Here is a 57,671-nt window from a genome sequence, read left to right on the forward strand (position 1 = left end):
TCGCAGTCTTCGTCGCGGCTAACTACAACCGGATCAGAGATCCCGTCGTACTCACACCAGTTGATTACAGAGTAAGTGCGGAAAATTTTGTAGCACTCGTCGCCGGAAGCAGAGAAGAAATCATCCTTCACGCTGATTGCCAGCAGGTCACAAGCCAGTTCTTCCGTTTCGATGGTGTCTACCTGAGGAGTACCGCAGTTAGCTTCAGCATCTTTCGGGAACTTGATTTTGTATTTGTGCTGCTCTTTGATCGTTACAACCTGCTCACACTTGTTCGTAGAAGTCAGACCTTTTGCGTCAGACACCTGGAAGCGACGTACGAAAGTTCCGTAGCCACAGTCAGTCAGGTCGTCAGTCAGCGGATCCAGTTCTACTACCGTGTAACCCGGGCAGTTGTCAGAACCGGTGGCTTCGCCGAACAGTTCAGTCATTTGCTCAGAGTCAGTTGGGTCAAAGTCGAATGGCAGTTCGTCGCAGTCAATAGCGGCAGGCAGCGGTGGTACACAGTATGCAGGCAGTTTGTCTTCGATCAACAGATCCATCCAGCATACATTGTAGTTGTCGCGTACATCAGCAGCGTCGTATTCGCCGCAGTAAGCTTTTTCAATGGTATTTCCTGGTACGCCGTCTCCGTTGCGGTCGTCCCATACACGCAGTTCAACGCGTACATTTTCGTTCATATCGCAGCAGGTGAAGTCTACGTAGTCACCCCATGGCGTGTAGTAGAATTCCTGGCCAACACCGTCTCCGTCCGGATCACCGAACTGAACGCTCAGTTGCAGTTCATCATCGATAACTTCTCCGTCACCGTCGTAGTCAAACATATCGAGGCACTCGTAACCGTCGATCAGTACGCGGCGGCGTACTTCGATGCGGATCGGTCCGCAGTTGTCAGAGCTTCCTTCGTCGATGTCGTCAGCGTATACGCGAGCCAGTCCCTGGCCACCGATAGATACGTTCAGATCGTCGTCGCATACTGCGATCGGCTCAACCAGATCTTCCACCTGGAAGGCACAGAAGATCACTTCTTTGTTACCGCAGGCATCAGTTACTGTGTACTTGATGAAGTGGCAACCCAGAGGAATACCGGATACATAGCGAGATGCACCAGGAGCGATGGTCGCAACAACCGGACCGTCAGTAGAGAAACCAACAATCTCAGTCAGTACTTCCCAGCTGGAGCAGTTGTCTTCCACCACAGGCATCGGCACTGCAAAAGCAGCCGTACAGTCGTAAGGACCGGTAGAGTACGTACGCAGGTCTTTGTGACCGTCGTTGTCATAATCTACTTCTTCGCAGCTCACCACCGGCTTGGACAGGTCGCCCACTTTGATGGTTTGCTTGCATTCACGAACGCGGGCGTAGCCCTCAACACACCAGTCGAGGATCTCCCAGGTACGAACGATCTTATAAGTTCCTTCACAAACTTCGATCCGCTCACCGTCGGTGTAAGAAGCACCCAGGTTGCAGAAAGTCTGGTTCAGGTAAGCTTTGTGCTCGTAGTCTGCCCAGTCGTCTTCGCCTTTCACGTAGTCAACGTCAAAAGCCTGGTACAACCAAGGATAGCCAGTCTCATCGGGATGAGGGTTACCTTTAGCGTCCAGTTTGATGTCGTCTTCGCAAGACAGCTCAGCATCTTTCGGGCAGTAAACGTCATCCAGAGAAGGCTTGCCGATGATGATGTCCTGGTAGCATACATCCGGAGATGCCAGCTCTTTGCAGGAATCTACGGCCGTGAACTTCCGGCGGATCACTACGTCATCGCAGTTAGGATCATATCCAGTAATCACCTCGTCCATTACCGTTACGGTGATGTCCCCGCAATTGTCGGTGAATTTGGCGTAGCCGGTAACGTGGACCAGCAGCCATTCGGCGTGCTTGGAAGAAATAGAACCTCCGATCAGGTTACCGTCCGCATCCAGGACATAAGTCGCCGGTCCGTCCAGCAGCAGTTTATCGATATCGGAGCAAACAAACTCCTGATAGCCGTAATCGTAAGTATCCCATCCGGAAACATCATCCGGGCAGTAGGCCAGTACCGGCGGCTGATAATCCGAGGCCGTGATGTATCCCCAGCAATTGTTGTTTGGATCGCTATTGTCCGTTACGATGTACTTATAGGTACCACATCCCTGGATCACATTATCGGATCCGATGCCGTCTTCCACCACAACGGTCGCATCGCACTGGAAATTAGGTGCAGCACTCGCCAGGGGCAGTATGGCTTCGCAATTCTCCTGCAGGCTGACTTCCAGTTGTCCCGGACAAACTACCTGCTGATCACAATCCTTACATTCTTCTCCGGTCAGGCTCAGATCCACCCGATAGGTCTGACCACCGGCTTTCACTTCAATCTGGACCGATTGCATCCCGTCGACAATTTCCGTAGGTAATACCAGACAGAATTGCTCAACCGCTCCAGCTTTAGGCCCTTCACCAATCGTTTCAAATTTGATGGAATTGGCAAACGGCAGGTTGGTCGGGTTCTCTACGGTATAAGAAGTTCCGGTCGTTCCCACCACGGTTGCTCCGTTTTCCGGATAGATGACATTGCCAGCTACATCAAAAGCTACGTAGCTTAATCCATAGCCGCAGTTCACCTGAATGTTGAAGCAAAGTTGCGTTTTTCCCGTTCCGTAATCAGCACTTCCGCTGTACGAGAAGTCGACACAATCCACCGATACAACACACGGATCTACGTCCAAACCGATCACCGTTTCATCGTCCGTTACCGGATCGGTCTGGTCCGAATCCGCTGTGGCCGTATTGAATACGGAACCTGCATCCAGATCCGCTTGCGTAATCGTGTAAGTCGCCGTACAGGTCAGGCTCTCGCCCGAGGCCAGGGCTACCGGCTGAGCACAGCTCAGCGCGGATAGTCCCGGTAGCAGATCGCTAATGCTGACATTGGTCAACGTAACGTTACCATCATTGGTCGCAACAAAGGTATACGTGATCACGTCGCCTACTTCATCGTAAGTTGCTACATCCGCTGTCTTGGTCAGACTCAGTACCGGCATGCCATCGGCCGTTACCATCTCGTCATCTTCCACCGGATCGGTCTCATCCGAATCCGCCGTAGCCGTATTGAAGACAGAACCTGCATCCAGGTCCGCTTGGGTAATCGTGTAAGTCGCCGTACAGGTCAGACTCTCACCCGGGGCCAAATCGACCGGTTGGGTACAAGCCAATGCTGACAGTCCCGGCAGCGGATCGCTGATCGTGACGTTGGTCAGGCCTTGGTTGCCTTCGTTGGTGGCCACGAACGTATACGTGATCACATCACCCACGGCATCGTATGTTGACACATCCGCTGTCTTGGTCAGACTCAGTACCGGCATGCCATCGGCCGTTACCATCTCGTCATCTTCCACCGGATCGGTCTCGTCCGAATCCGCCGTAGCGGTATTTAAGACAGAACCTGCATCCAGGTCCGCTTGCGTAATCGTGTAAGTCGCCGTACAGGTCAGGCTCTCGCCCGGGGCCAGATCTACCGGTTGGGTGCAAGCCAATGCTGACAGTCCCGGCAGCGGATCGCTGATCGTGACGTTGGTCAGGCCTACGTTGCCTTCGTTGGTGGCCACGAAGGTGTAGGTGATCACGTCGCCTACCGCATCGTAGGTTGCCACATCCGCCGTCTTGGTCAAGCTCAGTACCGGCATACCATCGGCCGTTACCATCTCGTTATCTTCCACCGGATCGGTCTCATCCGAATCGGCCGTAGCCGTATTGAATACGGAGCCTGCATCCAGGTCCGCTTGCGTAATCGTATAAGTAGCTGTACAGGTCAGGCTCTCACCCGGAGCCAGATCTATCGGTTGGGTGCAAGCCAGAGCCGATAAGCCCGGCAGCGGATCGCTGATCGTTACGTTGGTCAGTGCCACGTTGCCTTCGTTGGTCGCTACGAAGGTGTAGGTGATCACGTCGCCTACCGCATCGTAAGTTGCTACATCCGCCGTCTTGGTCAAGCTTAGTACCGGCATGCCATCGGCAGTTACCATCTCGTCATCTTCCACCGAATCGGTCTCATCCGAGTCGGCCGTAGCCGTATTTAAGACAGAACCCGCATCCAGATCCGCTTGCGTAATCGTATAGGTCGCCGTGCAGGTCAGGCTTTCACCCGGAGCCAGATCTACCGGTTGGTTACAAGACAGCGCACTTAGTCCCGGCAGCGGATCGCTGATCGTGACGTTGGTCAGACCCACATTGCCTTCGTTGGTGGCAACGAAAGTGTAGGTGATCACGTCACCGACAACATCGTAAGTTGCTACATCTGCCGTCTTGGTCAGGGTGAGTACCGGCATGCCATCGGCCGTTACCATCTCGTCATCTTCCACCGGATCGGTCTCATCCGAGTCCGCCGTAGCCGTATTGAATACGGAACCTTCATCCAGGTCCGCCTGTGTAATCGTGTAAGTCGCTGTACAGGTCAGACTCTCACCCGGGGCCAGATCGACCGGTTGGGTACATGCCAAAGCTGACAAGCCCGGTAGGGGATCGCTGATCGTGACGTTGGTCAGTGCTACGTTGCCTTCGTTGGTGGCAACGAAAGTGTAGGTGATCACGTCACCGACCGCATCGTAAGTCGCTACATCCGCCGTCTTGGTCAGACTCAATACCGGCGTTTGGTCCGCCGTTACCGTTTCATCATCCGTAGTCGGATCGGTCTCATCCGAATCCGCCGTAGCCGTATTAAAGACAGAGCCTGCATCCAGGTCCGCTTGCGTAATTGTATAGGTAGCTGTACATGTCAAGTTTTCACCCGGGGCCAGGGTTACCGGCTGCGTACAATCTAAAGCCGATAAGCCCGGCAGCGGATCGCTGACCGTTACGTTATTTAGGGTCACATTACCGGTGTTGGTCGCTACGAAGGTATAGGTGATCACGTTCCCTACCGCATCGTAGGTCGCTACATCCGCCGTCTTGGTCAAAGACAGGGATGGATCCATAACGGCAGTGACGATGTCATCATCCTCATCGGTTACCGGCGTATCGCCGGTTCCGTCACCATCCGTATCGGCGGCACCATTGACACTGGCCGTGTTGGTGAAACTACCATTATCCAGATCACTTTGCTGGATGGTATACTGAGCGGTGTAGTCCCAGGTTTCTCCAACATCCAGGGCACCGTTCCCATCGTCACCACCGACGTAGACGATACTTCCGGGATTCACATCGGGATCGGTAACTTCTACATTATAGATCGTGGTGTTACCGGTATTGGTTACCGTCAGGGTATAATGGATCACATCACCGACCATATCGTAGGTATCCTCAATGGATTCCTTCACGATCATGATCTGATTGGTTTGATCCGCCGTTACGGTCTCCTCATCTTCCACCGGATCGGTCTTATCCGAATCCGCTGTGGCCGTATTGAATACCAAACCGGCATCCAGGTCCGCTTGCGTAATCATATAGGTAGCCGTGCAGGTCAGGTGCTCACCCGGAGCCAGATCAACCGGCTGGGTGCAGGCCAAAGCCGATAAGCCGGGTAGCGGGTCACTGATGCTTACATTGGTTAGGGACACATTGCCTTCGTTGGTCGCAACGAAGGTATAGGTGATCACGTCCCCCACTGCATCATAGGTCGACACATCCGCCGTCTTGGTCAGGCTCAGTACCGACATACCATCGGCCGTTACCATTTCATCATCTTCCACCGGATCAGTCTCATCGGAGTCCGCCGAAGCGGTATTTATTACCATTCCCGCGTCCAGGTCCGCCTGGGTGATCGTATAGGTAGCCGTACATGTCAGACTCTCACCCGGGGCCAGTTCAACCGGTTGGGTGCAGGATAGCGCACTCAGTCCCGGCAGCGGATCACTAATTGTAACATTGGTCAGTGGGAGGTTACCATCATTGGTAGCTACAAATTCATAGGTGATCACGTCGCCTACCGCCGAATAGGTAGTAGTTCCGGCATCCCCATTGATCTCGATCGCCGTTTTGACCAGGTTCAGTTCGTAAAAGCAGGTACTTTGAATGCAATTATCGGTGAGGGCCATCCCCGCTACATCATTCAGTTCTTCTACCCGGCAGTCGAAGCTATTGTCTTCCTGCCACAGGAGGTTAGTCACCTCATCATCCGCCAGGATAACATCATCGGTATTTCCATCCAGGAAGTAAGTACCAACCAAACCGGCGTCATTCGCCAGATAGCCATCGTCCTGACCAATGCCATTATCCCATCCACAGTGGTTGTTATCCCAAACGAGCGACGCGCAAAGCGGGAAATCTGCATTGGAATCCACTGTAAAACAGAGATCCAAGATATGGACGGGCGTATTGAACAGATCGATGGGGTTAGATTCATTAGCGATCAGGTCGAACTGGACCTGAATACCACCTCCCCCGTTAAAATTAAATACATCGCCGTATACATCATCGCTTTCGGATAAACCATTGACGAGGTATCCATTTTCAATATTTTCTACACTGAGGTTAGCAAGAGATCCGGCGTCGTAAAAGAAGCGGATCGTACTGGTGCCCAGTTCCGGCATCTGGGATTCATCATTGATCGACAGGAGGACCGGAATACAGACCTGGATCTGCTCTCCACAGTTTACATCGGTGGTACCAAAACTCCAGTCCAGTATCCGGGGCAGGTTAATAGGCGTGAAGGTCGGGTCATCACTACCGGTTAAAAAACTGGACTCATCGGAATCGTCCGTAACCGGATTATCGGATGGATCAACAGCCGCGGCGGTGGCCTGGTTGGTTACCCCACCGGCATCGATATCCGCCTGGGTAACGGTATAAGTAGCCGTATAGGTCAGTGAGGCTCCGGGCAGTAGATCCCAAAGATCCCCTTCGCCGTCCTCATCGGTCCCACCGGCCAGATAAACAGGTGTAGGTAAAGTACCGGTTCCGGAAAAGCTTCCCAGATTTTCGGAAACATCGATATCGTATAAAGTAACGCTACCCATATTCATCACCTCGTAGGTATAGGTGATGGACATAGACATGGCATCAAAGACCGAAGTTTTCACCAGTCCGAGCTGGGCATTTTGACCGATCGGGGTCGTCGTAGGATCATTTTCGCCTTCCAGCGGACTGTTATCATCAGAAAAATCATTTACCGAACCGCCATTGGGGTCAGTAGCGGATGCAGAAGCCTGGTTGACGACACCCCCCATATCAATATCGGCCTGCAGGACCGAATAAGTAGCCGTATAGGTGAGGCTGGCACCCACCAGCAGGTCCGGCAGATCGCCCTCGCCGTCTTCGTCGGTACCTCCGGCATCGTAAACCGGAACAGGTAGGGCGCCCGCACCGCTAAACTGAGTTACTTCTTCAATTACATCAACATCATAGAGGGTGACATCCCCGGTATTGGTTACGGTGTAGGTATAAGTAATTATGCCGGCATCCGCGTCGTAGGTAGAAGTTTTCACCAAACCCAGGAGCGGGTTAATGGCACAGGCATCTTCAATACAGTTGGCGCTGGCCGACATGCCTACTTCATCGTCTAACTGGTCGACCCGACAATCAAAACCCGGGTTAGCGTCCCACAGGAAGTTGATCACTTCATCATCCGCTAAAACTACATTATTGGTAATCCCATTCAAGTAGTAGGTACCCACGAGGCCGGCGTCGTTCACTACGTATCCATCGTCAGCTGCGATGCCCATATCCCAGCCACAGTGGTTATTATCCAGTACCAGGGAGGCACACATCGGATAGGTCACGTCCGGTTCAACCGTAAAGCAGAAGTCCATAACGTGGGTCGGGGTATTAAACAGATCGATAGGATTGGTCTCGTTTGCGATCAGGTCAAACTGTACGTGGACACCGCCACCACCAGCAAAACCAAAGACATCCCCGTACACATCATTACTCAAATTTAATCCATTAATACTGTAGCCATTTTCTACGCTCTGGATCGTCATATTACTCAAATACCCTGCATCGTAGAAGAATCTGATGGTACTCGTACCCAGCTCCGGGGTATTCGTTTCATCATCGATGGACACCAGCAGCGGAAAGCAGATCTCAGTAGTTTCGCCACATGTGATCTGCGCCTCACCGAAACTCCATTCAAGTGTCCTTTGAGACCATAACTGCAAGGTAATGCCAATGCATCCCAGTAGAATTAGTAAAAGTTTTTTCATCTTGATTATTATTAATGGATTATGAGCAGTAGTCTGTAGCAGAAGTAAGTTTCGTTTCTGAGTGATGAACTTTTGTTCCAACCAAGGAACGCCCGGAACCTGATAGCCTACACGAGGCGCGGGGCAGGGGCCCTGCGGCGAAGTCAAGGTGAGGACGAGACGAAGGGTAGGACATAAAGGCACGTTTCAGAAGCATAATTTATTTTTGTTACAGACTACTCTAGTAGCAATTCAAGTCCGGGGTGTCTTAGTATTTTTTGCCAATCCAGATCGCTTTTAGAGGTCCGAGAGAGCTGGGTCGTCCAGGGGCACCACAGTTCAACACTGTTGCCTTAAGAGGATCCGACGGGACTAAAATCGTCCGGTTGGATGGTTATAAATCCTGGCTTAAAATGCTATTAGGGTTTGTTGTTATTAGCGAAAATATTTTTTGCCGGGACCAAACTGGTCCCAGCAACAGGCATGGTGGGGTAGCCTCAATATGCAACTATTCATTAATCGTCATCTACCTCGAGATCACCAGGCTTTTCACCAACGGGTTATCGTCGTCTTCTTCGTTTTTCAGCACCAGATTATACACGCCGGCATCCAGGGATGTCAGATCCAGCACATCGCCGGAGCTTACATTTTGCAGGAACTGCACCATGCTTCCCCGGCTATCCAGAACGGTCAGGCTGAACCCCGTAAAGAAGCGGTTGGCCCGAATGTTGGTAATCCCCTTGCTGGGATTCGGATAAAAACTAACCTCCAACTGATCCGCCGCGGGATCTTGCCCGGCAAACTCCAAAGTGCGAACGGCCGAATATTTCGTATTGCCTTCCCGGTCCACCTGGGCCAGGCGATAATAGGCTTTCCCTGGTTTCACTTCTTCGTCGAGAAATTGGTAGGTAGTCGTTTCGGTAGCGTTCCATTGGCCGCGCACGGTACTAATAGTTTCGAAGACGAGTCCATCTTCCGATCTTTGCACATCAAAGAAATCGTTATTGAATTCCGAGCTGGTTCTCCAATCCAGGACCGCCTGGTCCAAACCAAGTTTTTTAGCCCGAAAATCCCGGAGTACAGCGGTTTCGGGACGTTGCTGCGGTTGCAGGCATCCTGCGGATTTTTCCACGACCATCCGGCCGGCACGATCCTCCAGTTTATCGATCAGTTTATCGAAGGCTATGGATCGGCTCCACATGAAGTTGTGCACTTCATCATCCGCCAGGAAGGTCTGTCGGGTATCTTTATTCATAAAGTAGGTACCCACAATGCCCGAATCGTTAACCAGATAGCCAACATCCTGGTAATTGCCCTTTTCACTTCCGCTGGAATTGTTATCCAGTACCAGGGCGGCGCAGAGTGGAATTTTAGCGCCCGGCTTTACCCGAAACGTAAAGTCCAGGATATGAACGGGCGTTTCGGAAAGGTTGATCAGATTCGCATTGTTGGCAATGATATCAAACTGAGCGAACACTCCTCCCCCACCGGCAAACCCAAAGACCTCACCGTATACATCCTTGCTCAGGTTGTAGCCGCTCACTTCGTAGCCGTTCTCCACATTTTCGACGCTGACGGATTCCAGATAGCCCGCATCGTAAAAGAAGCGGATCGTACTGGTGCCCAGTTGGGGGGTATTTGCCGCATCACTAATGGAAACCACGAGTGGGTATTTGACCATAACGTCCTTACCCCGGCTCAACTGTGCTTCTCCAATGCTCCAGCTCAGGGTCCGCTCGGCCTGTTTCTGGGCCGAGACGGAGACCATGGCTGCAATAACAAAAAGAGGTATTAGTAATTTTTTCATATTTATTTTGATTTAAAGACCGTAGGAGGACTTTCTTCCTCCGTCCGGCTTTTACGAGTGTGCTTGGGAATTATTAATCGGGCTGCAAACGCCACTTTTTCGTTTATACTTCAGCTATTTTTCAGTCCGTACCCTCCGGGTATGCACTTCAAAATGAGCTTCGTCTAATCAAAAAATTGACTGTTTTCGCCACAAAGAAAAAATCCCAAACACACTCTAATATGCAAATGACAGTTCCCGAAAAGGGAGTCGAGAGGCGAACACCCGGTGGGATCCGCCTCTCTGATGGGGACAATTAATCTCTTTTCACACTGGTGAAACCAGGTGAGTTGGATTGCCACAAATCGAAATCCAGAGCACTGACATCGCCATCCATATTGTAATCTACCAGGTTGAAGGTTCGGTTCTGTGGTCCGTTGTTCAACCATTTGGCAAAGTCGGAGGCATTGATGTCCGTATCGCTGTTGATGGTTTCGGTCTGATCACCGTTACCGGCAAACATGGCAAACACACCCGGCAGTACTTCTTTTTGTCCGATGAAGGATCCGGAATTAAAAGGATCATTGACATAGGACTGCTTATCGCGGAAATCGTAAGTGATCTTTCCGTTGACGATCGGCACTGCTTCGTGGGACATCACGATCAGGTGATTGCGGTGTTCAACTACGATGTAGTAACTCTGGCCCGGATCGAGCTTGCAGCAATCATCGCCGACAAATTCAATGCGTCCATCATTATGGAGTAAGGCCGCACGCTGGCAGATCGCTTCGGAGCCATCTTCCGGATTGGTTCTCAGAGAAACCAGTACCCAATCCGTAACTGTGGATGGATAACCGGCGTCCGCATTGGCGCTGGATCCACCGGAGTCGTACAACAGTCCTTCTCCGCCATCGTAATTCCAGGGACCGACATTGAATACCTGACCACTGGTCCCCAGAGGCGCGGTATAGATGTTTCCGGTAAACGGATTCGCACTATACTGTCCAGGTAACAGTCTGGAATCATTCAGTGTGGTCCGCATAGGCACCTGGTATTCGGCGGTTTGCGGTACGATCAGACTTCCTTCCAGGTAGACCCAAAGTTCGAACTCGATACAATCCAACTCCTCAGAGAAGTCGTTATCCGCATCTGCTTCTCCCGGAGCTACACTTACCGGGATCTGATTATCCGTCTGCGAGGTATTGACCTGGTCGCCACCGGCATCCGGGGTTGCATCACCGTCACTGATTGAGGAATAATTATCAGGTTGCAGTTCGATCACTACATAGTCACCATTGTCCACACTCGGGAAGAGGTAATCGCCGTTCACGTCCGTGGTCGCGGTCAGTCCCGTATTGGTGTCCGGTGTGCCGTCACCATCGGTATCTTCCCACAGTTCGATCACCACGCCGGCAATACCATCACCGTTCTCGTCCGTGACCGTACCCGAAATGCTACCCGGGTTGCCGTCTTCCGCAAAGTCGTTATCCGCATCCGCTTCACCCGGAGCTACGCTTACCGGGATCAGATTATCCGTGGTGGAAACGTTGGTCTGATCGCCACCGGCATCCGGCGTTGCGTCGCCGTCACTGACGGTGGTATAATCCGCCGGTTGCTGCTCAATGACTACGTAGTCGCCATTGTCCACATTCGGGAAGAGGTAATCACCATTTGCATCCGTGGTTGCGGTCAGGCCCGTATTGGTATCCGGCGTACCGTCACCATCGGTATCTTCCCACAGTTCGATCACTACCCCGGCAATACCGTCGCCGTTCTCGTCCGTTACCGTACCTGAAATACTACCTGGGTTGCCGTCTTCCGCAAAGTCGTTGCCGGCATCCGCTTCTCCCGGAGCTACCGTTACCGGTATTTGATTATCTACCGTCGCATCCGTATCGAATGGATCGCCGTCATCGATCGTATCCTCATCACTGACGCTGGTGTAATCCGCCGGTTGTTGTTCAACCAGTACGTAGTCACCATTGTCTACATTCGGGAAGAGGTAATCGCCATTGGCATCCGTGGTCGCGGTCAGTCCCGTATTGGTATCCGGCGTACCGTCACCATCGGTATCTTCCCACAGTTCGATCACTACCCCGGCAATACCATCACCGTTCTCGTCCGTGACCGTACCCGAAATGCTACCCGGGTTGCCATCTTCCGCAAAGTCGTTATCCGCATCCGCTTCTCCTGGAGCTACGCTTACCGGGATCAGATTATCCGTGGTGGAAACGTTGGCCTGATCGCCACCGGCATCCGGCGTTGTGTCACCGTCACTTACGGTGGTGTAATCCGCCGGTTGCTGCTCAATGACTACGTAGTCGCCATTGTCCACATTCGGGAAGAGGTAATCGCCGTTCGCATCCGTGGTTGCGGTCAGTCCCGTATTGGTATCCGGCGTGCCGTTACCGTCGGTATCTTCCCACAGTTCGATCACTACCCCGGCAATACCGTCGCCGTTCTCGTCCGTTACCGTACCTGAAATACTACCCGGGTTGCCGTCTTCCGCAAAGTCGTTGCCGGCATCCGCTTCTCCCGGAGCTACACTTACCGGGATTTGATTATCTACCGTTGCATCCGTATCGAATGGATCGCCGTCATCGATCGTATCCTCATCACTCACGCTGGTGTAATCCGCCGGTTGTTGTTCAACCAGTACGTAGTCACCATTATCTACATTCGGGAAGAGGTAATCGCCATTGGCATCCGTGGTCGCGGTCAGTCCCGTATTGGTATCCGGCGTGCCGTTACCGTCGGTATCTTCCCACAGTTCGATCACTACCCCGGCAATACCGTCGCCGTTCTCGTCCGTTACCGTACCTGAAATACTACCCGGGTTGCCGGCATCCGCAAAGTCGTTATCCGCATCTGCTTCACCCGGAGCTACACTTACCGGGATCAGGTTATCCGTCGTCGAAACATTGGCCTGGTCACCTCCCGCATCCGGGGTGGCATCACCGTCGCTCACTGTGGTGTAATCCGCCGGTTGCTGCTCAATAACTACGTAGTCGCCATTATCCACATTCGGGAAGAGATAATCGCCGTTCGCATCCGTGGTCGCGGTCAGTCCCGTATTGCTATCCGGCGTACCGTCACCATCGGTATCTTCCCACAGTTCGATCACTACGCCGGCAATACCGTCGCCGTTCTCGTCCGTTACCGTACCTGAAATGCTACCAGGGTTGCCGGCATCCGCAAAGTCGTTGCCGGTATCCGCTTCGCCCGGAGCTACCGTTACCGGTATCTGATTATCTACTGTCGCATCCGTATCGAACGGATCGCCGTCATCGATCGTATCCTCGTCGCTAACACTGGTGTAATCCGCTGGTTGTTGCTCAACCAGTACGTAGTCACCGTTGTCTACATTCAGGAAGAGATAATCGCCGTTCGCATCCGTGGTCGCGGTCAGTCCCGTATTGGTATCCGGCGTACCGTCACCATCGGTATCTTCCCACAGTTCGATCACCACGCCGGCAATACCATCACCGTTCTCGTCCGTGACCGTGCCCGAAATGCTACCCGGGTTGCCGTCTTCGGCAAAGTCGTTATCCGCGTCCGCTTCACCCGGAGCTACGCTCACGGGGATCAGATTATCCGTGGTAGAAACGTTCGCCTGATCCCCACCGGCATCCGGGGTCGCATCACCGTCGCTGACTGTGGTGTAATCCGCCGGTTGCTGCTCAACAATCACATAATCACCGGCAAAAACATTCAGGAAGACATAATCGCCGTTCGCATCCGTGGTCGCAGTCAGTCCCGTATTGGTATCCGGTGTACCGTCACCATTGGTATCTTCCCACAGTTCGATCACTACCCCGGCAATACCGTCGCCGTTCTCGTCCGTGACCGTACCCGAAATACTACCCGGCAGGTACACGATCGTAGGATCGTCCGGTTCTCCGTCGCCATCAGGGTCATTATTGGTTGGATCGGTCGGATCATCAGAAAGATCATCTACCGGTTGGTTTTCCGGATTCTGGCCCGAAACGGTCGCCTGGTTCAGGAATGAACCATTAGCAACATCTGCGGCCGTAATCGTATGCTGAGCGATCGCTCCGGAATAGGATTCACCCGGATTCAGGGTGCCGGCAAAACTATTTGCCACAAAAACTCCGGCCGTATTATCAACGATATTCACACTGGTCAGCGGAACATCACCGGTATTGGTCACCGTGAAGGAGTAAGTAATTACATCGCCTACACCGCCAATAAGACCGTCACCATTCGTATCGGCCAAAGGATCAGCCGTTTTTTCCAGTTCCAGACATTCACTCAGAATGGTTATGTCCAGAGCAACCGTACAGGATCCGTCGCCATTCTGTACATACAGGGTATGGGTACCCGGACCAAGATCGGAGAAGACGAACATATGCCCGCCGGCCGTCCAGGTCACACCGTCAGTACTGTAGCGATAACTACCCAGTATCTCACCTCCGTCCACATACAAGGTCGCTGAACCTCCGCTCAGGCACATCGCACGTTCCAGGTCGTAATCTACTATGGTCGGTTTATCGATATCGTCCAGGGTTAACAGCAGCGGATCGATCTCACAGGTTCCATTGCTGTTTCTGATCGCGATCTGGTAATCGCCCGCGGTCAGTCCCGTGAAAGTAAATTCAGTGGTATCGATCGTCCAATTCGCGCCTCCATCCTTGCTGAATTGATAAGGAGGCTCTCCACCACTACCCACTACCGTAATGGTTCCATTATCTCCATCACAGGTGGTCGGATTGGTAGTCGTGGTATACAGGAGGATCGGCTCGTTCGGTTGGGTCAGCACAATTACGGGTCCTGCCGTTGCACAGGTTCCATCATTGTTTCTGACAAATACCTCGTAATAGCCAGCGATCAGGCCGGTGAAGGTATTAGAAGACTGCCAGGTCACTCCGCCGTCTATGCTGTATTCTGTATCCGCCACCGGCGTGTCCGAAGTAATAGTGATCGACCCGGTCGGCGAATCACAATCATCTGGATTAATAGTGTTGGCCGAAACAAACGATGGGTTACCAGGTGCCGTCAGCACGACCTGGCCACCGTCCGTTTCACAATCATCGGATTTCACCACAATGTCGTATGTACCCGCTTCCAGTCCAATAAAAACGGAACTGGTACTGAAGGATGCACCTCCGTTGATGCTGTACAGCAGATTCGCTCCGGAAGCATTGATCTCAATTCGTCCCGTCGGGGAATCACAGTCAACCGGATCCGTGGCAACGATCTGCTCGATGACCGGGCAGATGATGGTTTCGGTGGGATCGTCCGGATTACCGTCGCCGTTTGGATCGACGTTCTCCGTATCATCCGGATCATCGGAAGAATCCGTTACGTTATTATCATTCGGATCATCGGCGTCTACCGTCGCGGAGTTTACGTGGATACCCGCATCGATATCGGCTTGGGTGATCATATAGGTTCCACTACAGGTCGTGTTTTGGCCCGGGGCCAGTACCACACCCGTCAGATCGCAGTCCAGCGTTACATCCGCATCGCTCAGTACGATATTGTCCAGGGTGACGTTGCCCGTGTTGGTGATCACAAAGCTATAGGTGATCACATCGCCAACCGTGGCTACACCATCCGCACCCAGATCCAGAACATCGGTCTTGGTCACATCGATGCTACCCGCACTCGGCAGTGGCGTATCGGTTGGATCGTCCGGATTGCCGTCTCCGTTTGGATCGACGTTTTCCGTATCATCCGGATCATCGGACGTATCCGTTACGTTGGTGTTGTTCGGATCATCGGCGTCTACCGTCGCGGAGTTCACATGGATACCCGCATCGATATCGGCTTGGGTGATCATATAGGTGCCACTGCAGGTTACATCCTGGCCTGGTGCCAGCACTACTCCTGTCAGGTCGCAGTCCAAAGTTACATCCGCATCGCTCAGTACGATGTTGTCCAGCGTGACATTGCCCGTGTTGGTGATCACAAAGGAGTAAGTTATCACATCGCCAACCGTGGCGACACCATCCGCACCCAGATCCAGTACATCGGTCTTGGTTATATCGATACTTCCCGCACTCGGCAGTGGTGTATCGGTCGGATCGTCCGGATTACCGTCGCCGTTTGGATCGACGTTCTCCGTGTCATCCGGATCATCGGACGTATCCGTTACGTTATTATCATTCGGATCATCGGCATCTACCGTGGCGGAGTTCACATGGATACCCGCGTCGATATCGGCCTGCGTGATCATATAGGTTCCACTACAGGTTACATCCTGGCCTGGTGCCAGTACTACGCCCGTCAGATCGCAGTCCAAAGTTACATCCGCATCGCTCAGCACGATGTTGTCCAGCGTGACATTACCCGTGTTGGTGATCACAAAGGAGTAAGTGATCACATCGCCAACCGTGGCAACACCGTCCGCACCCAGATCCAGAACATCGGTCTTGGTCACATCGATGCTACCCGCGCTTGGCAGTGGCGTATCGGTCGGATCGTCCGGATTGCCGTCTCCGTTTGGATCAACGTTTTCGGTGTCATCCGGATCATCCGAGGTATCCGTTACGTTGGTGTTGTTCGGATCATCGGCGTCTACCGTGGCGGAGTTCACATGGATACCCGCATCGATGTCCGCCTGGGTGATCATATAGGTTCCACTACAGGTCGTGTTTTCACCTGGAGCTAATACTACACCCGTCAGATCGCAATTCAGCGTTACATCCGCATCGCTCAGTACGATGTTGTCCAGGGTTACGTTACCCGTGTTGGTGATCACGAAGGAGTAAGTGATCACATCGCCAACTGTGGCGACACCATCCGCACCCAGGTCCAGGGCATCGGTCTTGGTCACATTGATACTTCCCGCACTCGGCAATGGCGTATCGGTCGGATCATCCGGATTACCGTCGCCATTCGGATCGACATTTTCCGTATCGTCCGGATCGTCGGACGTATCTGTTACGTTGGTGTTGTTCGGATCATCGCTGTCTACCGTGGCGGAGTTCACATGGATACCCTCGTCGATATCGGCTTGCGTGATCAGGTAGGTGCCACTGCAGGTTACATCCTGGCCCGGTGCCAGTACCACACCCGTCAGATCGCAGTCCAGCGTCACATCCGCATCAGTCAGTACGATGTTGTCCAGCGTGACATTACCCGTATTGGTGATCACAAAGGAGTAGGTGATCACATCGCCAACCGTGGCGACACCATCCGCACCCAGATCCAGTACATCGGTCTTGGTTACATCGATGCTACCCGCACTCGGCAGCGGCGTATCGGTTGGATCATCCGGATTGCCGTCGCCGTTCGGATCGACATTTTCCGTATCATCCGGATCGTCGGACGTATCCGTTACGTTGGTATTGTTCGGATCATCGGCGTCGACTGTGGCGGAGTTCACATGGATACCCGCGTCGATATCGGCCTGCGTGATCATATACGTTCCACTGCAGGTCGTGTTTTGGCCCGGGGCCAGTACCACACCCGTCAGGTCGCAGTCCAGCGTTACATCCGCATCGCTCAGTACGATGTTGTCCAGGGTTACATTACCCGTGTTGGTGATCACAAAGGAGTAAGTGATCACATCACCAACTGTGGCTACACCATCCGCACCCAGATCCAGAACATCGGTCTTAGTTACATCGATACTTCCCGCGCTTGGCAGTGGCGTATCGGTCGGATCGTCCGGATTACCGTCACCGTTTGGATCGACGTTTTCCGTATCATCCGGATCATCGGAGGTATCCGTTACGTTGTTGTTGTTGTTCGGATCATCGGCGTCGACCGTAGCAGAGTTCACATGGATCCCCGCGTCGATATCGGCCTGCGTGATCATATACGTTCCACTGCAGGTCGTGTTTTGGCCCGGAGCTAATACCACGCCTGTCAGGTCGCAGTCCAAAGTCACATCCGCATCAGTCAGTACGATGTTGTCCAGCGTGACATTACCCGTGTTGGTGATCACAAAAGTGTAGGTGATCACATCGCCAACCGTGGCTACACCATCCGCGCCCAGATCCAGTACATCGGTCTTGGTTACATCGATGCTTCCTGCACTCGGCAGTGGCGTATCGGTCGGATCATCCGGATTGCCATCGCCGTTTGGATCGACGTTTTCCGTATCATCCGGATCATCGGAAGTATCCGTTACGTTATTATCATTCGGATCATCGGCGTCGACTGTGGCGGAGTTCACATGGATACCCGCGTCAATGTCCGCCTGCGTGATCATATAGGTGCCGCTGCAGGTCGTGTTTTGGCCCGGGGCCAGTACTACACCCGTCAGATCGCAGTCCAAGGTCACATCCGCATCGCTCAGTACGATGTTGTCCAGGGTTACGTTACCGGTATTGGTGATCACAAAGGAGTAGGTGATCACATCGCCAACCGTGGCTACACCATCCGCACCCAGATCCAGTACATCGGTCTTAGTCACATCGATACTTCCCGCACTCGGCAGTGGCGTATCGGTAGGATCGTCCGGATTACCGTCGCCATTCGGATCGACATTTTCCGTATCATCCGGATCGTCGGACGTATCCGTTACGTTGGTGTTGTTCGGATCATCGGCGTCTACCGTGGCGGAGTTCACATGGATACCCGCATCGATATCGGCCTGCGTGATCATATAGGTTCCACTGCAGGTCGTGTTTTGGCCCGGAGCCAGTACTACGCCCGTCAGATCACAGTCCAAAGTCACATCCGCATCAGTCAGTACGATGTTGTCCAGCGTGACATTACCCGTGTTGGTGATCACAAAAGTGTAGGTGATCACATCGCCAACCGTGGCCACACCATCCGCGCCCAGATCCAGTACATCAGTCTTCGTCACATCGATACTTCCCGCACTCGGCAGTGGCGTATCGGTAGGATCATCCGGATTGCCGTCGCCGTTTGGATCAACGTTCTCCGTATCATCCGGATCATCGGAGGTATCCGTAACGTTGGTGTTGTTCGGATCATCGGCGTCTACTGTCGCGGAGTTCACATGGATACCCGCATCGATATCGGCCTGCGTGATCATATAGGTGCCACTACAGGTCGTGTTTTGGCCAGGAGCCAGTACTATACCCGTCAGGTCGCAGTCCAAGGTCACATCCGCATCGCTCAGTACGATGTTGTCCAGGGTTACGTTACCCGTGTTGGTGATCACGAAGGAGTAAGTAATCACATCTCCTACTGTGGCGACACCATCCGCACCCAGATCCAGTACATCGGTCTTGGTTACATCGATGCTTCCTGCACTCGGAACCGTAGTTACCGTAGGATCATTTTCCAAGGGGCTATTATCATCCGAGTCATCAGTCACCGGATCGGCGCCCAGGGGTGTACCCGTGGCGGTGGCCTGGTTGGTTACACTTCCCGCATCAATATCTGCCTGGGTGATGGCATAGGTAGCCGTGAATTCAGCTTCATCACCCGGGGACAGCACATCAATAGAAGCATCCGTTACCGCATCACTGGAAGAACCTCCATTCACGGTAATATTTTCCGAACCCGGAGCGGGTAACAGGCCCGTACCGGTAAATGAGCCGGCATTTTCATCAACCGTCACATCGTATAAAGTAGCCGGCCCCGTATTGATCACGGTATAGGTATAGGTAATGATATCCCCGACCGAGGCTACTCCATCGGCACCGAGATCCAGGTCTGAGGTTTTGACAATAGATATCGCCGCATTACAGGCATCCTCAATACAACCGGTACTGGAAGTCATACCAACATTATCAGCCAGGGCATCCACCCGGCAATCAAAGCCCGGATTTTCTTCCCAGAGGTAGTTGATCACTTCGTCATCCGCCAGGATAACATCGGAATAGTCTGCATTTAGGAAATAAGTACCCACGATACCGGCATCGTTTACCAGATATCCATCATCCTGGGCAATCCCCGCGTCCCAACCGCAATGATTGTTATCAAAAACGATGGGCGCACACAAGGGGAAGGTGGCTGCCGGATCGACGGTGAAGCAAAAGTCCAGCACATGAGTTGGCGTAGCGGTCAGGTTAATCGCATTGGCAGAGTTGTCCGAAATCAGATCGAACTGGGCAAAAATACCGCCCCCGCCGGTGAAATTGAAAACCCCTCCGTAAACGTCGGCACTTTCATTGAAGCCGTTTATGGTATAACCGGTCTCCACATTAGTGACGCTCAGATTGGTTAGATATCCCGCGTCGTAAAAAATCCTCATTGTACTGGTACTTAGTTCCGGGCTTTGGGAGCCGTCGTCGATAGCAACCAGCAAAGGGTAACAGATCTGGATCTGTTCCCCGCAGGTGATATCTATTTCGCCGATGCTCCACTCCAGCGTCCGCTGGGCAAATAGCCCGGAAACTAAGCAGATGGCTGTAAAAAGTAAAAGTAGTTTTTTCATGTTTAAGTGATTGTCTATGTTGTGCTTGCTTGGCTGTAGAATGACATTGGTTCTTAAAAAGTCTAAAAGTGTTGTTTCATCTGAAGGTGTCTAAAGATCCCCGCCTCTCCTTTAGGGACCTTTAGACCAATCCTGCTGCTTACCAAAGCTTCAACCGATGACGGATCCAGTTTTTCATTCGATCGTTATTGTCGCGGTACACTGGTAAATCTTGGCGAATTACTCTGCCAGAGGTCATAGTCAAGGGCACTGACATCGCCGTCCATGTTGTAGTCAATCAGGTTGTAGATCTGATTTTGCGGACCGTTATTCAACCAGGCACTCTGGTCGGATGCATTGATATCAGTATCGCTGTTCATAGTGCTTGTTTGATCTCCATTGCCGGCGTACATGGTAAATACTCCCGGCAGTACTTCTTTCTGGCCAATAAACTGGCCACCACCAAACGGATCGTTGATGTACGATTGCTTATTCCTAAAGTCATAGCTAATGGTGCCATTGACGATCGGCACCGCCTGGTGGGACATCACCAGCAGGTGATTGCGATGTTCTATTACGATGTAGTAACTCTGAGCCGGATCGAGTACGCAACAATCATCCTCGACGAACTCAATGTGGCCGTCGCTGTGCAGTAGCGCTGCACGCTGACAAATAGCTTCCGAACCATTGCCTGGATCAGTTCTCAGAGAAACCAGCACCCAATCGGTCACCGTAGCCGGGTATCCTGCATCAGCGTTTGCCGGATCGGCCCCGGAATCGTACAGTAAACCTTCTCCTCCATTGTAGTTCCAGGGAGCAATGTTATATACCTGGCCAGAGGTACCCAGCGCAGGGGTATATACATTACCCGTAAATACATTTTCTACGAACTGCCCGGGTAATAATTTAGAATCATTCAGGGTCGTTCGCATCGGCGGCGTTATATACGAGCCGGTCTGTGGACTTATCAAACTTCCTTCCAGGTATACCCAGAGATCGAACTGCACACAATCCAGTTGCTCCTGGAAGTTGTTATCCGCATCCGCTTCACCCGGGGCTACACTTACCGGTATCAGGTTGTCGATCTGCGATATATTCGCCTGATCACCTCCAGCATCGGGTGTGGTATCGCCATCACCAGTGGATGTATAATTCGCCGGTTGCTGCTCGATTACTACATAATCACCGGCATCTACACTGGTAAAGCTGTAGTCGCCATTTACATCCGTGGTTGCCGTCAGGCCGGTATTCGTATCCGGTGTGCCGTCGCCGTCGGTATCTTCCCACAGCTCGATCACTACCCCTGCAATGCCGTCGCCATTTTCGTCGCTTACCGTACCAGAGATGCTACCCGCATTGCCGTCTTCGCCGAAGTTGTTGTCGGCGTCGTCTTCACCCGGAGCTACTGTGACCGGTATGATGTTATCCGTCTGCGATACGTTGGCCTGATCGCCACCCGCATCCGGGGTGTCGTCACCGTCACTGACGCTGGTATAATTGGCGGGCTGCTGCTCTACCAGGACATAGTCATCCGGATTTATATTATTAAATAGGTAATCGCCATTCGCATCCGTGGTGGCCGTCAGTCCGGTATTGGTATCGGGGATGCCGTCACCGTCGGTATCATTCCACAACTCGATCACCACGCCAGGTATACCATCACCATTTTCATCTACCACGGAACCGTTGATACTGCCCGGCTGAATATCGAGGAAATCATTTTCGTGGTCATGCTCGATCGCCAGATAAGTGGAAGGAACACCCGGATCAGTATACACGCTTAACTCCACGGTCAGCAGGTTATCATTCGTGTTGGTGTTCACATCATTGTCCAGAGGGAAAGTACCGCTATCGGTATCCTGGTCGAGTACGGAAGTATAGCCGCTTGGATCTACTTCTTTAATGACATAGGTACCCGGAAGCAGATTTTCGAAATAATAGAATCCAACATCCTTGAACTTACCTTCATAGATGATCAGTCCGCTTGCCGTAGTTGCGGAGATCTGTACCCCAAACTCATCGGTAACGGGGGTTATGCCATCGGCTTCAAAGAGCAGTAGTTCCACCCCGCCAATGCCATCATCACCGGCATCAAAGGCGCCATCATTATTCAGGTCTTCAAAGACATTGCCGGTAATAGAACCGTAGCGGATGATGCCGAAATTCAAATTATCGATATCTGCAGTTCCCGCAGTTACGGAAATGCTGCCGTCCGGCGTGCCATCGGTACCGGCACCGCTGCCGATATTTTCACCGACAAAATCCCATCCGGACGTCACGCCGGGGGCCGGAGCCGGATCGCCAACCGTTTGGTCGGAATTGTTGATAATGACCGTATAGGTCTGGTTGGCCGGAACATCCGTGAAAGTATAGGTGCCGTCCGGATTGATGGGGACACTCTGCACTACATCACCACCGGCATCGACCAGGATGGCGTACATATCGTTGCCGCCAGGAGTATTGAATCCGGTACCGTCGACCGTATTATCCGTTAAGGCATCGTTATCCGCAAACAGGTTGCCGGAAATATTAACTACGTACGATATACTGGTCGTGTGGTCGTCCGTTACCGGGGTCTGCGCATCGCCGTCCTGATCGTTGTAGTTTACCGTTACAGTATTTACCAGGGGATCAGGGTCCGTTTCCTGGATGGTATAGCTCGCCTCGTAGATCCAGCTTTCGCCGACATCTAACAAGTTGTTGGCGTTGGCATCACCACTCACATAATTGCCTGCTCCCGCTATATCATCGCTCACGCTGATGATCGTCGCCGGCGTGCCGTCAGAGGTTCCGGCGTGGTTGATTGTAAAGGTGTAGGTCACCGTCTGACCTTCTGTCGCCGTCGCCGGACCGCTCTTCACTACCTGCAGTACCGGATTGGCATTCGGGGTGGTCGAGGCACTATCCTGATCGTCCTCACCCGCCACATTGTTTCCAGGCGTACTGTCCGGATCGGTCTGATCGGAGGTGACAATTTGCGCTATATTCTCAAAATTACCGGTTGCATTGACCGTGGCTACGATCGTAAAGCTGGTGCTTGTACCGGCTGCCAGACTGAAAGTTCCCAGATTATTATCCGTCACCAGTGTATAACCGTCAGGTAATACATCACTCACACTTACACCGGTGGCATCACTCGGACCGGCATTACTTACCATAATTGTGAAGGTCACCTGATCTCCCACATTTGGAGTACCGTTATCAACCGTCTTGGTCAGACTCAGGTCCGCAGCACATTCGTTAATAGCTGCATTCTGAGCAGAGCCTATCCCTTGCGGTGCACCATTATTAGTGGGGATACCGTCAGTATCCACCGAACCTTCATCTGCATCCGCAAGATTGTCCGAGTTGGTTAGATCACTATAAGTAAAGGAGGCAGCTCCCTCAATAGCATCCGGGCAGCCGTCATTGTCGCTGTCTGTGTCCAGGAAATCCGGAGTACCATCGCTATCCGTATCACATGCAGGAGAACTATTGTCGGTCATATCCAGATACACACCTCCATACTGACCACAATAATAAACGAATGTGAAACTTGTAGACATCTTAGTCTCAATAAATGCCTGCTGTGTGGCTGCCGTAGGACTTACACCGGATATATTGGAGAGCGATTGATTATCTGCTCCACTGGAATGACAATAGGTTGTATAGCCAGCCTCTCTACTGTATATTAATGTCGGGTCGTTAAAGTAAAAGCCGTTAATCGCCCCGGAATTGAAATACAGGTAATCATCGGCTACCTGATTTACAGTATAGAGATCACAATCCGGATTATCTGAAATGCCATCATTATTCCAATCGCAATCTCCATCAATGTCCCTTGCGGTAAATAAGGTAGCCAGGTCGACCGGAATATTTGTTCCACATAAAAAGTAAGAGATAGTAAATTGATAATTGCGATAAGAGGCTCCGTTGTGTAAAATACTACCATCACTCTGGATGGTCCAGATAAATGTTGGGGCATTTAGTCCGGTTATGTCTTCAACGCTTATTCGAACGTCGATACATTGTCCACCGATGGTTTGTCCGGCATTTGGCACATAGACCTGGGGGCCTATATAATCATTTGGATCGGGGTCAGCTAAAATTTGCGCATTACTGAAATCCAAATAAGTCAACGGGTTCGTTAAGCCGATAGTTCCTCCCGGACACTCTTCCGTATCCAGAATTCCATCGTTATCGTTATCCAGATCGCAGGCATTTCCTACTCCATCTCCATCAATATCGGAAAACAATGAGCTACCGGAGTTACAGGGATCACATTCCACGGCCTGGGTAGTAGCATCGTAGGCGCCTACCGGATTATTTCTATTACTGTTCGGAACACCATAAGTATTTGCTCCGGGATTGGTTCCAATGGGCAGATCTACCATCCAGCGTTCATCCAGCTGGTCAAAGCTATACCCAACACCAGCGCTTACAGCATTACTTTCTACGGCATCCGGGCATCCATCATTGTCACTATCGGTATCAAATTGATTGGAGTATCCATCACCATCAGCATCGGCATCACAGCCGCGAATAAATCCGTCTCTGAATGCAATACCCCCTGTACCGCCATTGACTCCCTGCCACCACATACTGGTAACATTGTTGAGGGCAGGACTAATGGTTATTTCAAATGGATTACCACCGGCATTGCCGTTCGGTATGGATACATTCGATTGATCAAAAACCGTATTACCATCTACATCGAATAAGCGAATTCTGTTAATAGAGGTCACATATTGACCATCGCCCAGATTACTTCCGGCATTATTATAGATCGATATTTTGGTTACATTGTCCGTTGCTTCGAATGCATAGATGATGCGATCTATATAAGTATCGGACGAAGCATAGAAAGTACTTTGGCTCAAGTCGATGATGTTGTTTTTCTGCGTTTCTGTGAACGCCACATCGTTGACCACCGAAACATCAAAAGCGCCGATTGCATTGGTTGTAGTACAGGTTTCGTAGATGTCAACAATTCCATCGTTATCATCATCAAAATCCAGGTCATTGCATATACCATCACCGTCAAAATCATCTCCCGGCAGAACGCCGCCTATCTTTCCTGTACAGGGTGCTCCGGCCAGCACCGTAGGAGAGACACTATCCTGATCATCCTCTGCCGGGATATTATTGTCAGGTGTGCTATCGGGATCAGTTTGGTCAGCGGCAGTAACCTGCGCCGTATTAGTATAGTCTCCACCAGGCTGGACCGTAACGGTAATGGTTAGGTTTGCGGTTGATCCGCTGTTCATCACGCCTACGGTCCAGATGCCGGTTGTCGGATTGTATGATCCCTGTGACGTCGAAGCACTCTCATAAGTATAGCCGGACGGCAATTGATCAGTCACCTGCACGCCGGTTGCATCACCGGGTCCGCTATTGTTAAGCGTAATGGTAAAGGTGACCTGATTGCCGACCGCTACCGTAGGATGGTCAACCGTTTTAGTTAAGGACAAATCCGCGATGCAGGCGCTAACACCATCATAGGGTGCCACAAGATATTGGGTGTTATCCGGCGTACCATCCTGGTTACCGTCTATAGCATCTATCAGACCATCAAGATTGGAGTCCGTACCCGTGAACTGGTAATCCGGAGTTTGATCGGTTGTATTTCCCGCCTCATAAGCATCCGAACAACCATCATCATCACTATCCAGATCCAGATAATCCGGGGTGCCATCGTTATCGGTATCCAGGGGTAAGCATCCCGTTAGGCTGTTAAAAGCAACGATATATCCATCGTCGTAGGCTTCTCTGTCCATGACATACGATACGGAAATCGTTTTAACCCAAACGCTTGGATCCAGGTGGATAAACAACACGGTGTTGTCACTTATTCCCGGTGTTCCACCGCCTTCTCCGTAAAAGGTATTTCCACCTACATAAGTCACCGTTGACCCACTACCCGTTCCCAGAGTGTAGTCTGAAGGTTGCAATTCATAATTGCTTCCATCTTCAGTGATAATAGTAAGCTGAACGATTTCGGCATTCGTGGCCCCGCTGGCACCTGTAGTGCCCCCATCGATATCTCCTACTTCGAATGACACGCTATTTAGAGGATCAGCAAAATCTATGGTGGCTACAATAGGCTCACCAGGTGCCTGGCCGCCCTGATGTAAATACCATCCATTGTATTCATTAGGTGAGGCATTTAAATTGGTCGTATTTGAAGTTCCACCATTAATTTGTAAGGAGGCGTTAAAGGAAGTAGACCCAAGGGTATAGGGGCTGCCAACGGGCACATCTGTATTGGGAACGGCCCAGGTATAAGTTGTACTTTCATTGCAGAAGCCTTCATCGGTATCCAGGATACCATCATTGTCATCATCCAGGTCGCAAACATCCGCGACATTGTCACCATCGGTATCTGCGAACTGCGTACTAGCCGGATCGCAGGGATCACATTCCGGAGACTGTACGTTAGGGTCTAGTGAGGTGCCCACTCCTTGTCCGGATGTACCCACTATGTTTGGCACACCGTTTCCGTCAATACAACCTGAATGATCACATAGTGACTGCCCATTTGTTAAATCTGCGTTGGTAAAACTACCATCCCCTTCTATGGCATCCGGGCAACCGTCATTGTCACTATCTACATCTAAGTGATCCGCCACACCGTCTCCATCCGAATCACAACTGTAATTAAGGTTGAACATCGTTTGTGTTAATGTGACCGACCCGGTAGCGTGACCACCCGTTGCGGTCACCTTTAAATAACCCACTGGTTCATTAAAGCGAATTCTTATCACATTGGTGCTACCTGCTGAAAATCCATTTAAGACGTTCAAGTTTAGAGCAGGCCCAGGCCCGTCAGCCACTACCGTAACCGTACCCTCATTTTCCAATATATACTTTAAAGTATTAGACGCTCTCGAACCGACTACGAAGGTTAATTCCGGCCCACTTGCCCCACCGTAGTCAACATCCGTTATATCAAAAGTCAAATCGTGCACCGGCACGTCAAATTCGAAAATGGCGCTGCTTTCTTCGGTATTATCGTAACTACCGCTGAACTGGATACCACTTTTATCTCCCGAAGGATCACGGGTAGCGAAAGATGCCGCAGTAGCGTCGGCCCTTACCGTACCGGTTGAATGAGTCACCAAGGTTAGGGTGACATTATTGCCACCGGGGACTCCCGGTTGAGCGATAGTCTGAGTAACAGTGGTTCCATTCTGAGCAATTAGTCCATTGAACGATCCGAGATCCAGGGTGGTACCCAAATAACATTCATCTGCATCTAGAATGCCGTCATTGTCATCATCCAGATCGCAAACATCAATAATACCGTCGTTATCCGCATCGGCTCCGGTGGGGTCCGTACAGGGGAAAGAACAGGCGGCCACTCCATCATACGGAGCTGTTAAATCCTGTGCATTATCCGGGGTACCGTCTCCATTAGCGTCAACCGCATCTACCAATCCATCATCATTGGCATCAGAGCCTGTGAATTGGTACAGATTTTCATCAGATGTATTATTTGCTTCAAAGGCATCCGGGCAACCGTCATTGTCACTATCGGTATCAACAAAATCAGGTAACCCATCTCCGTCGGTGTCGGTAGAACAAGCAAATACTTGCACTTCAGCAATGTTTAAATAACCATCCGTCGGAGAATTTTCAATAATTCGAACTTTCCTTCCTTTAATAATACTTGGGAAATCTATTGTGGTTGTTAGCGCTGCAGCACCTGGGTGTGTATAAGTATACAACACATTATTACTTGCATCTCTAATTTCTAATATAAAATTATCCAATCGCGAACCCGCAGCATCATCTCTATTCCAAACCACAATTTGTTCGATCCCTTTATCTGCTAAGAGGTCAACTTGCCACCACGATGGGGTTGGGCTATTCCAGGTATGAGCTACCGATCCATCGGAGAATAGACCACTGGTATTTCCATCAATTGCCAGATTCGCAGTACAACTACCACCTGGACAGTTTGAGTTAGCTAATGTAGAGCTCTGTGTAGCCGTACCATTTAAAGCCACGTTAGCTAAACCTGTACATTCGTCAGAGTCCAAAATTCCATCATTATCATCGTCTAAGTCGCACACATCATTGACCCCGTCATTATCCGTATCAATTCCGGAAGCATCTGTACATGGGTTAACACAAGCACTATTATCACCGGCATTGGTAACGGCAGGTGTTGTTGCTTGCGGACTTCCTGATACTGTTGGAATACCATCTGCATCTACGGTAGTTCCTAAGTTCTCTGAACTACCTCCACTACTACCTCCGGTTAATGTCGCAGTTGTGGTGAGGTTGTTCGCCCCTTCCGTTGCATCCGGGCAACCATCGTTGTCGCTATCCGTATCTAAATAGTCTACAATTCCATCGGAATCGGTGTCTATAGGCGTACAACTTTCAAAAATAAATTCTATCCCATCACTGCCATTCCCTTCAACACCAATACCTGTCACATTAAATGTCAACGTGGTGAACGGCGTTGTTGAACTAAAAAAGATGGTTCCCGATGCTGTTCCATTGGTATTATTGGGTTCGGTAGGCGGGGTAGAAAGGCCTTGATTGACATCCGGTATTCTATAAAATTCCGTACTTGTCACTACGAACTGATCATTTCCAGAAAGCTTAAACATACTCACATCAGCAGTCTGTAATTGCCACAAGCTGGAGTTGCTGTAATAAGGTTCAATACCTTGATCAGATGTTCCATTCCCACCTACTCTGTCGATATGCAGTGTTAATTCGGTAATTGGTTGAGCAAATGTTAGTGTAACGGCTCTCGTTCCTTTATCATCCGCGGCATCGTCGATATCTTCACCTTCATCTGAACTCGGAGTAGTATCCCATGTATAGATAAACTGGAGGGAGTTGGCACCCGTTGCGGCAGCATTTGTCCAGTAGTTGGTTCCATTAAAGGTACCATTAGGACTATACGTTAAACTTGTACTTCCACTAATATTAGTCGAACTCATGGTGATACCCAATCCACCTGCCGAACCGGTTGGCGAACTTGTACCTGACCATGAACCGGACAGTTGAGGTGTACACTTTTCATCTGTATCTAATATACCATCATTATCATCGTCTAAATCGCAAAAGTCATTGACACCATCATTATCGGTATCAGTTCCAGACGGATCTGTACATGGATCAACACAAGCACTATTATCACCGGCATTGGTAACGGCAGTTGTTGTTGCTTGCGGGCTTCCTGATACCGTTGGAATACCATCAGCATCAACAGAAGTTCCTAAATTTTCTGAGCTACCACCACTACTACCTCCGGATAATGTCGCTGTTGTCGTTAAATTGTTTGCCCCCTCTGTTGCATCAGGACAGCCATCGTTGTCGCTATCGGTATCCAAATAATCTGGGATGCCGTCACTATCCGTATCTGTATTGCAGGCAAAAACCTGAACCTCGGCGATATTGATCGTATTACCACCAGGATTGTCACCAGATAACTGTAACCGTACATATCTACCAACTTCGCCACCAACGTTTATGATCGGATCACCGGATTCGGTTGCTGAGAGCTGAAATTGAAAATCTGCATTTAAAAGCGCGCCGGATAGATCTGAAGCATCGGAAGGGAAAGGGGTGTTAGAAATTAGTATATACATATTTCCTAACCTATTCTGACAGCAATCGTCCCTATTGAAGATGTTTATTGTATTAATTAATTCGTAAGATCCAAGATCTACTTCCCAATAGTCAGTAGTAGTATTTCCATTCGAGTGTGCTGTACCAGTATGAGATGAGCCTGCGGTATTCCCATCAATTGCGTTAGCCGCTGAACTACCTGTCCAGGTACTGCTTAATGTAGCCGTACCACTGGTCGCAACATTTGCAAAGTCTGTACACTCGGTTACGTCCAAAATTCCATCATTATCGTCATCCAGATCGCAAACATCATAGATACCGTCCAGATCTGAATCAATATTGGAGGGATCGGCGCAGGGATCAGTTGTTACATTGAGAGTATAGGCTTGAGTTCTGGTACAACCGCTACCATCCGTATAAGTTATATAATAGGTACCCGATTGCGACGGCTGCACATTATATAGATTGAAGTAAGAGTCACCGTCGGGTGTATCATCAAAGCTACCATTTGGTTTTTGCAATACCATTCCACTCTGCAATCCGGTTTGTGTGCCAATACCAATATCCTCGCCCTGGTTTACATTTATGGTACTTTGATTTTGCCACCCACCCGCACTGGTCCAAACGTACGGAGCGATGTTGGTTGAACTTGTACAAGGTATCTTTAAGGATACTCCATCTATATTGAGCTCATCTGCACCGGCATAGTTTCCATTGATCAATCTTTCGGCATGCCCGTAGTTTGACCATGATAAGGTTAAGCTGGTCGACGTGGCGGTAAACTGCAGGTGATACCATTGGCTGGTTCCGATTCCGGTTGTTCCCGCATCGCCATTCCACCGCAAATTCCCCTTGGACGGCACCGCCAGCCATTGGTCTATATTAGCCGCACCTGCAGCATTGAACAGGAATGCTCCATCGTATTGATAAATAGTTGATGCCGAAGACGCTTCTCCCGAAGCCCAAAACTCCAAATGATAGGTGGTCCCCACAGTTAAACCAGTTATGGTTTTAGTTAATACAACTGCTTGCTTGGGTGTTCCGAAAAATGATACGTTTGACCCGGTGCAATCAAAAGGAGTTAAGGGGCCACTTGCATTAACAAAGTCCGGAGTTCCGGACCAGGTTACCAGTCCCTGCGCATCAATCGAATAGGTCTCACTCGGACTGGAGTAGGTGCCAACATAAACCGGATTATTTCCAAAATAAAATGAGGGCGTCCCATCTGGTGTGGTTCCGGCAGTATTGTTAGTGACGTTTCTCGGATACGGATAGGAATTCGAGAACTGTTCCCCTCCCGATGTATAAGAACTTCCCGTAACGGTCCAGCCATTAGGTGTCTTTAGTCCATATCTATCCCTGTTAGGAGCAACATAGTAACGACCGGAATTGGCACAACCGGCGACACCGTTGGTCACCGTCTGCCAGTCCGGGTTGACAATAAGGTTGGGGTTAGGATTGGAAATGTTAATTGGAGTATCATCTCCATACATTTGTAAGTTAAATGGGTAGTTTTCAAATTGAATCGCGTTAGTTCCTTGAATCCCAACTTCTAGATCCCAATCACCGTCAATGCCGGTAATATTATCGGAAGCGGCTACGGAAACGCCCAGTCTGTTTTCCAGATATGCGACGGCAGCCCGGCCCTGTCGGCCTTTGCCAAACTCACATCCGTAGATATTCAAATGGGAAATACCAGAACCCATGTTTTGGGTCCTGGCTTCAACAAACTCCGCAATTTGGGTGGGTGTTTTCCATGCACCCTCTATAAAGAGTTTCCCCGGTTTCCCGTGGGAAAATAATTGGAATGTGGATGGATCCTGGGCAGTAACTGCAGGAAAGTCCCGCAGTGCCCGGTCAGTATAGATCGAAGCTATGGTTTCGGTGGTCTTTACGAACGAAAGCTGCTGCGGGTATCCGACGATCAGATCCGGATCCGCTTTTCTTTCCTGATATCCGGGAAAGGAGGAAGCCGACGTGATCTCCGTTATCCCAAGATCGGGTAACGCCTGCAACTCATGGGAGCTCCCCAAAATGCCGGCAAGCAATACGACAAGCGTGCAACAGCACGAGATGCTCCGATAGATAAATCCGTAGAATTGGCCCATAGAAACTCGCTTATGATTCTTTTGTGTGAAAACTGGCGTTTATCGTGTTTTGAAATTGCGTTTACTGATTAAGCAGATCCCCCCGGAGGCTTCCATTATAGCTTACCCTATAATGCTTACCTAAAGCCTCCACCCGAAAGGATCTCTTTCGAGCCCAGGGATCCGGTAATGCTTACAGTAAATCTTAGATTCAAGCGCGCAGCACGTAAATCGGAATAAAGGTTTTCAGAAATTGTGTAAAGGGGGGTTAAGGTTAATTTGAGGATTAAGGTGTTGCCGGAGATACCGTTCGTAGGTTGCGGCACGATCCGGCATCCAGCTTTTTTCATATTCAAATAGGGAGAACTAAAGCGCTAAGCTTATTCTTAGTAAGGAGGAGGAATAATCAAATACCTAATTTTCTTAAGGGAACTTATAAGGTCAAAATTGGAGCAATTGGAAGAGATGCCCAATACGAGTCAGGATGAACGAACGGTATAGGCGATCAGTGCGCTTAATTGATCGACAAGCCAAATGGATCGACTTAGCAGTGGTTTTACGCCGGATATTCCCACATGACTGTGGTTATCCTCTGTTTTAATGGGTTTATCCGGTATAATTGGTGTTTATCGGGAAAAGAGTGGCGGTTAACGGTTGGATGGTGGACGATTGACGGTTTGAATGGCTATTGGATTCCTTGGTCACAATCATTCAGCAATTATAGCCATCCGGATACGCGACCAGGTCTCGTACCCGGATGGATTAGAATAGATGCCTCCAAACCTTACTTTATAATTTCCATCCGGACTATTTGCCGTTCGCCCGCAGCGCGAATGACTGCGAAATAGATGCCGGCCGGCAGATCGCCTGAAGATAAGCGCAGATTATAGTAGCCTGCTTCCTGGCGCATTTCGCGGACCGGACTGGCTACCCGGCGACCGTAAAGATCCCAGATCCCGATATCTACCCTTGTCGTTTTCGGCAACTCATAGCGGATCTCCGCGGCTACGGTGAAAGGGTTCGGAAAAACCTTCATCTGTAATTCCTGCAGGGGCGTTGGCCCATTGTCCACTCCCGGAAGCGACGGCAGGAAGACCTGGACCACGTTATTTGTGTCATCACATTCCATGACACCATCGGCGCTGTCCACCCGGACGGTCAGATAACGATCATCCGGATGGCCGAAGGTGACGATCTTTTGTAATACCAGGGCGGTCCCGACGGAGAGTCGGCCTTCCAGCACCGGCCAGGGGCCGTCCACGTGATTACCCGCCTCGATATCGGCATCGTCCGAGGTGTAGTAAGTTACTTCAAAAGGCAGCAGATTATCCGGAGCGGGATAAGCCCCGGTACCAATGTCCCGAAGCAACACGGAGAAAAGGATATTCTGCCCGTCGATCCGCTCTACTGTCAGATCGCTGAGCTGCAGGTCCGGGCAGCCGCCCGCCGGATCCTCCACGGTAGTAAAATACTGTTCCATACAAGCGCTCGCAGTTCCTTGAAGATTGCGGGCAAGCAGGGTCACGTAGATCCGGGTATTATGAGGCAGGCCCGTGAGTGGTAACGAATAGACATTTCCGAGTTCCAGCTTATCGATAATATCCGTACCGCCGGGAGTGGATCCGAGGCTCAGCTGAAAAGCCGAAGCTGGCTCGCCCGCTACCGTCCAGCTCAGGGTTACATTGACCGGCACCCCGGTCTGTTCGTTTTTTGGATAATGAAGCGTCGCGCAGCCGGGTGGCGCAGTTACTACGGTGGCACAGTCGGAAAAAGGAGAAGTGCCTTGTACGTCGTCCGTAGCCGTAGTGGTAATCACCGTTCCGGCCTGCAGACTAAATGGGAAAGGGGCGCTTAGAGACCAGTTGCCTTTGGCGTCCGCGGTAGTTGCCCCCAGAAGATCGCGCCCCTGGCACCACTGCGAGCAGTCACTCGCGAATTGCCGGAAAACCTCGATCCGGGCCAGCGGGATACTGGAGCCGGTAATGGTTTCCGGGCTGATGCCCGTTACGACCGGAGGCTCCGTCTGTTCTTCCGTTCTGGTGAAGGCCGCGGCATTGCAAAAGAAATGGTTATCCGAAAAAACATTACCGGTATTGCCGCCTCCATTATAAAATACACCGTGCGAGTTGTGCGCAATGGTGTTACCTCGGAATTCATTGTCCGAACTTCCGAAGATGATGATGCCGTATCTATTCGGTTCGGCATGTTCCTGAGGATCGACCCCGAAATAGTTGCCGCTGATGGTATTCGAGTAAGCGTCCACTCCCCTACCCAGGAAAAGACCGTAAAAATTGCCGGTGGAAAAATTCGGTTTATCGGTCGAGCCCAGGATGCAGTCACTTACATCCAACATCTCGAATCCCGAACTGGGAAAATTGCGAATGTGCAGCCCGTACACTTCGGTGCCGGAGGCCCGGATCTGCAAGCCCGAGATACCTCCCGCCGATCCGTCAATAAGGATACTTCCGGGCGTATATCCGGGCTGGGTCGTGGCATCTACCACTACCCGATCGGTCAGGAGCGGCAGATCGCTAGCCGGGAAGATCACATGCGGACCGTTGCCGGGAATGTCAAAACGGATGAGGTCCGGTCCCGGCAGGGTATTGCTGCATTCGATAGCGGCCCGGAGGGAACCGGGGCCGGTGTCGTTGGTATTGGTAACGACCAGGCTGCAAAGGGGATTGGGAGCTTGCGTACAATCCTCACTGACCCAGAAAATATGGCTGTAGATCACCCTCCCCTCTTTATCCACTAATTTGAAATAGGAGATCCCCCGGAATGTCGTAGGTATTCCCGTCTGGTATACGCCGGACCCTCCGTAGGCGCCGGCGATCAGGCAGTTGTCGGTCTCCTCGTTGCAGAGATACAGCAGATAAGGCCCCTGCGGCACGGTCCATTCCACATGCACATTGTCCAGCGGTTCGTAACAGCTTTGGTAGGGGGATACGATCAGGGTGTCATTGAAAAGTGTGGGAGGCGAAGAGGAGGCCGCCGAGATTTCGCGATAACCTGCAATCAGCAGGAGGAAGAGCCATGTGGTCCGAAGCAATTGGCGAGCCGGGCGGTGGCCAAGGGCGGGTTGTGGGTACACCTGAGTTACGCGTTTCATATTATCCGGGGTTTAGGTAATTCCTAAGGTACAAATTGGACCGCTAATTTCAACCTTTTCGGACCAGGATTACCCGGATAATGGAGAATACGGCAGATTTGGGAAACGGCAAACGCTGCAGCCCCTCCCCTATTTCAGCTTTTGGACATCCGTTCCCGGATCCAGGTCTCTCCCTCCGGGCCGCACGATGATCTGCATCTGGTAGATCGCGATCTCGTTGAGGCGCTGGAGACGTTCGGACTGACTGAGTCCCTCACGGATCAACTCGGCGTTGATCGCTTCGAGGTTGGCCAAGACTACCAATTGCTCCGGGGAAGCATGGTCCCGCATATTGCCTTTAGCGTCGGGATTGGCGCGACGCCATTCGCGGGCGGTCTGACCGAACAGAGCCAGATTGAGCAGATCCGCTTCGGAAGCGTAATGAATGGAGGCCTGATCCTTGGTGATGCGATTAGGGAGAATCGATTTTACCGCCGTATTGTGGATCTGGTAATTGATCTTGGTAAGGATGCGACGGACATCCCACTCCAGGGACTCTTTTCGCTCTTCCTGTAGGCGCTGAAACTCTTTTACCATATACAGGTAAAAAGTTGGCGAGAGGTAGGTGGCAAACTGGATGGCAATATCCTTATGGGCGTAAGTACCTCCGTACCGGCCCTGTTTGGATTCAATCCCGATGGCATTGGTGCCTTCCGTCCATTGTTTTACGGTAAGTACAAAAGAACCCAATCCGGTATTTGCTCTAATCCGGTCGAATTCGACCGGATTAAAATCCGGATTGTGGATGGATTCCCAAACTCCGAGAAATTCAACCGTACTGCGGTTCCGCAACCAGGCCTTTAACAGGTCGTAAGGGTCCGCATCAAAATTCTTGCACATATCCGTCAGGCAGACATAATCATCGTCTCCCTTCTTGGAAACGCGGATCAGTGTTTCCTGTACTGTAATTGATCTCTTTGCCACTTCAAAATATTTACTTCGACTCCCAAAGTCTTCGGGGATTACCCCTTTATTTTTAAACCGGTCGAATTCGACCGGTTTAAAAATAAAGGCAGGCCACGGAGCAGGAAACCCCTACCCTACCCCCATTGAGTACACGTTTGAGTTAGACTGTATTTTAGACCGCTTCTTCCAGGCGCTTTTTGTATTCCCGAACCGCACGGCGCACCTCGCTTTCCCCCATTTCTTCGTACATATAATGCTTGAGGGCCATAGAGATGAACTCCGAAATATCCCGGCGATCCCAGAAGGCAGCGGCTCTTACTTCGAAAAGGAACTCCTTTTCGACGGTGTAAAAGAAAGAATCCTTTTCGACATCTTTCTTCTTGCGGCCACGTTTCTTTTTCGGCGGTGCCTCAATTTTGGGTGTTTCCGCTTCCGCTTCCGCTTTGGCCGTTTCCGGCTTGGATGTTTCGATTTCAGGCACGGGAGCCGCTTCTTTTTTAGCCGGAGCTTTCGCTACCGGTTCTTTAGGCGCCTTCTTTTCCGCTTCTTTGCCTTCTTTAGCCGCTGAATCGTCCCGGGTAGTGCCGCCGGTGACCAGCATATCCAGTTTCTTGGAGCGATTGGTACCCATTAAGCTGTCGGTGAAGTTTTTCTTAGCCATGATCTAGATTGTTAGAAGTTTGTTCCGGAGGTTGAGTTCTTTTGGACGTTGGGAGGTGTAGTGTACACCATATTGTAGTAGTTGCCCCCATGCGGGCAACTTCCCACACCGGGTACACATTAGCCGGTAACCAGGGATTCGTGTCTTTTCAGCACTTCCTGCGTAAGCTGTTCGTAATCCTGGGCGCCGTTACAGCGGGAATCATAGGAATAGACATCCGCCCCCTGTGCCTGGGCTTCCGCTACGGCGATATTGCTGCGAATAGTGGTGGTAAAGACCCGATCCCCGAATTGGTCCCGAATGAGCCCCTCGACATTGCTCTTGATGACCAGTCGGCCATCGAACTTGGTGAAGAACACGCCCGTGATGTCGAGCACCGGATTCAGGTCTTCCTTGACCCGGTAGATCAGTTCCTGTAGGTTATCCAAACCCCGCATACTGAAATATTCCGCATCCAGCGGGATGTAGATCTCCCGGGAAGCAGTAAAGGCGTTGATCGTCAGCAGACCCAGGGACGGCGGACAGTCAATAAGGATGAAATCAAAATCCTGCTCCACCTTATTAATAATGGTCTTTTGCAGGATCTTTTCCCGGGCCGTATACGAGCTGAAATACATTTCCGCACCGGCCAGGCCGATATTAGCGGGGATGAGGCTCAGATTCGGCTGTATTTCTATAACCGGTGGCTCGATCTCCCCGAGCATCGCCTCAAAGACCCCGTAATCCAGGTCGCGGTAACCGAAGCCATCCGAAAGGTTCGCCTGGGGATCGAAATCGATCAGTAGGGTTCTCTTCCCCGCACGCGCCAGACCCGCACCGATATTTTGTACCGAGGTGGTCTTGCCTACCCCGCCTTTATGGTTTGCTAAGGATATAATATGTGCCATAGTTCATAATTTTTATCCAGGTGATTTAGACTGCCTATTTCGACAAAATCGGCTATTGGGCCTAAGTTAACATGGTGGATATAGCCAGACAATTTCAACAATCTTGAATTTGTGGACCTGTTTAGGCTATTCCACCTTTTTTTTGCTGATTACCCAGCTTAACTATTTAAGCTTTTGGTTCTATTTTATGGCGACCTAAAAATGTACTCCATTGATAATAGTGTACATTTTTTCACTTTCTCCTATCAGGCTGCCTATTTAAACCATTTAACCAATACTGCTTATTTTCAATTTCTCACCTATTTCTGATAATTCTGAATAATGTAGACTAGACTATCCAGATTGCAAATTTCAAATTTTTCACCAATTCAAAAACAGGTGAACCAGATCACCGATCCGATATTTTTCACAAATCTATACTATTTATGCTTATTATTCAAATAAGACCTCTATTTAATTTTAAAAATTTTTACGCTTGGTTAAATTTTAAACCACTCTAAAATTTTTACTCTATCTAAAAATTAAGATAATTTAAACCTATTTTAAATATATCAAATAGACATGAATTCATCCTATTTCACCTATACTAAATTTATGACTAAATGAAAAATTTTCAACATTGTGAATTTATTACCTATTTTACCTAGGTTAAATATATTTAATTAAAAACCGGCATTTTTCCAGCAGTTAAACTTTTAGCACCAACATTAAATCCACTTATTTGCGATTTTAAGCCCACCTGAATGCACTTAGTTATCCTTTCGGACACATAGACGACACCAGCTGTGGTCGTGTCTTAAAACGGCTGATTTTAAAACCGGGAATTTTGCAGCTGATCGTAAGTTGACTGTTTGGAAAAACTGAGGAAAAGAAAATTGCTATAGATTGTAACAATTTCAACTTAGCGCCGGAAAGTAAAACCATGGATCAAAATCTATCCATTGATCCAATGAGCCAAAAGTAAAGAGATGGTGGGAGATCTCATTCTACTCCCATAATTTTTTTCAGTGACTTCCTAACTCTATATCAGCACTAGGAGTGCATAAAAGAAAACGGTGGTATTTCTTTTTGATGACCGTTGCTATCGATAAGAAGATCGGAACTTATAGAAAGCTCGAAACTATATCCGGCAGGTACCATTGGGGCAAATACTCGGGAATCACACCGTTCTCATTCAATTGATACTAGAGAAAAGGAAAGTCGATGGAGGAGAATGGACCCGGTTTTAGAGATTAGTGGTAAGCCTTTCTCCCGGAAGTGATACTTCCGATCAAAAAAAGGATCACTATGATTTCGCGCAAGATCGGTTCTGGCGTATTAGTATCCATTAAGACTTCTCTCCATTTCCTGCATTCACGATTATCCAGTGCTCAACCTAAAGTATGAGGAATTGGTAAACCTAATGGTAATAGTCATTTCAAAACTCAAAATCAGTTTCAGTCAAAGATGGACCAAACGTTTGCGCAATTGGATCTTGGGGTAATGACATAGGACTGAAAGGTAGTACCCGCAAGCCCGATACAAGCACCGGCAGGCGACCGTACGTTACGACCCGCAATTCAATCAGCCGAATGATTATCAGTTCCCCTTGCTATCCATCTTGATGCAGGTTAAGCATATACCTTTAACGGCTACAAATATTTCAGGGCTATCCCCTTATCGATGTCAGCGGCGTAGCTGCGAAAATATTTGTAGATCAGTAACGGGGTTTACACCGAAGGGCGTAGCTCTGGCCATATTTTGATTTAAAATGTCCGTTCTCCTATTCTATTTACTGGACGCAACATAAAATGCTAAAGTCGAGCTAAGCGATAGTCATTTAGTTATCTCTCATTTTGGACACAAAGGAAAATTTCTTCCAAAGAGAACTTCTGATTCGGATTATCCATAGTTGAATGCCTTCGGCGGGTGCGTTTCGGGGGTTGTCTTAATTTCCCGGTAGAGTAGGGTAGGGCTGTTCAGTTCTCAAATTATTGAAAATAAAAAATGGCAATTTCAATGGCAATAGCAATTTCAATAACTCAAAATCAGGCGAAAAGGTCAAAATCGGAGCAGAATGCTGCCTTTTGCTTGCTATTGCTATTGTGCTTGACATTGTAATGGAAAAATTCGCATTGCGTTTTATAGAACTGAACAGCCCTGCGGTAGAGTAGGGGAGAGGCCAAATAAAGACCGTAAGCATAAAGGATATAAGATGCCCCTGGTCCAAAGCAGTCTGGAGGCAAAGGCCGGGATCGAGCTCGAAGGAAGGGCCGTACGGACCAAAGCACTTTGTACCGTATCGTATACCGGTAGTTAATCATAGCAGATAACTCCACCATTCCCGCTGATCATACCGCCTGTGATAGCGAAAAGGATCTGGCCGTTTGATTGCGCAGCTTTTGGGCTGTGCTTACAAACCACCAAGCGATCGTTATTTTCAAATGAGTACCCAGTGTGGGTATACCATATATATATGTGTCCCCATTGTGGGGATTTTCTTTTTTAGCGCAACTTTTTTCTTTTTAAGACCTAAAGCATTTATTCCTGATGAAATCCTTAAAAAGCTTTTATATAAAAGCACCTGCCCTTATTCACTATTTAAAGTATTAAGTGTTTTTAGAAGCTTTAAGTAATTAGTCTTTATTAGGTTATATCCCTTATAAAGCGTTGAATTACAGATTTTTACAAGTTTTTGCGTGTACATGGTGTGGGGTATATGTGTCGGTAATGTGGGACTTACGAATACTCAATGTGGGGCCGGTGTGTCCCTCCGGTGGGATCAGCGTGTCCCAGTTGTGGGACATACGTGTACCTCAGTGGGGAAGGAGCGTGTACGGTTTGGGGGAAGTAAGTGTCCACGGTGGGGGATCGCTATTACCCCAATTAAGTACACCTTTGATAATGTGTACCCTGTTTTGTAAGTAATTGATAGTTAATCACTTATATGTGTACTGCATGTGGGGTTAAACCATTGACTGAGATTATCCGGGTATGAACTGCTGTATATCAGTAGGTTAGACGTAATGTGTCCATGACGTGGACGAACCCTGAAATCCCGGTATGACCGACGGCTGCAGCTTTGATGGTGAAGATTCCGGGAAAGGGAATATTATCTAAAATACTAATTAACTAATTGATTTACAGGTATTTATTACTATACTTGTATAATGTAGTTGAGTAGGAGGAAGATCTTTACTACAACTATATGTGTACCCAATGGGGGAGCAAATTACTTTAATGTGTACCCTCTGTGGGCCAAAACCGGCGGTAAGGGCCATCATTCCGCTAAATTCCCGGTTTATGTGTACCCAACGGGGGAAATCAGTATTCCCACACTGGGTACACCTATTTAATGTGTACCTGATGGGGGAAAATATAGTCTATGGGGCAAATTCCACTAAAATTTCGGCTGAAAGGCCCGTTGGAGAGCTAATTGCCCCTCTTTTTTCCCGGAAACCGCAGCCGGAAAGCCTCCCCGGCTGTTTTCAGAGCTTTCCATTCCGCTAAATGTGTACCTATTGTGGGCGATAAATAGCTGAAAATCAGTTTTGTGTACTAGTTGTGGGGTATGGCGTGTACCTCTTGTGGGATAGCTGCTAAAATGTGTACTTTTTTATTTTGGAAAGTACACATGTTGATTTAAATTGCTTAAAATTTCGGGAAAATGGCCCGGATCAAAGTGAAAGGTAAAAGCAGGTGCAGAACCCATCCTATTTGGTCCACCACCAACTTATATCGTTCAGATCCTTAATTCAACAGAGTGTCTGGAGTGCCGTTTCCCGATAGCCCGTTCGCGGGCGTGTCTGGATGAAAAGATAAGCCCTCGTGGGGGATGTTTTCACGTCCGGGCGTTCGACAGTTTGCATGGAGAGCTTGTTAGGAAATAGCCTATCGGTCCGTACGGCCAGTATGTAATCCGGACAAGCTTTATTTATTGAGCAGTTCCTGTTTTCGGGAATTAAGAACATGTTTAAAGTCCAAAGGATGAACTTTAAACATGTTCTAAATCTATAACCCATATACCAGAGCGGTATGCGACGAGAGAATACCACACAGGTTGCGGCGATCGCTAACAAATTTATTCAGCACGCGCGCTACAAACTAACCCCCCGGGAGATGAAGCTGATCCTGTATATGGCTTCACTCATTCGGCCGGAGGATTCCGATTTCGAGACCTATCTGGTACCGGTAACGGAGATCGAGTCCGTCCTGAAAGCCGATGAAGACAAAAAGCACGGTTCTTTTTACGAACGATTGGATGATTTGCTGGACAGTGTCACCAGCAAGAAGATCACCTTTCCGACGGATTTTGTACTGGAAGGCGTCCGGCTGCGCGGCCACATCAACTGGGTGGCCGGTGCGGTACCGAAAAGCAATGAGGAGGGCATACTGTGTGTAGAATTCGGTTTTTCCCCCCAAATGAAACCCTTCATGCTCGGCTTGAAAGAGCGCTTCACCCGTTTTGAACTCATGGAGGTGGCGCGCATGAAGAGCAGTTTCTCCATCCGGTTGTTCCAGATGTGTAAAGCATATTATTACGAAAATATCCGGCACGGCCGGAATACGATGACCGTAGGGGTAAAAGAACTCAAGGCCCGCCTGGGTATTCAGAATAAATATCCCGATTTCCGGAATTTCCGCCGGAAAGTGCTCGATGTGGCCAAGGACGAGATCAACGAAAAGACACGCCTGACCGTTGAACTGGAATATCTGCGTAAAAGTCGCCGGATCACGGACATTGCTTTCATCATCAACGAAAAGGACGTCGATGTCCACATCGAAGAGGATGCCATTAAAACCAAACAGATCGCCGCACCGAAAGCCAAAACCAAACCGGTGAGCAAAGGGGAGTGGGTCGAACGGATCGACGCGCTGACCGAAGCCCAGCGTCGGGCTTTCAACCGTTTGTCCGAATACGGCGTTAATCTGGCGGTGGCGCTGGATGAGGTTATGCCGATCATCAAGGGCAGTGAACTCATCGGCTACGAAGACTTTTTTGTAACCTACCTGCTGGCCTTCTTCGAAAAGAAAACCAACCGCAAATCCCCCAAAGAGAAAGTAAAGGCCTTTGTCGGCTGGATCCGCAACAAGCGCTTTGAGGAGCCCGGATTGTACGCCAGTCTGATGGAACAGGTCATTGCGCGTAAAAAACAACTGACCTCCGAGGAACGCGATAACCGGAAACGGGCCAAGACAATGACGGCCAAAGATTTCCGCCAGTTGCTGGCCGATGAAAAGCAGATCGGCAAGCATCCCCTGGGAGAACCTACCTATTCGGTGAAAAATAAGCTGACGGTCAGCCGCCGCAAGACCAAAGCGCCGGAGGAACCGGAACTTTTCGTTGCGGAAGAAAAACCGGCCGGCTTTGACCTCAATGCCTTCCGTCAGAAACATCCGAAAAAATACCAACAGATCCTGAAGGAACGCCTGGAAGCATTGAACGATCTGAAAGATGCTTCCAATTTTGACGAATTGCTGCAAAGTAGCGTGGAGGCGTACTGTGAGCAGTGGGAACGCTCCTGATCCTCACTGTGCATTCCGGTTTGAATAGGAGGGGACGCTGTACCTGAAGATAAGGCGGTGCGCTGTATCTGTTAAGCCACTAATGATGTTCCCCGAAATGGATAGGGTAGGGGCCCTCCAAATGGACACATTTCCTTCTTTCGAGAAATAAGAACCTATTCAGATATGAATCTACGCACTTTGGCCATCCACGGGGGTGAGGCCGATGATAAACCTAATGCACCCACGATCTCCGACATCAGTATGGCTACGGCATTCAAACTCGAGGCCGACACCGGTTTTTCCATTGATGATCAAAATGGGCCGGAAGCACAGCCCTACGTATATACCCGCTGGGATAACCCTTCGATCGACCGGCTGGCCAAAAAGCTGGCTCGTTTGGAAGGAGCGGAACGTTGTCTGGTATTCAGTAGTGGAATGGCGGCCATTTCTACGCTTTTGTTTCAGATACTCAATCCCGGGGATCATCTGGTGATGAGCGATGTTGCCTACGCCGGCGCTTCCGAGTTGGTCAATGAGTTGTTAGGGAAACTGCAGGTTCGGATCAGTCGGGTAAACATGAGTGATCATGTGGCGGTGGATGCGGCCATTCAGGAGGACACCAGGTTGGTATACATCGAAACCCCCTGCAATCCCATCTGTCGGTTGACGGATATCCGCCTGGTAGCGGATATTGCCCACCGGCGGGGAGCATTGCTGGCCATGGATGCTACTTTCTCTACGCCGGTGGCCACCCGGCCGATCACTCTGGGGGCCGACCTGGTGATCCATTCCCTGACCAAATATATCGGTGGGCACGGCGATGCGGTCGGCGGGGCTTTACTGGGGCGTGCGGATCTGCTCCATCCGGTGCACGCTGCATCGGTACGGATGGGGGGGCGTAATCAGTCCGTTCAACGCCTGGCTCATTGAGCGTGGGCTGGCCACGCTTCCCCTGCGGATGATCGCTCACGAGCAAAACGCCCTTCAGGTCGCACAGTTTCTGGAGGGGCACGAACAGGTGACGCGGGTGATGTATCCCGGTCTGCCGTCCCACCCGCAACATGAACTAGCGGTCCGGCAAATGCGCAATTTTTCCGGTATGCTGACCTTTCAGGTGAAAGATCCGGAGCGAACGGTGCCGCGCCTGGCCAGTAGACTGCAGGTCTTTCACTACGCTGTATCGCTGGGACACCATAAAAGTCTGATCTTTTATCTGGATACGGACGCCCTGCTCCACTCTTCCTTTCATTTAAGCGAATCGCAGGAACGTGCCTACCGGGATTATGCGGGGACCGGAATTTTTCGGGTATCCGTAGGCATTGAAGATGCCGGTGATCTTTGCGATGATCTGGCCCATGCCCTGGGTGGATGATTTTATTGATTGTTATAGGTAGTGTTTAATTTTACTCAGTTAAAAATTTCTTTTAAGGTAGACGGCTAGTAGAAAATTCCACATTCGCCAATGCGGAAGGTATCCCAAAAATCTGACGACAGATCTTTGGCCTGTAAACGGTTGTACAGAAAGGTCTAATGAACGAAGGGCAACCGGAAAGCGTAAGGGGGAAAGATATTGATCTTTCCCCCTGCAATTTCAAGATTCGTAGAACCTGCTTTAACTTCAATTTCAAATCAGATCCGGAGGATATACAACTCCGAAGAAGCTGGGGATGGAAACCAAAGGAGTGAGCGAAGCCATCACCTTTTAATGAGGCTCGCGATAAACAGAATGACTACCGCGCCGATAACGGAGGTGATCAGAGAGCCGAGGATACCGGCTCCCGCCGCGACCCCTAACTGGCCTAACAGCCAGCTGCCCACGATACTGCCGACAATACCCAGAATAATATTCCAGACTAATCCGAAGCCTCCGCCCCGCATCAGATTACCGGCAATCCAGCCGGCAATGGCACCAATAGCCAAAATAATGAGTAGACTTCCTGCATCCATAATTGTAATTGATTTTGTTTGTTTATCCTAAATCAGACGCTTTCCAATATAGGCTGCTAATTCGGTGGGCAGAAAGAGGAAGAGCTACATATACATGTAGGTGCGGTTTAAACTTTTTTTAATTTGCTATACAGGTGGGACCAGTTTGTTGGGAGACTTCGATTGTTCCCGAAAAATGCTCAAATGGATACAGGATCCGGTGCCCGACATTGCTTTTTGTGGAGATCGCTATAATATATTATTGGTTGTTGGCAACGGGAAAACCATGGGGCAAAGCGGCATTATTCCCGCTGCCCGATTAACGTAAATACCTTGAAGGCGGCCTAAAGTTTAAAAAATTGTTAGAAGCCATCTCAAAAATATCCATTGGCCTACAAAAGGGGGTTTTGGAGCCATATTTCGTTGCAAAAAACGTCACGTAGCTATGGCTATGCTCCGTTTTTTCGCCTCATCTGGCTCAAAAATCCCTCTTTTTCACCATCAAAAACATTTTTGAGATGGCTTCAACCCTTTTATTGCTTCTGTTTTGGAAATAGTAAAGCAGCAACTATAACTAGTAGAATGATTAGTATGACCATAATTCTATCCTGGGGGTTAAAGGTTATGAAGTCTGAAAGCAAATTCCATACCTTTTACGAAAGAGGGGAGGGGAGGTTTCAGAAATCTGGCTTCGGGTTGGCGAATATCGGGGAGCTTGAATGTCTGGCGGGTGCATCTTTCCAGGTCTTTTGATGGAAAGTTATATTTCGCATGAACGACCGGTCCGAACACTGGGTGATTTTAGGCAATGAATAGTTTTCTGAAAGCCAAATATATATCCTGTGCCTTTTGGGGTGGTGAGAAGAAATCCCTTATGGGTATCAAACATTTTGTTTCGGCGGGTGGGTAAGGTGCTTGCTTTTTAATCAAAAGTGATGTATCTTGAGAAAAATCCGAATAATTAATTTTATCAAGAATATAACTGGGGTTTAGTTTTATTTTCGAAAGCCGGAAAGAATTCTTTTCGGCTTTTCTCTTGCCGGAAGAGTGGAATTAGAGCAGGGGTATTCCCGAAGAAGAAATAATTATTATTCCCTTTCTCCTTTATACCGGCTCATTCATTCAACCTCACTGGGCAAGATACCATGGTGCTTTTTGAACGCCTTGGTAAATTGACTCAGGTTGGTATATCCAATCAGGAATCCCACTTCAGAAACGGACTGCCGTCCTGATAATAACATTTCCATGGCCTTCTCCATTCGGTTTTGCAAATAATACTTATAGGGTGTGGTCCCGAATACCTGCTTGAAAAGCCTTTTGAATTTGGATAAGCTCATGCCGGCTCCCTGTGCCAGTTCTTCAACGGGGATACTTTCTTCCAGATGGGTATCGAGCTGATTTTTAGCCTTCATCAGTTGCTCCAGATCCGCGTAGTGGATATTGGCGGTATGCAGACTCTCCGAAACCCGACTGTTGAGTTTGATCACCAGGTAATCCAGTAACTGCAGGATGCCCGAAAACAATCTGAGCCGGCTAACGGTATTCAGGTCCAGGTCGTTAAGGATATTTTTAAATTTAAAATCCAGGTTTTCGACAATGTAGATCGGATCATCCGATAGGAAAAGCTTACCCAACTTATCAACGTTCTCCGCATTCAATAAGGTACTTTTTAACCACTCCCGGGTGAAGCCGAGATTGAAGATCCGGACCGGCGTGTTGGCGGGGATGATGAATTCAATATCGCCGGTAGCTGAATTAAGCAGAATACTGAGGTTTTCAATTCCCAACTTAAAGGAATTTCTGCCGTCTTCGTAATCGATGGCAGAATTGGACAAGTAGAAGTTAATGGCAAAGCAATCATTTTTCTCCCTGGCGACCCGAAGTAGTTTTATTGGATCGTGCAGTTCAAAGTTCATCTGGTTCACCCATAATCCTTCCTGGAGAAAGGTGTATTGCAATTTTCCTTTCCCCAGTTCCCGGTCGAATATGAACTGATTCTCCCGGATGGTGGACGGAAGCTGCCGGTGGAGCAGTTCGTACCATTTTTCAGGAGTCAGCAGAGGGAATTGGATCGTTCTCATGCAAGCTATCGGTTTGTGAAACACAACTGAAATATCCCCACTGGGCAATCACTAACTATAATGCAAATGAATACCTGATCATCTGGGATCAGATTGCTCTATGGACAAGGATCGCTAAGATGGAAACCTTATAAAGCTAGATTGCGGAGACCGGTAAGTTAATCAACTTTTGGAAAATCAGGTATCTCCGGGCTGTATTCAACATCTGGGTTTGTCTCCGGCTTCTTTGGAGCAACTCCTAAAACGGATTTATGAGATGGGAACCAAGGTCCCGTCGAATGACAGCGGCAAATAGAAAAGCAAAGATTCGGAGGACGGTTACTGAAAAAGAATAAACCTGGCAATCGGGTAAGCCTGAAGAGGGAAGGAAAGGCAATTTATGGCAATCGCGGCTACTCCAACGTAGATAGGGTTGTACGCTTTTGTATTTTGAGGATCATGCCTTGTTGCTGATCTCTCCTTCTGGCGAGGTCATTCCATTCTTCTTTGGGATAATAGATCGCAGCCTGCCGACATATTTTTTCAATGACTTCATCCGGAAGCGGTTCTTTTCCCATATTGTCCGTCAGTGGCTGAATAATCTGTTTCAGAAGTTGTTCGATACCGCCCGGCATCCCGGACAGTACTCCGGCGAGAACAGGGCCGATGGCCGCCCACCGGAGGCCCAGTGAGTTCGTAATTATCGTATCCAGATCTCCGGCATTGACGATACCCCGGTTGATCAGATCAGCTGCCTCTAAAACGACAGCTCCCAGAAGGCGATTGGCTACAAAGCCCGGCACTTCCCGATACAATTGAACCGGCACCCGGCCGTATGCCCGGTAAAACGCCAGTGTCTTCTCCACCAGTTCATAATCTGTTTGTGGCCCGGCCACCACCTCGACCAAGGGGAGAATATGCGGGGGATGGAATGGGTGCCCAATGATCAGTCGACTGGGATCTTCCATCTGTTCTCCTGCAACCGAAGCGGGGATAGCGGAAGATGACGACAGAATGAGTGCATTCGGAGGCGCATGTTTTTCTATTTCGGCAAAAATCTGCTGTTTGAGTTCGGCTTGCTCCGAAACCGCTTCCTGAATTGCGTATACTCCGTCCAGCGTTCCTTCCAGGCCGGAGTATACCTCAATATTCCGGTCGACACCAAAGACATTGGAAACCCCAAGACTTTGTTTGAGCATTTCCATGATCCTGGGTTTCAAGGTAGCCGCCACTTCCGGCCGAGCTTCGACAATGCGTACGATATCTCCCCGCATGGCAAAAAGCGCTGCCCACGAGCTACCGGTCATCCCGCCGCCGACCACGGCGATAGTATGCCTGGAATTTTTCATGACCTTTAAATTTTAATTTGCTGCTGCGACCTGGAGAGATGGCCAAATTGAAGGAAATACAGGGAACCGGTTGAAGTCGAATCCGTCCCAACCGGTTCCCATTTGCGGTCCAAGGGCTGAACCGAGATGGTGGTTAGTTAGCTTTCAGGAAAGCAAGGAGTTCATTACCGTATTTATCGTACAGCGTGAGCATGGTGTCGTCCAGCTTATAAGTACCCGTTTTGTCCAGAGCTTTACCGAAGCGGTCAGCTGTTTCCATGTTACGGCACATTTTTTGGGTAGCGGCAATGGTCCCGAACTGCAGACCGGATGCCGTCACACTTTCGATCTTACCGCTAAAGTCGTTGCAACTGTCATTACCGCTGACCTGCATGGCGTTCAGGTCAAGCGTCATTTTCGGAAGCGGGGTCATACGATCGATCGGGTTACCGTTAATACGGGCAGCGGTCCAGCTGGTGTTCAGTTCGTCCATGGATGTAGCACCCGCATTTTTTATGAAGGCCAGTACCTTTTTTCCGGAATCGTCGTAAAAAGTGAGGTTATTACCCGCAATCTGATACGTATTGATCGTATTCAGGGCCTGATTGAATTCGGACTCCACGTTTTTGTTCATACAAGCCTTACGGGTAGACACAACCGGTCCCAGCTTTATTTTGGAGGCAGACAGCTCCTGGATCTTACCGTTAAAAGTATTACAGCCACCATTACCAGCGACCAGGTTTTGGGACAGGTCGATCGTCATGGTCGGCAATACCACCATACGGTTGAGCGGGCGATCGTTCAGGCGCATGAGGGTCCATTCCCCATTCAACACGGTGCGGATATCTTTTTGCTTGTCCAGTACTTTCACCAAGGTATATTTAATGGATGAAGCATCCGCAGGAACCTGACTTTTATCCAGTTTTTCCGCTTTCACCTCGATCTTTTGCAAATAGCCTTCTTCAAACTGAAAACCTTCGATATTGGCATAAAAGTGTTCCCATTGTGGGTTGTCGAGGGTTTCTCCCCGGTGAATGTTCAGCACCTGCATTTTGCCGGCCCCTGCCGAAGCCTCCGTTTTGTAGCCGGCCACCCAGAAGGTGGTAGTATCATCCGCAACCTTTTTGGTCGTAGCGCAGGATTGTAATAATATAAGAGCCATAAGGCTGGAAAAAATGATCTTGAAGTTCATAATTGGTTTGTCTTTATAGTAAAAAGATGTTTTGAATTTGCTCAACTGATAATTGAGGTCCCAAAATGTTTTAGTCCTGTAGCTGTAGAGCTTGAAAGTCAAATGATCCACGATTCCACTTTGGAACGGTCTAAAGAACAATTTGGTCAGTACTTAATTATCGTTGCTGAGAACTTGCTACAAAATTAGGGCAGAAACGCACTGGTCAATAACTGTAAAAGTTCATGCAATACCCTAAAAAGTCCAAGTGAAGAGTCTGCAGTGGAGAGTCGCTATATATCGTAAGTAAATGGCGATCGGTAGTGGTGATCACGTCGTATTTACTTCCGCTCTTATGTATTTACCTGCAGACTTTTATCGAATAAGTTGACGCCTCCTTTCACCCCGAAATCCAGTGTGGTAACCGGGTAGGCAATGGAGATGTTTTCCTGCTCGAATCGTTTTTTAATCCGAATAATAATATCGCTCAGTGCGGTGCGAAAATCATTGTTGGTCTCAAATTTGATCCAGAACCGCAACTGAAAATTGTAGGTTGAATTCGCGATCTCCGTAAAGAAGAAGTCGATCCCTTCGCCCGGCAACAGTTCTTTTACCTTCGCTACTTCATCGAGCGCAACGGTGCGGACATGCTCCAGGTCGTCACCGTAAGACACCCCGCTTTCGAGAATGATCCTTCTTTGGTGGAAGGTAGAAAAATTGGTAAAGGTATTGCTGTAGATCACCTGGTTGGGCACGAATACCTCCTGCCCGGGAACCGTTTTGATCGTCGTTGTGATCCAGCCCACTTCCAGGACGACGCCGTATTTGTCGTCGATCTCTACCCAGTCCCCCGGCTGGAACGGCCGCTGGAATTTCAACAGTAAGCCGGCAAAAATATTGGAGGCAATGTCCTTGAAGGCAAAGCCGGCAATAATGCCGACAATGCCGGCACCGGCCAGCAATTTGGTGAGTACTTTTTCCAGCCCCAGTATCTGCAGGGCCAGGAATATGCCGGAGAGCATGAAGAAAAAATAAAACATACCCGAAATCAGGTTAGCCAGGTCAAGATGTGATTTAAAAGCCCGGGCGTAGGATTTCAGGCTTACCCTCTTGATAAAGCGGGCCAGCAATCCGAAGATCAGTAGGACAAACAGGGCCAGAAACACTTTGGGTAGGTACTCCAGAACGGATGCCTCCCAGTTCTGTAAGAGGTTTTCCAGATATTGGACGGTCGTTTCCATACAGTGAGCTTGATTTTACACAGGTCAAAAGTGAGTTTCGAAGGCAGCATGCGGAGCTAACTGGCCGAACTTTCGGATCTCTTGTACAGCCATTCGACCAAAAAACAAAGTCCGATAATTCCCAGAGAAACCAGTACACCGGCCAGATTGGAACTGTACTGCTGGTGGATCAGAATGAGTAAAGCGGCCAGGCAGAGGAAAGCCCCGGCGAGGGGGATGATCTTATTCCCGCGGATCTGCCCGGAGAGTTTGAACCCTACATAATTTACAATGCCGAAGATCAGCAGGAAACCGATACTGCCGGCCGTTGAAATACTTTCCAGGTTCAGCACATTGACGAGGATCAGGGTGGAAACGGCGGTGATCATAAGGCCTATAGGCTGGTTCCAGAACTGGGCGAGGAAATGGTGCGGCAATTCATCGTCCTGTGCGATCTCAAAATTTACCCGGCTGCCCCCGTAGAGTGATGCGTTGATAGCGGAGAAGGTAGAGATCAGGGCCGCAACGGTGATGATGGAAAAGCCGATCTGCCCCAGCATGGGTTTGGCAGCTTCGGCCAGCACATAATCCTGCGCAGAAGCAATCTGCGAAAAGGGTAGGGAGCCGACCGTAACGATCGCGATCACGATATACAGGGCGATGACAAAAAGGACGGAGTAATAGTAGGCTCTTGAGATATTTTTTTCCGGATTGACAATATCCGGCGCTGCATTGGCAATGAGTTCAAAACCCTCGTAGGCCACAAAGATCACCATACCGCCGGCAAATAACTGGATGGGTGTTTCCCACTGCGCAATGGCCAGTTGACTTACATTCGGGTTGCCGATCAGTCCGTAAGCTCCGATGCCGATGAATCCCAGCAGGATGATCAATTTAATGACCACGGCGTAGGATTCGATCCGGCCGACCACCGCGATACTGTAGTAGTTGATGGCTGTGGCCAGGATGATGATCGCACTGGCGTAGATGTGGAAATCAACCGTTTTGCTCTGAGTAATGGCCCACAGATTGGGCGCATAGGAGCCAAAGGCCGAAGCGTAGAGGGACAGCATGATGATATAGCTGATCCACAAAAGGTTATTCACGGCTCCGCTGAAGATCGTTTTACCGAAGCCCTGGTTGATAAATTTTACGGTACCGCCCCGGTCGGGATAAGACCGGGATAGCTTTACATAACTATAAGAGGTGAGCAGCGCCAATACGCCCGCGAGCAGGAATGCAACCGGCGTACCCCCTTTAGCGAGGGAAACCGCCAGACCCAGTACGGCAAAAATACCTCCACCGACCATTCCTCCGATCCCGATAGAGATCGCTTCTTTTAAGCCAATTTTTTTCTCCTGCATAGTTTAGATGTTTTTGATTATTGGTAGATGAAGCATGCGAATCAGAGGTTAAAATCCTGTAGGGACGAACTATTGGTAGCCCGTCCAATAATTTGAGAGGTTCGCGTGCTGTAGGTACCCAATATGGTTTTACCTGGCCTACCTACGGCATGCTAAGCCGTGAAATGGACATTTGGCTACCTAAATTTTGTGCCTAAAGACACATTTCCTGCACATTGAACCGCTGATTCGCATGGATCAGCCCTGGAAAACCGATACCAGGCCAGAAGCGGGCATATCACCCCTTCTGAATGATCCCGAAACCGGGACAAAGTCACTTCTATGCGGAGATAGTGTTGAAATTGGGATGGAATTTTCCCGAATTCCAATTTAGAAATTTTCCCGGAAATTATGGTACTGTTCAGAGTTCTTATCCTGGAAAGATATCCGGGAAAGGAATTTGTATTATTTGTGCTTCCAGCTTAAACGGACGATCTATACATGCTAAAATTTAATAACCGTTTTACCGATGGTCTTGCCGGATTCCTGCATTTGGTGGGCCTTTTTTAGATTTTCTACGCTAAATCCGGACAGGGTCGTACTCAGCGTAGTTTTAAAGGTGCCGTCTTCCAGCAGGTCTGCTACCGTATTGAGGATCTCGTGTTGTTTTTCGATATCCGGAGTGTTGTACATGGAGCGGGTGTACATGAATTCCCAGGAAAAAGACACGCTTTTAGTTTTGAGCAGGGAGAGATTCAACGGATCACTGCTGCCGGTAATGGATACGATGTGTCCCTGGGGTTTGATCAGTTCTACCGCCGTTTCCCAATAGGCATTGATATTGACAAAGTCCAGAATGTAGTCGACCTGGGGGTGGCCGATCTTTTCCAGTTCCGCTTTCAGGTGATGGTGGTTAACGACGAAGTCGGCGCCGAACTGTTTGCACCAGGCCTGTGATTCCGGTCGTGAAGCCGTAGCGATCACCGTCAGTCCGGCTACCTGTTTGGCGATCTGGATCCCGATGGAACCCACCCCGCCGGCCCCGGCCAGGATCAGGACCGTTTTTCCTCTATCGGCCTTTGGGCCTATTTTTATCCGATCAAAGAGCGATTCCCAGGCGGTCAGGGCCGTCAGGGGGATGGCGGCCGCTTCGGCATCGCTCAGGTTGTTTGGTTTCCGGCCCACTATGCGTTCATCCACCAGTTGAAATTCAGCATTGCAGCCACTGCGTGTTAGATCGCCGGCGTAGTAGACCTGGTCTCCGACCTTAAATTTTGAGGTTTTGTCGCCGACCGCTTCGACCGTGCCGACGGCATCCCATCCGATAACCTTCGGGCTATCGAGGACGGTGTCCTTTGCGGCATTTTGCCGGATCTTATAATCTACCGGGTTAACGGCGATGGCACTTATCTTCACCAGCAGATCGTATCCCTCCGGACTGGGTTTTTCCAGGTCAAATTCAAAAAAACTTTCTGCGGCCTCAATGGGTAATGACTGTCGGAATCCGATGGCTTTCATAATGTTGATATTCTGATGGGTGAGTTAAGGATTTAGAGGAATATGCTGTTTGCCTTTAGATAATATAGGACAAAGTTCCAATGGAAAAAGTTTAGTGGTTTAGGGAAGTGGGGGAGGGGAGAGGATTGAGGTGTCAGGATTCTAGGTGTCAGGCGTCAGGATTTGAGGTGTCAGGTGTAAGGTGTAGTTATACCTGATCGGCAAATAATTCCTGTAGGACATCCCGCCTTACTTCGTGCTTTCCGTCAAAGGTTTTTTCCTCGTACTGTATATTATTTTTTTTGAAGACGCTCCGGTTAAACGCCAGCCGTTGGTCATTCAGAAATTGATCAGAGGTTCCGTAGAGCCAGGTGATCTTTTTAGTGTCAAAATATTCCTGATAAGGCCGGTAATCCAGATCTTCCGGGAGCATACTTGCAAATAGGATGAAGCGGTCTACCGCCGGGAATTTTTCCATGGCCCAGCGGAATATAGTCGCGCCACCCTGAGAAAAGCCAAGGAGGGTGATCTTTACCTGTTCGTTGACGAGCGGCCGGTAATGTTCCAGAAGTTGTTGCAGGTAATTGGCGTAGTCCGCAATTTCATCCAATCGTTCGGCACTGGTCATCCAGCTCGCGCCGACCTCGCCGCCAAAACTTTTCAAGTAGTATCTGGATAGGGCTTCCGGGGCGATAACGAAAGTTTTCCCATCGTCCAGTACATCGAACCGGCGTATAAAATACTGACTGCGTTGTCCCTGACCGTGACAGGCAATGATCAGCCGGGTCACCTCCGGATTCGCTTCGCCGATGGTGTGGTAATGTGCGGTTCGTTCTACTTTGAATTTATGATGGGTATACATCCTTAGTTTTTTTGCTGGTATGCGATCGGGGAAGAAAATCCCGATGGCTCAAGATACAAACATCTTAATTTTTCAAAATCCACTATATTGGCGAGTGAGGAAAATGGGATCTTCCCACATGCTCTACGGTTTTAGAAAATTGTTGTTGGGAAACTTACACTAAAAGAAAAATGATGAAAACAAAGCTGGTACTATTCATTTTGCTGAGCACCACTATTCACGCCTTTGCACAGGCCATTTATGAGGATGAAAAGTATGTACCCGAAACCGATCCGTTGGTTTTGGAAAAACTGGATCAATGGCAGGATATCAAATTTGGTCTGCTCATGCACTGGGGGCCTTACAGCCAGTGGGGCGTGGTGGAATCCTGGTCGATCTGTCCGGAAGACTACGGCTGGTGCGAACGCAAAAAAGGCAGCAATCCGCAGAATTATACGGAATATGTGCAGGAATACGAAGCGCTGAAAAAGACCTTCAATCCAATAAAATTTGATCCTGCTAAATGGGCGAAAGCAGCCAAAAATGCGGGGATGCGCTATATGGTTTTTACGACCAAGCACCACGACGGTTTTTCGATGTTCGATTCAAAATATACGGACTACAAGGTGACTGATCCGGAATGTGCGTTCAGCAGTAATCCAAAAGCCAATATCGCAAAAGAGATCTTCGATGCCTTCCGGGGAGAGGATATGTGGGTAGGTGCTTATTTCTCCAAACCGGACTGGCACCACGAAAATTACTGGGATCCGTACTTTCCGCCTTTTGATCGGAATGTCAATTACGATCCGGCCCTGTATCCGGAAAAATGGGAAAAGTATGTACAATTTACCCACAATCAGATCCTGGAGCTGCTCACCGATTATGGTAAAGTAGATATCATCTGGCTCGATGGCGGCTGGGTGAGGAAGCGGGACGAGCAAAACCTGGAGGAGAACTACGCTGAAAAGTTCGCCGAAAACAAATCGGGCAACGGCTTCATCAAACACCGGATCGTAGCGCAGGATATTCGTATGGATGAACTGGTGTCCAAAGCCCGCGCCAAACAACCCGGTCTGATCGTGGTGGACCGAGCCGTATACGGAAAAAATCAGAACTACCTGACCCCCGAAAACCGGGTGCCGGAAAAAGAACTGCCCTATCCCTGGGAATCCTGTATCATTTCGGGAGGCGGCTGGTCCTATACGCCGGATGCCAAATACATGTCCGGCTACCAGGGCGTGCAAATGCTGGTGGATATCGTCGCTAAAGGGGGCAACCTGTTGCTCAACATTGCTCCTTCGCCGGAGGGTGAATGGCAAGCGGGAGCCTATCAGCTATTGGAAGCATATGGCAAGTGGATGGATGTGAACAGTGAAGCTATTTACAGCAGTCAGGCGATGGCGCCCTACAAAGAAGGAAACATTTGCATGACCCGGAAGGAAGAGGGGCAGGCTTATTTTTTCTATCTGGCCAAAGAAGACGAAACGACCATACCCGCCGAGATCACTATCCAATCCCACCAGCCCGAGCGGGGGAGTACCGTCACCCTGTTGGGAGAAGACCGTCCGTTGAGCTGGAAACCCAACGGCAATGGATTTACCGTCAAGATCCCGAAAAGCTTGCAGAAGAATCCTCCCTGTGATTATGTCTGGACGATTAAGGTGGATGGGTTGAAGGAGTAGGATCTTCAAAAGGTCTATTAGAAGGCTCTATTTTATTAGATGTTTCGGCTTAGTTTTAATGAAGTTTTTCTGATGAGAAATTATCGGATGAGTAAAATTTTGTGCTGGAAAACCAGCTAATATTTTTAGTAGCCCCAGGCATTTTTGCCCGGGGCTATACATGGGTCTAGTATTATCTTTCCAGAATTATTTGTTTGGTATAGACTTTATCTCCGTGAGCTACTGATACGAACGGTGATTTTCGGAATCGTCAATAAACAGATTTACTTTAACTGGCTGAAGAGCTCCAAAGGCAGCTACTTCATCCTAATTGGTAAGCCATACATCTCCCGCAGAGCAGCCTTCCATAGACTTGACAGGTAGAGAGTTTTTTGTCGACTGGCCCTTCCAGCTTAAGGAAAAGATCTCCTGCAGGTTATCGATAGAGGGATCAGTGGGCAGTGCTTGCATTTTTCACAACAAACCAGGCATTATCGAACGACTCATGCAACAAACCAGGTGTTATTGACATTTAAAATTTTCAACCCCTGGAGTAAAGGAGGTGACTTCTCCGTTTTCGTTAACCGTGATGTGGAGAAAGAATGAAAAAGTTAGATTTGAGGTAGAGCCTCTTGCAACAAATACTTGACGAGTTTCAAGAGTAGTAACTGCGGCACCGTTGCCACAGCTGCATTTTTTAATGTAGTTCTGTGGGCTACCAGCTACTGTATAAACTCCACCCTTATCCCCTACAGCCGTTGCGTTCTGCAGATTAAAATGTTCTACAAAGTGCAGTCCTCCACTAGCAGTATTGGTTTCTTTAAATACCATGTTAACGACGGCTGAAAGGTCCATATTCTCATCTGTGCATTCATTATAAAGACTAACTGTGAAAGGGAAGCTGTTATGTTCAGCTCCCTGGGCTGCGGCTTTAGGTACTAATGAAGGTGCGGTGGAAAGGAAAACAATTACGCCAAGACAGAGAAAAAGCTTCATCAAATTTTCCATAATTAATGTGTTTTAAATAGGGTTGGTAAATTAATTTCTAAACCAAAACTCCATGAAAACCGGCACGGTGGCTACCTGCCGTTTTCATGTTACCAGGTCTAAAAAATCATTGAGAAATGAATGAGAATAACGCTTGTCGGAAGGAGGAATAGCAATTATTGATCATCCTTATATAGACGCTAATATGGAGGAGAAAAACACGGAAGACAAGCAGAAATTATCCAACGGCCCGTAGAATGAGCCAACGGTTGATCAAACGGTATAAAGCAGATGGATCAACCGTTGGCTCATCAGGATTGTTCCCAAGCAGCCCAGCTTAAAGCTTTAGGTGATCAGAGCGACCATCAATTATTTGCCATGGAAAAGAGCGTACCGATCAGTTCTTCGATTTTGTAAGGTTTGGGTACATAGTTGTCCATGCCGGCCTCATAGCACAGTGCCACTTCCGATTTCAGCAAGCTGGCCGTCATGGCAATAATCGGGATGGGCGTTTTTATCTGCCGTTCAGCTTCTAATTTCCGGATGTGGCGGGAGGCTTCGTAGCCGTTCATTTCGGGCATGTGCACATCCATCAGGATGAGGTCATAGGTATTAGCCTGGTAACTTTCCAGGGCGGCCAGGCCGTTTTGCGCCAGGTCGACTTCTACTCCGGGAACATAGTAGGACAGATCGTCCTGCACCAACATCG

Annotated in this window: 22 protein-coding genes (1 of these 22 running past the window's edge); 4 read left to right on the top strand and 18 right to left on the bottom strand. The window is 49.5% G+C overall.

Annotated features, from left to right (window positions below):
• From CRP01_RS32305 to CRP01_RS32340, 8 genes are all read right to left on the bottom strand, one after another.
• The coding region (locus tag CRP01_RS32305) for a DUF7507 domain-containing protein (RefSeq protein WP_143473623.1) at positions 1 to 8,114 on the bottom strand (8,114 nt) is incomplete at its 3' end.
• A 505-nt stretch (positions 8,115 to 8,619) separates the two neighbouring features.
• A complete protein-coding gene (locus CRP01_RS32310; protein ID WP_143473624.1) occupies positions 8,620 to 9,900 on the bottom strand; it encodes a T9SS type A sorting domain-containing protein in 1,281 nt (426 codons plus the stop codon).
• Positions 9,901 to 10,195: 295 nt separating this feature from the next.
• Entirely contained in the window at positions 10,196 to 20,203 is a 10,008-nt protein-coding gene (locus CRP01_RS32315) for a DUF7507 domain-containing protein (RefSeq protein ID WP_099154221.1), read from the bottom strand.
• A 185-nt stretch (positions 20,204 to 20,388) separates the two neighbouring features.
• Positions 20,389 to 31,860: a galactose-binding domain-containing protein gene (locus CRP01_RS32320; RefSeq protein ID WP_099154222.1), complete on the bottom strand. Its 11,472-nt coding sequence runs from the start codon at positions 31,858 to 31,860 to the stop codon at positions 20,389 to 20,391.
• A gap of 763 nt (positions 31,861 to 32,623) precedes the next feature.
• Positions 32,624 to 34,948, bottom strand: a complete 2,325-nt coding sequence (locus CRP01_RS32325; protein WP_099154223.1) for a right-handed parallel beta-helix repeat-containing protein — start codon at positions 34,946 to 34,948, stop codon at positions 32,624 to 32,626.
• A 129-nt stretch (positions 34,949 to 35,077) separates the two neighbouring features.
• Positions 35,078 to 35,911 carry a KilA-N domain-containing protein gene (locus tag CRP01_RS32330; RefSeq protein ID WP_099154224.1) on the bottom strand — a complete coding sequence of 278 codons (834 nt, stop codon included), beginning with the start codon at positions 35,909 to 35,911 and terminating at the stop codon, positions 35,078 to 35,080.
• A gap of 154 nt (positions 35,912 to 36,065) precedes the next feature.
• On the bottom strand, positions 36,066 to 36,554 hold the full coding sequence (locus CRP01_RS32335) for a hypothetical protein (RefSeq protein ID WP_143473625.1): 489 nt from the start codon (positions 36,552 to 36,554) through the stop codon (positions 36,066 to 36,068).
• A gap of 119 nt (positions 36,555 to 36,673) precedes the next feature.
• Complete coding sequence (locus CRP01_RS32340) at positions 36,674 to 37,441, bottom strand: ParA family protein (protein ID WP_099154226.1); 768 nt, start codon at positions 37,439 to 37,441, stop codon at positions 36,674 to 36,676.
• Positions 37,442 to 41,455: 4,014 nt separating this feature from the next.
• Between CRP01_RS32340 and CRP01_RS32350 the strand changes: the two genes are divergently transcribed.
• The 3 genes from CRP01_RS32350 to CRP01_RS43240 all read left to right on the top strand — a co-directional run bounded on the left by CRP01_RS32350 (position 41,456) and on the right by CRP01_RS43240 (position 44,300).
• A complete protein-coding gene (locus CRP01_RS32350) occupies positions 41,456 to 42,946 on the top strand; it encodes a replication initiation protein (RefSeq protein WP_099154228.1) in 1,491 nt (496 codons plus the stop codon).
• 165 nt (positions 42,947 to 43,111) lie between these two features.
• Entirely contained in the window at positions 43,112 to 43,858 is a 747-nt protein-coding gene (locus tag CRP01_RS43235; RefSeq protein WP_222845862.1) for a trans-sulfuration enzyme family protein, read from the top strand.
• On the top strand, positions 43,749 to 44,300 hold the full coding sequence (locus tag CRP01_RS43240) for a PLP-dependent transferase (protein ID WP_262510344.1): 552 nt from the start codon (positions 43,749 to 43,751) through the stop codon (positions 44,298 to 44,300). Before CRP01_RS43235 ends, CRP01_RS43240 begins: the two co-directional genes overlap by 110 nt.
• Positions 44,301 to 44,623: 323 nt before the next feature.
• On the opposite strand, the gene CRP01_RS32360 is transcribed toward CRP01_RS43240, so the two are convergent.
• The 8 genes from CRP01_RS32360 to CRP01_RS32395 form a co-directional block, all read right to left on the bottom strand.
• On the bottom strand, positions 44,624 to 44,875 hold the full coding sequence (locus CRP01_RS32360; protein WP_099154229.1) for a GlsB/YeaQ/YmgE family stress response membrane protein: 252 nt from the start codon (positions 44,873 to 44,875) through the stop codon (positions 44,624 to 44,626).
• 1,097 nt (positions 44,876 to 45,972) lie between these two features.
• A complete protein-coding gene (locus CRP01_RS32365) occupies positions 45,973 to 46,935 on the bottom strand; it encodes a helix-turn-helix domain-containing protein (RefSeq protein WP_099154230.1) in 963 nt (320 codons plus the stop codon).
• Between the two features lie 392 nt (positions 46,936 to 47,327).
• A complete protein-coding gene (locus CRP01_RS32370; RefSeq protein ID WP_099154231.1) occupies positions 47,328 to 48,263 on the bottom strand; it encodes a 3-hydroxyacyl-CoA dehydrogenase NAD-binding domain-containing protein in 936 nt (311 codons plus the stop codon).
• A 133-nt stretch (positions 48,264 to 48,396) separates the two neighbouring features.
• On the bottom strand, positions 48,397 to 49,434 hold the full coding sequence (locus CRP01_RS32375) for an META domain-containing protein (RefSeq protein WP_143473626.1): 1,038 nt from the start codon (positions 49,432 to 49,434) through the stop codon (positions 48,397 to 48,399).
• Positions 49,435 to 49,766: 332 nt separating this feature from the next.
• Complete coding sequence (locus tag CRP01_RS32380) at positions 49,767 to 50,654, bottom strand: mechanosensitive ion channel family protein (protein WP_099154233.1); 888 nt, start codon at positions 50,652 to 50,654, stop codon at positions 49,767 to 49,769.
• A 56-nt stretch (positions 50,655 to 50,710) separates the two neighbouring features.
• Positions 50,711 to 51,997, bottom strand: coding sequence for an APC family permease (locus CRP01_RS32385; protein ID WP_099154234.1), 1,287 nt, complete (start codon positions 51,995 to 51,997; stop codon positions 50,711 to 50,713).
• Positions 51,998 to 52,480: 483 nt separating this feature from the next.
• Positions 52,481 to 53,494: a zinc-binding alcohol dehydrogenase family protein gene (locus tag CRP01_RS32390; protein WP_099154235.1), complete on the bottom strand. Its 1,014-nt coding sequence runs from the start codon at positions 53,492 to 53,494 to the stop codon at positions 52,481 to 52,483.
• Between the two features lie 187 nt (positions 53,495 to 53,681).
• Entirely contained in the window at positions 53,682 to 54,335 is a 654-nt protein-coding gene (locus CRP01_RS32395) for an alpha/beta hydrolase (RefSeq protein WP_099154236.1), read from the bottom strand.
• A gap of 170 nt (positions 54,336 to 54,505) precedes the next feature.
• Between CRP01_RS32395 and CRP01_RS32400 the strand changes: the two genes are divergently transcribed.
• The gene (locus CRP01_RS32400) at positions 54,506 to 55,996 is read left to right on the top strand and encodes an alpha-L-fucosidase (RefSeq protein ID WP_222845864.1); all 1,491 of its coding nucleotides are present in this window, start codon (positions 54,506 to 54,508) and stop codon (positions 55,994 to 55,996) included.
• Between the two features lie 501 nt (positions 55,997 to 56,497).
• On the opposite strand, the gene CRP01_RS32405 is transcribed toward CRP01_RS32400, so the two are convergent.
• Both CRP01_RS32405 and CRP01_RS32410 read right to left on the bottom strand, forming a co-directional pair.
• On the bottom strand, positions 56,498 to 56,983 hold the full coding sequence (locus CRP01_RS32405) for a hypothetical protein (RefSeq protein ID WP_099154238.1): 486 nt from the start codon (positions 56,981 to 56,983) through the stop codon (positions 56,498 to 56,500).
• Positions 56,984 to 57,327: 344 nt separating this feature from the next.
• Positions 57,328 to 57,671: the 3' end of a hybrid sensor histidine kinase/response regulator gene (locus CRP01_RS32410; protein ID WP_170110628.1), read on the bottom strand. 3,448 nt of this gene lie beyond the right edge of the window; only the last 344 of its 3,792 coding nucleotides appear in the window; its start codon lies off the right edge, out of view; its stop codon occupies positions 57,328 to 57,330.

It is taken from the genome of Flavilitoribacter nigricans DSM 23189 = NBRC 102662, assembly GCF_002646595.1.
Classification (GTDB): Bacteria; Bacteroidota; Bacteroidia; order Chitinophagales; family Saprospiraceae; genus Flavilitoribacter; species Flavilitoribacter nigricans.

Coding starts and splice junctions, on each gene's coding strand:
- CRP01_RS32310 (WP_143473624.1), bottom strand. CDS start 9,900: ATGAAAAAATTACTAATACCTCTTTTTGTTATTGCAGCCATGGTCTCC.
- CRP01_RS32315 (WP_099154221.1), bottom strand. CDS start 20,203: ATGAAAAAACTACTTTTACTTTTTACAGCCATCTGCTTAGTTTCCGGG.
- CRP01_RS32320 (WP_099154222.1), bottom strand. CDS start 31,860: ATGGGCCAATTCTACGGATTTATCTATCGGAGCATCTCGTGCTGTTGC.
- CRP01_RS32325 (WP_099154223.1), bottom strand. CDS start 34,948: ATGAAACGCGTAACTCAGGTGTACCCACAACCCGCCCTTGGCCACCGC.
- CRP01_RS32335 (WP_143473625.1), bottom strand. CDS start 36,554: ATGGCTAAGAAAAACTTCACCGACAGCTTAATGGGTACCAATCGCTCC.
- CRP01_RS32340 (WP_099154226.1), bottom strand. CDS start 37,441: ATGGCACATATTATATCCTTAGCAAACCATAAAGGCGGGGTAGGCAAG.
- CRP01_RS32350 (WP_099154228.1), top strand. CDS start 41,456: ATGCGACGAGAGAATACCACACAGGTTGCGGCGATCGCTAACAAATTT.
- CRP01_RS43235 (WP_222845862.1), top strand. CDS start 43,112: ATGAATCTACGCACTTTGGCCATCCACGGGGGTGAGGCCGATGATAAA.
- CRP01_RS43240 (WP_262510344.1), top strand. CDS start 43,749: ATGCGGTCGGCGGGGCTTTACTGGGGCGTGCGGATCTGCTCCATCCGG.
- CRP01_RS32360 (WP_099154229.1), bottom strand. CDS start 44,875: ATGGATGCAGGAAGTCTACTCATTATTTTGGCTATTGGTGCCATTGCC.
- CRP01_RS32365 (WP_099154230.1), bottom strand. CDS start 46,935: ATGAGAACGATCCAATTCCCTCTGCTGACTCCTGAAAAATGGTACGAA.
- CRP01_RS32370 (WP_099154231.1), bottom strand. CDS start 48,263: ATGAAAAATTCCAGGCATACTATCGCCGTGGTCGGCGGCGGGATGACC.
- CRP01_RS32375 (WP_143473626.1), bottom strand. CDS start 49,434: ATGAACTTCAAGATCATTTTTTCCAGCCTTATGGCTCTTATATTATTA.
- CRP01_RS32380 (WP_099154233.1), bottom strand. CDS start 50,654: ATGGAAACGACCGTCCAATATCTGGAAAACCTCTTACAGAACTGGGAG.
- CRP01_RS32385 (WP_099154234.1), bottom strand. CDS start 51,997: ATGCAGGAGAAAAAAATTGGCTTAAAAGAAGCGATCTCTATCGGGATC.
- CRP01_RS32390 (WP_099154235.1), bottom strand. CDS start 53,494: ATGAAAGCCATCGGATTCCGACAGTCATTACCCATTGAGGCCGCAGAA.
- CRP01_RS32395 (WP_099154236.1), bottom strand. CDS start 54,335: ATGTATACCCATCATAAATTCAAAGTAGAACGAACCGCACATTACCAC.
- CRP01_RS32400 (WP_222845864.1), top strand. CDS start 54,506: ATGATGAAAACAAAGCTGGTACTATTCATTTTGCTGAGCACCACTATT.
- CRP01_RS32405 (WP_099154238.1), bottom strand. CDS start 56,983: ATGGAAAATTTGATGAAGCTTTTTCTCTGTCTTGGCGTAATTGTTTTC.